The 57,554-nt window shown below is 71.6% G+C and carries 48 protein-coding genes; 23 read left to right on the top strand and 25 right to left on the bottom strand.

Going from position 1 to position 57,554, the window contains the following annotated elements:
- Positions 1-72: 72 nt before the first annotated feature.
- Positions 73-1,602: an outer membrane protein assembly factor BamB family protein gene (locus tag IE273_RS36985; protein ID WP_229887911.1), complete on the top strand. Its 1,530-nt coding sequence runs from the start codon at positions 73-75 to the stop codon at positions 1,600-1,602.
- A gap of 64 nt (positions 1,603-1,666) precedes the next feature.
- Here the strand turns inward: IE273_RS36985 and IE273_RS36980 are convergent, their stop codons facing one another.
- The 3 genes from IE273_RS36980 to mce form a co-directional block, all read right to left on the bottom strand.
- The gene (locus IE273_RS36980) at positions 1,667-2,602 is read right to left on the bottom strand and encodes a coiled-coil domain-containing protein (RefSeq protein ID WP_189819504.1); all 936 of its coding nucleotides are present in this window, start codon (positions 2,600-2,602) and stop codon (positions 1,667-1,669) included.
- A gap of 188 nt (positions 2,603-2,790) precedes the next feature.
- Positions 2,791-6,891, bottom strand: coding sequence for a polarized growth protein Scy (gene scy / locus IE273_RS36975; RefSeq protein ID WP_229887909.1), 4,101 nt, complete (start codon positions 6,889-6,891; stop codon positions 2,791-2,793).
- A 206-nt stretch (positions 6,892-7,097) separates the two neighbouring features.
- Positions 7,098-7,538 (bottom strand): methylmalonyl-CoA epimerase, encoded by a 441-nt coding sequence (mce, locus tag IE273_RS36965; RefSeq protein WP_189819503.1) that lies wholly within the window; start codon positions 7,536-7,538, stop codon positions 7,098-7,100.
- Between the two features lie 149 nt (positions 7,539-7,687).
- Between mce and IE273_RS36960 the strand changes: the two genes are divergently transcribed.
- The 3 genes from IE273_RS36960 (at position 7,688) to IE273_RS36950 (ending at position 11,895) form a co-directional block, all read left to right on the top strand.
- Positions 7,688-8,896 carry an acetyl-CoA C-acetyltransferase gene (locus IE273_RS36960; protein ID WP_189819502.1) on the top strand — a complete coding sequence of 403 codons (1,209 nt, stop codon included), beginning with the start codon at positions 7,688-7,690 and terminating at the stop codon, positions 8,894-8,896.
- Positions 8,897-8,966: 70 nt separating this feature from the next.
- Entirely contained in the window at positions 8,967-9,923 is a 957-nt protein-coding gene (gene meaB / locus IE273_RS36955) for a methylmalonyl Co-A mutase-associated GTPase MeaB (protein WP_189819501.1), read from the top strand.
- A gap of 724 nt (positions 9,924-10,647) precedes the next feature.
- On the top strand, positions 10,648-11,895 hold the full coding sequence (locus tag IE273_RS36950) for an MFS transporter (protein WP_189819500.1): 1,248 nt from the start codon (positions 10,648-10,650) through the stop codon (positions 11,893-11,895).
- 51 nt (positions 11,896-11,946) lie between these two features.
- Here IE273_RS36950 and IE273_RS36945 read toward each other — a convergent pair whose 3' ends face one another.
- The 4 genes from IE273_RS36945 to IE273_RS36930 form a co-directional block, all read right to left on the bottom strand.
- Complete coding sequence (locus IE273_RS36945; RefSeq protein ID WP_189819499.1) at positions 11,947-12,423, bottom strand: MarR family winged helix-turn-helix transcriptional regulator; 477 nt, start codon at positions 12,421-12,423, stop codon at positions 11,947-11,949.
- A gap of 92 nt (positions 12,424-12,515) precedes the next feature.
- Positions 12,516-13,325, bottom strand: coding sequence for an AIM24 family protein (locus IE273_RS36940; RefSeq protein WP_189819498.1), 810 nt, complete (start codon positions 13,323-13,325; stop codon positions 12,516-12,518).
- Positions 13,322-13,972 (bottom strand): AIM24 family protein, encoded by a 651-nt coding sequence (locus IE273_RS36935; protein WP_189819497.1) that lies wholly within the window; start codon positions 13,970-13,972, stop codon positions 13,322-13,324. Before IE273_RS36935 ends, IE273_RS36940 begins: the two co-directional genes overlap by 4 nt.
- A gap of 1 nt (position 13,973) precedes the next feature.
- On the bottom strand, positions 13,974-14,606 hold the full coding sequence (locus tag IE273_RS36930; protein ID WP_189819520.1) for an AIM24 family protein: 633 nt from the start codon (positions 14,604-14,606) through the stop codon (positions 13,974-13,976).
- A gap of 153 nt (positions 14,607-14,759) precedes the next feature.
- Here IE273_RS36930 and IE273_RS36925 point away from each other — a divergent pair, with 153 nt between their 5' ends.
- From IE273_RS36925 to icmA, 8 genes are all read left to right on the top strand, one after another.
- The gene (locus tag IE273_RS36925; RefSeq protein ID WP_030992282.1) at positions 14,760-15,104 is read left to right on the top strand and encodes a DUF3817 domain-containing protein; all 345 of its coding nucleotides are present in this window, start codon (positions 14,760-14,762) and stop codon (positions 15,102-15,104) included.
- Positions 15,101-15,394 (top strand): MTH1187 family thiamine-binding protein, encoded by a 294-nt coding sequence (locus IE273_RS36920; RefSeq protein ID WP_014675047.1) that lies wholly within the window; start codon positions 15,101-15,103, stop codon positions 15,392-15,394. The genes IE273_RS36925 and IE273_RS36920 overlap by 4 nt, the downstream gene beginning before the upstream one ends.
- Before the next feature lie 149 nt (positions 15,395-15,543).
- Positions 15,544-16,296, top strand: a complete 753-nt coding sequence (locus IE273_RS36915; RefSeq protein ID WP_189819496.1) for a hypothetical protein — start codon at positions 15,544-15,546, stop codon at positions 16,294-16,296.
- Entirely contained in the window at positions 16,293-16,973 is a 681-nt protein-coding gene (locus tag IE273_RS36910; RefSeq protein WP_189819495.1) for a DUF4166 domain-containing protein, read from the top strand. Before IE273_RS36915 ends, IE273_RS36910 begins: the two co-directional genes overlap by 4 nt.
- The gene (locus IE273_RS36905; protein ID WP_189819494.1) at positions 16,970-17,620 is read left to right on the top strand and encodes a TetR/AcrR family transcriptional regulator; all 651 of its coding nucleotides are present in this window, start codon (positions 16,970-16,972) and stop codon (positions 17,618-17,620) included. Before IE273_RS36910 ends, IE273_RS36905 begins: the two co-directional genes overlap by 4 nt.
- A gap of 165 nt (positions 17,621-17,785) precedes the next feature.
- On the top strand, positions 17,786-18,292 hold the full coding sequence (locus tag IE273_RS36900) for a MarR family winged helix-turn-helix transcriptional regulator (protein WP_189819493.1): 507 nt from the start codon (positions 17,786-17,788) through the stop codon (positions 18,290-18,292).
- A 42-nt stretch (positions 18,293-18,334) separates the two neighbouring features.
- Entirely contained in the window at positions 18,335-18,673 is a 339-nt protein-coding gene (locus tag IE273_RS36895) for a DUF3817 domain-containing protein (protein WP_189819492.1), read from the top strand.
- A 75-nt stretch (positions 18,674-18,748) separates the two neighbouring features.
- The gene (icmA, locus tag IE273_RS36890; protein WP_014675053.1) at positions 18,749-20,449 is read left to right on the top strand and encodes a coenzyme B12-dependent isobutyryl-CoA mutase large subunit; all 1,701 of its coding nucleotides are present in this window, start codon (positions 18,749-18,751) and stop codon (positions 20,447-20,449) included.
- A 49-nt stretch (positions 20,450-20,498) separates the two neighbouring features.
- Here the strand turns inward: icmA and IE273_RS36885 are convergent, their stop codons facing one another.
- Positions 20,499-21,140, bottom strand: a complete 642-nt coding sequence (locus IE273_RS36885) for a TetR/AcrR family transcriptional regulator (RefSeq protein ID WP_189819491.1) — start codon at positions 21,138-21,140, stop codon at positions 20,499-20,501.
- A 208-nt stretch (positions 21,141-21,348) separates the two neighbouring features.
- Here IE273_RS36885 and IE273_RS36880 point away from each other — a divergent pair, with 208 nt between their 5' ends.
- The 4 genes from IE273_RS36880 to IE273_RS36865 all read left to right on the top strand — a co-directional run bounded on the left by IE273_RS36880 (position 21,349) and on the right by IE273_RS36865 (position 25,761).
- A complete protein-coding gene (locus tag IE273_RS36880) occupies positions 21,349-22,320 on the top strand; it encodes a tetratricopeptide repeat protein (protein WP_189819490.1) in 972 nt (323 codons plus the stop codon).
- 623 nt (positions 22,321-22,943) lie between these two features.
- Positions 22,944-23,582, top strand: a complete 639-nt coding sequence (locus IE273_RS36875) for a DUF6230 family protein (RefSeq protein WP_015493344.1) — start codon at positions 22,944-22,946, stop codon at positions 23,580-23,582.
- A 117-nt stretch (positions 23,583-23,699) separates the two neighbouring features.
- On the top strand, positions 23,700-24,290 hold the full coding sequence (locus IE273_RS36870; protein WP_189819489.1) for a DUF6114 domain-containing protein: 591 nt from the start codon (positions 23,700-23,702) through the stop codon (positions 24,288-24,290).
- Positions 24,280-25,761, top strand: a complete 1,482-nt coding sequence (locus tag IE273_RS36865; protein ID WP_189819488.1) for a hypothetical protein — start codon at positions 24,280-24,282, stop codon at positions 25,759-25,761. The genes IE273_RS36870 and IE273_RS36865 overlap by 11 nt, the downstream gene beginning before the upstream one ends.
- A gap of 96 nt (positions 25,762-25,857) precedes the next feature.
- Here IE273_RS36865 and pyk read toward each other — a convergent pair whose 3' ends face one another.
- The 3 genes from pyk to pta all read right to left on the bottom strand — a co-directional run bounded on the left by pyk (position 25,858) and on the right by pta (position 30,680).
- Positions 25,858-27,285: a pyruvate kinase gene (pyk, locus tag IE273_RS36860; protein ID WP_014675059.1), complete on the bottom strand. Its 1,428-nt coding sequence runs from the start codon at positions 27,283-27,285 to the stop codon at positions 25,858-25,860.
- Between the two features lie 84 nt (positions 27,286-27,369).
- Positions 27,370-28,581: an acetate kinase gene (locus tag IE273_RS36855; RefSeq protein ID WP_189819487.1), complete on the bottom strand. Its 1,212-nt coding sequence runs from the start codon at positions 28,579-28,581 to the stop codon at positions 27,370-27,372.
- On the bottom strand, positions 28,578-30,680 hold the full coding sequence (gene pta, locus IE273_RS36850; RefSeq protein ID WP_189819486.1) for a phosphate acetyltransferase: 2,103 nt from the start codon (positions 30,678-30,680) through the stop codon (positions 28,578-28,580). The genes IE273_RS36855 and pta overlap by 4 nt, the downstream gene beginning before the upstream one ends.
- Positions 30,681-30,873: 193 nt before the next feature.
- Here pta and IE273_RS36845 point away from each other — a divergent pair, with 193 nt between their 5' ends.
- Positions 30,874-31,899: an ATP-dependent 6-phosphofructokinase gene (locus IE273_RS36845; RefSeq protein WP_189819485.1), complete on the top strand. Its 1,026-nt coding sequence runs from the start codon at positions 30,874-30,876 to the stop codon at positions 31,897-31,899.
- 100 nt (positions 31,900-31,999) lie between these two features.
- Here the strand turns inward: IE273_RS36845 and IE273_RS36840 are convergent, their stop codons facing one another.
- From IE273_RS36840 to IE273_RS36810, 7 genes are all read right to left on the bottom strand, one after another.
- Entirely contained in the window at positions 32,000-32,827 is an 828-nt protein-coding gene (locus IE273_RS36840; protein WP_189819484.1) for a carbohydrate ABC transporter permease, read from the bottom strand.
- Positions 32,827-33,690: a carbohydrate ABC transporter permease gene (locus IE273_RS36835; RefSeq protein ID WP_189819483.1), complete on the bottom strand. Its 864-nt coding sequence runs from the start codon at positions 33,688-33,690 to the stop codon at positions 32,827-32,829. The genes IE273_RS36840 and IE273_RS36835 overlap by 1 nt, the downstream gene beginning before the upstream one ends.
- Entirely contained in the window at positions 33,687-35,078 is a 1,392-nt protein-coding gene (locus IE273_RS36830) for an extracellular solute-binding protein (RefSeq protein WP_189819482.1), read from the bottom strand. The genes IE273_RS36835 and IE273_RS36830 overlap by 4 nt, the downstream gene beginning before the upstream one ends.
- A gap of 107 nt (positions 35,079-35,185) precedes the next feature.
- Positions 35,186-35,377 carry a hypothetical protein gene (locus IE273_RS36825; protein WP_189819481.1) on the bottom strand — a complete coding sequence of 64 codons (192 nt, stop codon included), beginning with the start codon at positions 35,375-35,377 and terminating at the stop codon, positions 35,186-35,188.
- Positions 35,378-35,395: 18 nt separating this feature from the next.
- On the bottom strand, positions 35,396-36,253 hold the full coding sequence (locus IE273_RS36820) for a helix-turn-helix domain-containing protein (protein ID WP_189819480.1): 858 nt from the start codon (positions 36,251-36,253) through the stop codon (positions 35,396-35,398).
- 499 nt (positions 36,254-36,752) lie between these two features.
- Positions 36,753-38,690: a tetratricopeptide repeat protein gene (locus tag IE273_RS36815; RefSeq protein ID WP_373309454.1), complete on the bottom strand. Its 1,938-nt coding sequence runs from the start codon at positions 38,688-38,690 to the stop codon at positions 36,753-36,755.
- A gap of 139 nt (positions 38,691-38,829) precedes the next feature.
- Positions 38,830-39,681, bottom strand: a complete 852-nt coding sequence (locus IE273_RS36810) for a 5'-methylthioadenosine/S-adenosylhomocysteine nucleosidase (protein WP_189819478.1) — start codon at positions 39,679-39,681, stop codon at positions 38,830-38,832.
- A gap of 36 nt (positions 39,682-39,717) precedes the next feature.
- Here IE273_RS36810 and IE273_RS36805 point away from each other — a divergent pair, with 36 nt between their 5' ends.
- Both IE273_RS36805 and IE273_RS36800 read left to right on the top strand, forming a co-directional pair.
- Entirely contained in the window at positions 39,718-40,275 is a 558-nt protein-coding gene (locus IE273_RS36805) for a hypothetical protein (protein ID WP_189819477.1), read from the top strand.
- On the top strand, positions 40,272-42,452 hold the full coding sequence (locus IE273_RS36800) for a tetratricopeptide repeat protein (RefSeq protein WP_189819476.1): 2,181 nt from the start codon (positions 40,272-40,274) through the stop codon (positions 42,450-42,452). Before IE273_RS36805 ends, IE273_RS36800 begins: the two co-directional genes overlap by 4 nt.
- On the opposite strand, the gene IE273_RS36795 is transcribed toward IE273_RS36800, so the two are convergent.
- Both IE273_RS36795 and IE273_RS36790 read right to left on the bottom strand, forming a co-directional pair.
- Positions 42,334-43,029, bottom strand: coding sequence for a response regulator (locus IE273_RS36795; RefSeq protein WP_189819475.1), 696 nt, complete (start codon positions 43,027-43,029; stop codon positions 42,334-42,336). The genes IE273_RS36800 and IE273_RS36795 overlap by 119 nt on opposite strands.
- Entirely contained in the window at positions 43,026-44,645 is a 1,620-nt protein-coding gene (locus IE273_RS36790) for a sensor histidine kinase (protein WP_189819474.1), read from the bottom strand. Before IE273_RS36790 ends, IE273_RS36795 begins: the two co-directional genes overlap by 4 nt.
- Positions 44,646-44,799: 154 nt before the next feature.
- On the opposite strand from IE273_RS36790, the gene IE273_RS36785 reads away from it, so the two are divergent.
- Complete coding sequence (locus IE273_RS36785) at positions 44,800-46,188, top strand: cation:dicarboxylate symporter family transporter (protein WP_189819473.1); 1,389 nt, start codon at positions 44,800-44,802, stop codon at positions 46,186-46,188.
- Between the two features lie 128 nt (positions 46,189-46,316).
- Here the strand turns inward: IE273_RS36785 and IE273_RS36780 are convergent, their stop codons facing one another.
- Entirely contained in the window at positions 46,317-46,931 is a 615-nt protein-coding gene (locus tag IE273_RS36780) for a TetR/AcrR family transcriptional regulator (RefSeq protein WP_189819472.1), read from the bottom strand.
- Between the two features lie 138 nt (positions 46,932-47,069).
- Here IE273_RS36780 and IE273_RS36775 point away from each other — a divergent pair, with 138 nt between their 5' ends.
- The 3 genes from IE273_RS36775 (at position 47,070) to IE273_RS36765 (ending at position 52,039) form a co-directional block, all read left to right on the top strand.
- Positions 47,070-48,743, top strand: a complete 1,674-nt coding sequence (locus IE273_RS36775; protein ID WP_189819471.1) for an MFS transporter — start codon at positions 47,070-47,072, stop codon at positions 48,741-48,743.
- Between the two features lie 101 nt (positions 48,744-48,844).
- Positions 48,845-49,618, top strand: coding sequence for a DUF2127 domain-containing protein (locus IE273_RS36770; RefSeq protein WP_189819470.1), 774 nt, complete (start codon positions 48,845-48,847; stop codon positions 49,616-49,618).
- Between the two features lie 180 nt (positions 49,619-49,798).
- The gene (locus IE273_RS36765) at positions 49,799-52,039 is read left to right on the top strand and encodes a HelD family protein (RefSeq protein ID WP_189819518.1); all 2,241 of its coding nucleotides are present in this window, start codon (positions 49,799-49,801) and stop codon (positions 52,037-52,039) included.
- On the opposite strand, the gene IE273_RS36760 is transcribed toward IE273_RS36765, so the two are convergent.
- The 4 genes from IE273_RS36760 to IE273_RS36745 all read right to left on the bottom strand — a co-directional run.
- Positions 52,026-52,913 (bottom strand): hypothetical protein, encoded by an 888-nt coding sequence (locus IE273_RS36760; RefSeq protein ID WP_229887907.1) that lies wholly within the window; start codon positions 52,911-52,913, stop codon positions 52,026-52,028. The genes IE273_RS36765 and IE273_RS36760 overlap by 14 nt on opposite strands.
- Before the next feature lie 63 nt (positions 52,914-52,976).
- Positions 52,977-55,358 (bottom strand): 1,4-alpha-glucan branching enzyme, encoded by a 2,382-nt coding sequence (gene glgB, locus IE273_RS36755; protein WP_189819469.1) that lies wholly within the window; start codon positions 55,356-55,358, stop codon positions 52,977-52,979.
- On the bottom strand, positions 55,355-56,749 hold the full coding sequence (locus IE273_RS36750) for a maltokinase N-terminal cap-like domain-containing protein (RefSeq protein WP_189819468.1): 1,395 nt from the start codon (positions 56,747-56,749) through the stop codon (positions 55,355-55,357). Before IE273_RS36750 ends, glgB begins: the two co-directional genes overlap by 4 nt.
- A gap of 98 nt (positions 56,750-56,847) precedes the next feature.
- On the bottom strand, positions 56,848-57,554 hold a 707-nt coding region (locus IE273_RS36745), incomplete at its 5' end, for an alpha-glucosidase C-terminal domain-containing protein (RefSeq protein ID WP_189819467.1).

The raw sequence follows: 57,554 nt of genomic DNA, 5'->3' as shown, positions 1-57,554 counted from the left end.
GCTGCCACTTGAGCGGGCGCGGTATGCTCCAGCCCCCTTGAACGGCGCGGGGGGCGCCGGGGGCGGGACACGGTGGGGGAGACAGTGGTCCAGGACGGCAGACCGCGGGCGGAGTGGCGTGGCGCGCGGGCGGGGCTCGCGGTGGTGGCCGCCGGTGCGGCGGCCGGGCTCGCGGTGGAGTTCCACGTCCTGGGCTGGACGTCCGTCCCGGGCGGCTCCTGCGGCGGCCGGTACCGGCCCTGCCCGGACGGCACCACACCCACCCTCCTCCTGGCGTTCGCGCTGACCTTCGCCGGCTACATCGCCCTGCTGGTCACCATCGGGAAGTTCACCGACCGGCGCCCCGGCAAGGTCCTGCCCGCCGTCCTCGCCGTCACCGGCGTGCTGCTCGCCCTGTGGCCCGGGTGGCAGGCGTACCTGTGGATGCGCGGACCGGTGCTCGACCTGGCCTGGCAGAGCGAGAGGGACCGGCCGTCGAGCGTCCGGGCCGAGGGCGTGTGGACCGTGGGCGAACACGGCTCGACCGTGGTCCGGGTGCGCGGCGACGCGCTGGTCGCCTACGACGCCCACGACGGCGACCGCCGCTGGACACTGCGGGCCCCGGTGCGCGAGTCGGTGTGCGGGATGAGCGAGGGCGTCGCCGACGGCGTCGGCCTGGTCGCCTTCGCCCGCTACGAGAAGCCCTGTGACACCGTGTGGGGCGTCGACACCCGCACCGGCCGCACGCTGTGGGAGCGGAAGACCGAGGGCGTCTCCGCGTTCACCTCCGGCAGCGACAGCCTCCTCGCGGCCGACGGCGGCGTGGCCCTCGCGCTCACCGACACCGGGGTGCGCGCGTACGGCCTCACCGACGGCCGCCCGCGCTGGACCACCGATCTGCGCGGGACGAAGGCCGGTGAGACATGCGCGCCGAACGTCGTCTCCGCGGCCGGCGGCACCGCCCGGGTCGTGGTCACCTGCGAGACCGAGGAGAAGGGCGGCGGCCGGGTGGTGACCCTGGACGACGCGACCGGCAGGCAGCGCGGCAGCCGGGCACTGCCCGTGGAGAGCCCCGTCGACACGGCCATGGTGCTCTCCGCCGAACCGTTCACCCTGCTGCTGGCGGAGCGCGACGAGCGCGGTGTCGCGGCCGTCCTCGCCTACCCCGACGGCGACGGCGACCCGGTGAGCGTCCCGCTCTCCACCGACGACGAGGACCTGATGCTCCGCGAGGTCGGCGGCGACGACTTCAGGGCACGGCCCGCCCTGCCGGCGACGGTCGTCGGGAACACCCTCGTCGTCGCCACCCAGAAGCCGGGCGGCTACGACGCCGACCACGTCTCGGCCTACTCCCTCGGCGACGGGCGGCGGCTGTGGCGCGCCGGGGTGGACGGGGTCGCCGGGCTGGTGTCCACCGACCCCGACCGGGTCGCCGTGCTCGGGCCGAACGGCCGGCTGTGGACCTTCGACACCGCCGCCGGGGACCGGATCGGCGAGGACGACGGCGTCATGGTCACCACCAACCGGTTGGCCGGAGGCACCCAACTGCTGCGCGCGGACGGCACCTGGATCGTCGTCAACGGCGACGGCACGAAGGAACCGCCCTTGTACGGCCTGCGCTAGCGATGCCGAAGGGGCGGCGGGACCAGGTCCCACCGCCCCTCAAGGGTCGTACGACTACCCGGACCTATCGGGACTGCTGCGCCGGAACGCCCCGGGAGATCGGCTCGTCGTCGGTCGACGTGCCGGCCGCGGCCACCGCGGCACCGGTCAGCGTGGCGAGCATCTCGCGGACGTTCGTCAGCTGGGCGTTGATGCTGTCGCGGCGGTTGGTGAGCGCCGCCAGCTCGCGCTCGGATTCCGAACGGATCCGGTCGGCCTTGGCGTTGGCGTCGGCCACGATGTCCTCGGCCTGGCGCTGGGCGGTCTCCACCGTCTGGCGGGCGCGGCGCTCGGCGTCGGTGCGCAGCTTCTCCGCCTCCAGGCGAAGCTGCTCGGCCCGGTGCTCGATCTCGGCGAGGCGCTTCTCGGCCTTCTGCTGACGCGAGGCCAGGTCGCGCTCGGACTGCTCGCGGCGCTTGGCCAGGTTCGTCTCGAAGTCGGCGGCGGCCTGCGCGGCCTTGGCGCGGGTCTCCTCGAAGAGGGCGTCCGCCTCCTCGCGCTTGGACTGCGCGTCCTTCTGGGCCTCGGCACGGAGCTGGGACGCGTCGGACTTGGCCTTCTCGACGATCCGGACGCCCTCGTCCTCGGCCTTGGCCTTGCGCTCGGCCGCGTACGACTCGGCGTCGTTGCGGACCTGCTGGGCCGCCGACTCGGCGAGGTCGCGGTGCTGCTCGGCCGCCCGCCGGGCCTCCTCACGCAGCTCCTTGGCCTCTTCCTCGGCCAGGCGCAGGATCTTCTCGACCCGCGCGCCGAGACCCGCGTACGACGGCTCGGCGTCCGTGATCTGGGCCTGGGCGTTCTGCGTTTCGAGGTGCAGTTCCTCGATGCGCTTCTCCAGGGCGGTGATGCGGGCGAGAGCGCTGTCACGGTCGGAGACGAGCTTGGAGATACGTTCGTCCACCTGAGCGCGGTCGTATCCACGCCGCACAAGCTCGAAGCCGTAGGGGGAAGTGTCGCTCATGGGGTTCCTGTCGAATGAGACCGGTGAGTGAGGTGATAAGGGGAATCCTAGGGGCCGAAGCGGTATGTCATCGAGCAGATACGGTTTTGATCTGGAGAATGGCACCCCATTTGGGTGGCTGACCGTCGGACGGCTCGCCGAAGGAGTCGGGCAAAGCCCCCAGGAGACACCCGAACGTACCTCGTACGCTAGCTGTCTGACGACTTGCCACCCGAACGGGGGGCACCCACCGTGGCGCCCGCCTTGACCCCGTTGTCCTTGCCGGCCGCCGGGGCCTCGAAGGACTCCAGCGCCTCCAGCACGTCCTGGACCCGGGAGATCTCGGCGTTGATGTCCTCGCGCCGGCGCACCAGGATCTCCAGCTCCCGCTTGCCCTCCTCGACCGTGCGCCGGGCCTCGCGGATCGCCTCCGCCTTCAGCTCCTCGGCCTCCTTGACGAGGCTGGCCTTCTTCTGTTCGGCCTCCTTGAGCAGCCCCTCGGCCTTCTTGACCGCGGCGATCCGCACCTTGCCCGCCTCGGAGCCGGCGTCCGACACCAGCTCCTTGGCCTTCGCCTCGGCCTTCGCCAGCTGCTCCTCGGCGGCCTTGATGAGCGCGTCGCAGCGGTCGCCGGTGGACTTCATCGTCTCGGCGGCCTCGCGACGGGCCCGCTCGTGCAGCTCCTCGATCTCGCCGGTGATGCGGTCGCGCAGCTCCTCCGCGCGCTGCCGGATCGCGGTGGCGTCCCGGCGGGCGCCGACCAGCAGCTCGTCCGCGTCCGTCCGGGCCTTCTCCACCAGGGAGTTGCCCTCGATGGTGGCCTCGGAGACGATCCGGTCGGCCTCGCTGCGGGCCGCGCCGACCATCGTGTCGGCCTGCGACTCGGCGTCCGCGGTGGCCTTCAGCGCCTGCTGCTGCGCCTCGGTGAGCAGCTTGTCGGCCTCGGCCGTGGTCTCCGTGATGAGCTTGTCGACCTGCTCGGCCGCCTCCGAACGCCGCTTGTTGGCGTCCTTGCGGGCCTCGTCCAGGGTCCGTTCGGCCTCTTGGCGCGCGGAGTTGACGAGCCGTTCGGCCTCCGCCTGCGCCTCCGCCTTCGCCCGCTCGGCCTCGGTCCGCAGCCGCTCCGCGTGCGTCTGCGCGGAACCGACGGTCTCGGCCGCCTCGGCCCGCAGCCGCTCGGCCTCGTCGGTCGCCTCCCCGAGCAACTGCTCGGCGCTCGCGACCGCCTCGGCACGGACCCGGTCCGCCTCGCTCAGCGCCTCCGTGCGCACCCGGTCCGCCTCGGCGAGCGTCTCGGTCTGGAGCCGTTCGGCCTCGTTACGGGCCTCGGTGATGAGGGTGTCGGCCTGGGTGGCCGCGTCGGAGCGGATGCGGTTGGCGTCCGCGCGGGCGTCGGCACGGGTGCGGGCCGCCGCCTCGGTGGCCTCGGTGAGCGTCTCCGCCGCCTCCGTGCGGACGCGCACGGCCTCCGCGGCGGTCTCCGTCTGGAGCCGCTCGGCCTCCGCGAGCGTCTCGGTCTGGAGCCGTTCGGCCTCGTTACGGGCCTCGGTGATGAGGGTGTCGGCCTGGGCGGCCGCGTCGGAGCGGATGCGGTTGGCGTCCGCACGGGCGTCCGCCCGGGTGCGGGCCGCCGCCTGGTCGGCCTCGGCCAGCGCGTCCGACGCCTCGGTGCGCACCCGCTGGGCGTACTCGCCCGCGTCCGCGCGCAGCCGCTCGGCCTCCGCGATGGCCTCCGCCATCGTCCGCTCGGCCAGCGCCTTCGCGGCCTCGGACTCCTCGTTCGCCTCGCGCCGGATCCGGGAGGCGTCCTCGCTCGCCCGCTCCCGCTCGGCGTAGGCGTCGGTGCGGACCCGGTCCGCCTCCTCCTCGGCCTCCCGGCGGGTACGGTCCGCCGCGTGCTCGGCGGCCGAGCGCAGCCCGGCGATCTCCTCCTGCGCCTGCTCGTGCAGCCCGGCGACGGAGTCCCGCACCTGCTGCGCGTGCTGCTCGGCGGCGGCGACCATCTCGGTGGCGCGCCGGTCGGCCTCCTCCACCAGGCGGGTGGCCTCGGCCTGCGCCTCCTCCACGCGCTTGCGCGCCGAGGCCAGCAGCTCCTCGCTCTGCTCGCGGGCCCGCTGCCGCTCCTGATCGGCCTCCTCGCGTGCGGCGCCGAGGAGTTCCTCGGCCTCGCGGCGGCGCCGGGCGGCCTCCTCCTGCGCGGCGGCCAGCGTCTCGGACGCCTCGGCGCCGAGACGCTCGGCGGCGGCCTGCGCCTCCGCCCGCACCCGGTCGGCGGTGTCCTGCGCCTCCGCCTTCAGCCGCTCGGCCTCGGCGGCGGCCTCGGACCGCAGCCGTACGGCGATAGCCTCGCCCTCGGCGCGGGAGGCGGACGCGTCGGACGCGGCCTCGTTCCGCAGCCGGTCGGCCTCGGCCTCGGCCTGCTGCTGGAGCGTACGGATCCGCTCGGCGGACTCCGCGCGCAGCCGCTCGGTCTCCTCGGCCGCCTCCCGGCGGATCCGGGCCGCCTCGGCGCGGGCGTCCGCCAGCGCCTGCTCGGCCGACGCCAGTCGCTCCTGCGCCTCGTTCTGAAGCCGGCTCAACTCCTCGGCGGCCTCGGCACGGCGGGACTCGACGGCCTTCTCGGTCTCCTCGCGCAGCTCCCGCGCGGCCTTCTCGGCGTCCGACCGGACCGTCTCGGCCTGCTCGGCGGCCTCGGCGCGCAGCCGCTCGGCCTCCTTGCGGGTGCGCTCCAGGGTCTCCTCGGCCTGCCGGCGCAGACCGGTGGCCCGCTCGATGGCCTCGGTGCGGACCTTCTCGCTGTCGGCGGTCGCGGTCTGCCGCAGCTCGTCGGCGTCCGCCTTGGCCTTGGCCAGCAGTTCCTCGGCGGACTTGGCCGCCTCCTCGATCTGCGCCACCGCCTCCCGGCGGGCCTCGGCGCGGATCGACTCGCCCTCGGCGACCGCGTCGGCGCGCAGCTGCTCGGCCTCGCCGCGCAGCCGGCGGGCCTCCTCCTGGAGCTCGACCGTCTTGGCGCGGTACTCCTTGGTGTCGTCCTTCGCCGCGCCCTTGAGCTGCTCGGCGATGTCGTGCGCCTCGGCGCGCAGCCGGTCCGCCTCGGCCTCGGCCTCCGAGCGGATCCGCTCGGCCTCCTCGGCGGCGGCCCGGGTGGTCTTCTGGGCGTCCTCGGACGCCTTGTTGAGGACGTCCTCGGCGGTCTTGGCCGCCTTGGACAGCTGGGTGGCCGTCTCCTCGGCGGTGATCGAGCGGGCCTTCTCGGCGGCCTCGGCGACGATCTTCTCGGCCTCGGCGCGGGCGTCCGCGACCAGCTGCTCGGCCTCGGACTTGGTCTGCTCGGCCTCCTTGGTGGCCTCCTCGACCAGCCGGGCGACCTGCTCCTTGGCGGTGCGCGTCCGCGTCTCGTTGGCGGACTCGGCGGTGGCGAGGGCCTTGGCGGCGGCCTCCTTCGCCTCCGTGACCACCTTCTCGGCCTCGGCCTGCGCCTTGCGCAGCGCCTCCTCGGCCGCCGTCATCCGTTCCTCGGCGGCCCGGCTCAGCTCGGCGGCCTGCCGGCGCGCCGCGTCCGACTCGGTGACCGTGGCCGTCCGCAGCTGCTCGGCGTGCTCGGTGGCCTCCTGCGCCTGCGTGGAGGCCGCGTTCAGCAGCCGCTCGGCGTCCGCGCGGGCCCGGCGCAGGATCTGCTCGGCCTCCGCGCGCGCCGACTCGGCCTCGCTCTGGAGCCGCTCCCGGGCCTCCCGGGTCAGCCGTTCGGCCTCCGTGCGGGCGGCGGCCATCGCCTGCTCGGCCTCCGCGCGGGACTCCTCCAGCAGCCGGCGGGCCTGCTGCTCGGTGCGGGCGCGCAGCTGCTCGGCCCAGGCCACGTTCTCGTTGACGTGCGACTCGACGGTGGCCCTGCGCTCGGCCAGCTCCTGGTCGAGCTGCTGGCGCCGGGTCACCGCCTCCTGGTGCAGCTCGGCCTGGAGCCGCGCCGCCTGCTCGGCGTGCTCCTGGAGGATGCGCTGGGTCTGCGCACGGGCCTGGCTCAGCTCCCGCTCGGCGTCCTGGCGCAGCTGCTCGGCCTGCATCTGGGCGTTGCGGAGCAACTGTTCGGCCTGGTACCCGATGTCACCCGCGTCGTAGGCGGGCCGGGTCATGAGGGTGCGCCGCGCCTCGTGCAGCTTGGCGCGCAGCACCTCGACCTGGTAGCCGAGGTCCTCGGCGTGCTGGATCGCCTTCTCGCGCTCGGTCCTCAGCCGCTTCATCTCGGCCTCGAACCGAGAGAGGTGGTCGACGTCAGCCGCCGGCTCTCGCTCCTGGCTCTCGTAGCCCCGCACTGCGCGGTCCCATCCGTCCCCTGGTCAGCTTCTCCAACGAGCTCCGTCCATCCGCCGAACGGGGCCCCCGGGGAATGGTGTCAGACAGACGGCGGAGCACGGGCTGCTGCCCCGACGCTCGTCCCCCGAAACCCGGACCCCGGCATGCGGCCGTCCCCGTTTCAGAGACGACCGCCCCCAACCCTACCGGCCCATATGTACGCGGGTCAGTGCTCAGGTGACTCAACAGGGGACGAAGTGACCAGTTCTGTCAGGACGCCATGGCAATCCTTGGGGTGCAGGAAGGTGATCCGCGACCCCATGGAACCGCGTCGTGGCTCGTCGTACAGCACCCGGACGCCCTTTCCGCGGATGTCCGCGGCGTCCCCGTCGACGTCCGCCGTGCCGAAGGCGATGTGGTGGACGCCCTCCCCGTTCTTCGCGAGCCACTTGGCGACCGTGGAGTCCTCGCGGACCGGTTCGAGGAGCTGGAGGTAGGAGGCGCCGCCGTCCGAGGTGTCGTTGATCTTGAGCATGGCCTCCCGCACGCCCTGCTCCTCGTTGACCTCGGTGTGGAACACCTCGAAGCCGTACGTGGCCCGGTAGAACTCGACGGTCGCGTCGAGGTCGTGGCAGGCGATCCCGATGTGGTCGATTCGCGTCAGCATGGATTCAGTGCAGCGCTCCCCGGATGGTTACGCAACGTGCGCGCGATCACACCGGCGGGCCGGTGACGCCGTGTCCAACCGCTCAGTACATTCGAAGTAAACCCTCGTTCACTCCTCGGCTGTGTGCAGCTGGAAGGGGATCGCACCTCATGTCTTCTGGATCTTCTGGAACGACCAGCTCGGTGATCGTCGCGGGCGCCCGGACGCCCATGGGGCGGCTGCTGGGCTCGCTGAAGTCCTTCTCCGGAGCCGACCTGGGCGGCTTCGCGATCAAGGCCGCCCTCGACCGTGCGGGGATCGGCGGCGACCAGGTGCAGTACGTGATCATGGGCCAGGTCCTCCAGGCCGGCGCCGGCCAGATCCCGGCCCGCCAGGCCGCCGTCAAGGCCGGCATCCCGATGAACGTCCCGGCGCTCACCGTCAACAAGGTGTGCCTCTCCGGCCTCGACGCCATCGCCCTCGCCGACCAGCTGATCCGCGCGGGTGAATTCGACATCATCGTGGCGGGCGGCCAGGAGTCCATGACCAACGCCCCGCACCTGCTGCCCAAGTCCCGCGAGGGGTACAAGTACGGCGCGGTGCAGATGCTCGACGCGATGGCCTACGACGGCCTGACCGACCCGTGGGAGAACATCCCGATGGGCGAGTCCACCGAGAAGCACAACACCCGCCTCGGCATCAAGCGCCCCGAGCAGGACGAGATCGCCGCCCTGTCCCACCAGCGGGCCGCCGCCGCCCAGAAGAACGGCCTGTTCGAGGCCGAGATCACCCCGGTGGAGATCCCGCAGCGCAAGGGCGAGCCGGTGCTGTTCAGCAAGGACGAGGGCATCCGCGGCGACACCACCGCCGAGTCCCTGGCCAAGCTGCGCCCGGCCTTCGCCAAGGACGGCACGATCACTGCCGGCTCCTCCTCGCAGATCTCGGACGGTGCGGCGGCCGTGGTCGTGATGAGCAGGGCCAAGGCCGAGGAACTGGGTCTGACCTGGCTCGCCGAGATCGGCGCGCACGGCAATGTGGCCGGCCCGGACAACTCGCTCCAGTCCCAGCCGTCGAACGCCATCCAGCACGCCCTGAAGAAGGAGGGCCTGGAGGTCTCCGACCTGGACCTCATCGAGATCAACGAGGCCTTCGCCGCCGTCGCCGTGCAGTCAATGAAGGACCTCGGCGTTTCCACGGAAAAGGTGAACGTCAACGGTGGCGCGATCGCGCTGGGTCACCCGATCGGCATGTCCGGCGCCCGGCTCGTGCTCCACCTGGCGCTGGAGCTCAAGCGGCGCGGCGGCGGCATCGGCGCGGCGGCGCTGTGCGGCGGCGGTGGCCAGGGTGACGCGCTGATCGTGCGGGTACCGAAGGCCTGAGACACCGTAGGTCTGATTCCGGTACGTCAGGTCTGATTCCCGGTACGTCGGTGAAGTGAACGGAGCTGTGATGCAGGACGTCTCCTCTCTGGTGGCCCAGGCCAGGGAAGGCCGGCCGCGGGCCGTGGCCCGGCTTATCTCCCTCGTGGAGGGGGCGTCCCCGCAGCTGAGGGAGGTCATGGCGGCGCTGGCCCCGCTGACCGGCAACGCGTACGTGGTCGGTCTGACGGGCTCGCCGGGCGTCGGCAAGTCCACCTCCACCTCCGCGCTCGTCACCGCGTACCGCAAGCAGGACAAGCGGGTCGGCGTCCTGGCCGTCGACCCCTCCTCGCCGTTCTCCGGCGGCGCGCTGCTCGGCGACCGGGTCCGGATGTCGGAGCACGCCTCCGACCCCGGCGTCTACATCCGCTCCATGGCGACCCGCGGCCACCTCGGCGGCCTGGCCTGGGCGGCCCCGCAGGCCATCCGGGTGCTGGACGCGGCCGGCTGCGACGTGATCCTGGTCGAGACGGTCGGTGTGGGCCAGTCGGAGGTGGAGATCGCCTCCCAGGCGGACACCAGCGTGGTCCTCCTGGCCCCCGGCATGGGCGACGGCATCCAGGCGGCGAAGGCCGGAATCCTGGAGATCGGCGACGTGTACGTCGTCAACAAGGCCGACCGGGACGGCGCCGACGCCACCGCCCGCGAACTGAACCACATGCTGGGCCTGGGCGAGGCCCGGGGCCCCGGCGACTGGCGCCCGCCGATCGTGAAGACGGTCGCGGCGCGCGCGGAGGGCGTCGAGGAGGTCGTGGAGGCCCTGGAGAAGCACCGGGCCTGGATGGAGGAGCGGGGGATCCTCGCCGAGCGCCGGAAGGCCCGCGCGGCCCGCGAGGTGGAGACCATCGCGGTGACGGCCCTGCGCGAACGCATCGGCGACCTGCACGGCGACCGCCGCCTGAGCGCCCTCGCCGAGCGCATCGTCACCGGCGAACTGGACCCGTACCGCGCGGCGGACGAACTCGTCGCGGGGCTGACGGAGGGCTGACCGCGGCGGCGGATCGGTGTCGGCGGGGCGGACGCCTCTGGTGCGGGGGACGGGTATGCGCTGGGCGGGCCGGACGGTGAGCCGAGGACGGCGAGCGGATCGTTGCCGGCGGGTCGGACGCCGGTGCCGCGCGGCGGACGAGGTGGTCGTGGGGCTGAGGGCCGCGGACGGACCGCTGCCGGCGGGCCGGACGCCTTCGGAGCGGGGGATGAGCTGAGGGCGGGCGGCGAGGTGAGCGCTGTGACCGGATGGGTGCCGCGGGCCGGACTCCTCCCGTACGGCGGATGAGCTGTTCGGAGGGCTGACCGCGGGCGGAGGGTCACGAGTGGACCGTCGTCGGTGCACCGGGCGGGCCCGTATCGCGTTGATGCACCGGACGCCGGTGCCGCGCGGCGGACGAGGTGGTCGTGGGGCTGGCGGAGGGCCGCGGCGCGTGAGTGGGCCATCGTCGGCGGGCTGGCCCCGGTGCCGCGCGGCGGACTCGGCGGTCGTGGGGCTGAGGACGCGTGCGGACCGCTGCCGGTGGGCTGGACCCCCGTACCGTGCGGCGGATGCCCTGGTCGTGGGCTTGGCCGGCTGCTGAGGGTCGTCGGTGCGGTGATCGTGGTGCTACCTTGACCCGCATGTTCCTCTCCTTGGCGTAGAGCGCACCCGGGATCGCGCGGTCAGACGGCCGCCGCGTCCTTCGGTGCCCCTCTTTCCGCCTCGCCCAGAGGAACCCCGCGTGTCCACGCCCCTTTCGCGGCCCTCGTACGCCGCCGTCCTGCGCGTCCCGCACGCGCGCCGCACCTTCACCGCCGCCCTGACGGCCCGCCTGTCCTACGGCACGGTCTCGCTGGCGGTGCTGCTGTCCGTCACCCACGCCACCGGGTCCTACGCCGTCTCCGGCACCGTCCTGTCCCTCTTCGGCGCCACGACGGTCTTCCTGATGCCGCTGCGGGCCTCCCTGATCGACCGCCACGGCCCGCGCCGGGTCCTGCCGACCATGTCCGCGCTGTACGGCGCCCTGCTGAGCGTCCTGGCCGTCCTGACCTGGCGTCCCGGCGCACCGGCGGCGGCCATCGGGCTCACGGCCGCCCTCGCGGGCTCCTGCGCGCCCCCGCTGGGTCCGACGATGCGCGCCCTGTGGTCCGAACTGGTGACGGACCGGGACCTGGTGCGACGCGCCTACAGTCTGGACGGCGTCGCGGAGGAACTGCTGTACGTCTCCGGCCCGGCCCTGATCGCCACGCTCGGGGGCTTCACCCCACCGGCCGCGGGAATCCTCCTCAGCGCGGCCCTGAACGTCGGCGGCACGTGCGCCTTCGTCACGTCCCCGGCGATGACCCGTCAACGCCCGGGGCCTGGTGAGGAGGGGTCCGCCGGGGAGGAGACCACCCGGGCCCGGGGCGCCTCGCTCCGGAGGCTGTGGCCCCCGGTCGTGGTCGCCCTGGGGGCGGGGCTGGCTCTCAGCGCCGTGGAACTGCTGGTGATGGCCTTCGCCACGGACCGTTCCGACGACCCCGCCCTGGTCCCCTGGGTCCTGGGCGCCCTCTCGGCGGGGAGTGCGCTGGGCGGTCTGGCCAACGGGGTGGTGCGGTGGCGTACGAGTGCCCGGACCCGGCTGTGCCGGTTCGCGGCAGGGCTCGGTCTCGTGCTCGCGGCAGCGGGTCTGGCCCCGGGCCTGGGAACCCTCGCGGCGACCTTGGCCTGCGCGGGAGCGTTCATCGCCCCGGCCCTGACGACGGCCTACCTCCTGGCCGACGAATCGGCCCCCGAGAGCGCCCGTACGCAGGCCGGGGCATGGGTGAACATGGCGGTGAACGCGGGAAGCTCGGTCGGGGCGATGGCGGCCGGGTTGGTGATCGGCCGCCTGCCGCTGCCCCTGTGCTTCACTCTGGCGGGTGCAGCCGCCCTGGTAGCCGCGGTGGCCGCGGGCAGCCGCACTGCCGGGACGGCACGGGTGGGCGCAGCGCCCGTTCGGCGCCGGTGAGCGCGCCCACCCCCCGTCCGGCTACCGCGGCCCCGGGCCGGCGAGTCCGGCTCAGAGCCGCCCGCGCTGCCCCCGCAGATGCTCGGCGATGGGCTTCAGCGCCTTGTCCAGTTCCATCAGCGCGTCCTGCGACAGCAGATCGATGAAGTGCCGTCGCACCGACGCGACATGGTGCGGCGCGACCTTCTTCATCGTCTCCATGCCGTGATCCGTGAGTACGGCGTACAGCCCTCGCCGGTCCGTGTCGCAGTTCTCGCGACGCACCAGGTTCGCGTTCTCCATGCGCGTGATCTGGTGCGAGAGCCGGCTCTTGGACTGCATCGTCGCGGAGGCGAGGTCACTCATCCGCATCCGCACGTCTTCCGACTCGGACAGGTTCACCAGGATCTCGTAGTCGTTCATTGTCAGGCCGAACGGTTGCAGATCCTTTTCGAGCTGGTACGTCAACAGCCTGTTGACCTCCAGCTGGGTGCGCCAAGCACACTGCTCCGCATCGGTCAGCCAGCGCGTGGCCGTCTCGGTCTCCATGAATGCAGTCTACCTAAGAAGTTGAATGGCGAACTACTTCGGGTGGTGTGACAGTGCGCACGCGTTCGACGTCACACTCCGCAGACTACCGCTCACAGCCCGAAGCGACGCTGGAGGTCCCCCAGCTGTCCGGGAAGGCGCGGTGCGCCCGACGGTTGCGGACCGTGTCCGCCCGGTGCCGTTCCGCCACCGCCCGGCACCCCCGGTTCGGGAGGAACCGCCCCCGTGGCCGCGTCGGCCATGAGGGTCTCCGTCGACTGGAGCAGGACCGTCCCGGCGCCCACGAACTCGAACTGGTGCTCCTCCCCGGAAACCCCGCCGAGGCCCGTCATCGCACGTAGACCGCCCAGCACACCCGTCAGGTACCCGTGGTCGTAGTGATGGCACGGGGACGGGCAGTCGGCCCACCCGACGAGCGCCTGAGGGTCGACCCGGATCGGGGGCTCCAGGAACACCACCGGCCCGTTGGATGCCGCCACGAACTTCCCGGTTCCGATCAGGGTCAGAAAACCCGGCACGATCGACTGCTTGAGCGCAAGACTTGGCTGAAAAGCGAGCAGGTTGCCTGCGCGAATGGTCAAGTTCCCGTCGTCCAGGTCATAGGAGTTGACGTCGAAGGCCCGGTCGGCCAGCAGCATCTTGCCGGAGCCCTCGGCCACGACCCAGTCGCTCGCGTGCAGTGGCGAATGGAAGGACGTACGGACAAGTCGGTCGAGTCGCCCGTGCCCGATGCCGTTGAACTCGATCGCCCCGTAGTAGGCGATCATCTTCCCCTTCTGGAGGAACCACTGCCCGCCCTTGAGCTCCACACAGAAGGTGTACTTGTTCACGTTGTCGTCGGCGGGCAGTGTCATCGGGTCGTGCACGACCGGCCCGGCGCCAGGAGTGACGTAGGTGCTCACAGCTTCTCCTCCGAGGCCTGGACGTACACCGTGCCGTTGCCGCTCAGCTCCAGCTGGAAGGCCTCGCCGGAGCCCCGGCCCACCATGTCGCGCCAGCCGAGCGCGGTGGACAGCTTGTTGCGTACGTCGCCGTGGTGGGCGACGTACGCCTGGGGGTCGACATGGACCGGGCGCTGCGGGGTGACCGGGATCTCGAAGACGCCGCCGTGCGCCATCACGGCCACCGCGCCCTGTCCCTGGAGGGTCGTCGTGAACAGGCCCTGGCCCGTGACCTGTCCGCGCACCATGCCCATGACCCCGCCCTGGGAGCCCATGAACATCGTCCCCTGCCGCAGCGTGCCCTCGAAGGCGAGCAGCCGGTCGGCCTCGACGTAGAGCGTGTCGCCGGCGAGGGCGATCACATGGACGTGGTGGCCGCCGTGCCCGAAGAACACCGTGCCGCTGCCCTCGACGGTCATCAGCGGGGTCGCCTCGCCGGCCACCCGGCGCCCGATCATGGACATCAGCCCGCCCTGTCCGCCCTGGACGTTGGGCGTGAAGGACACGTCCCCCCGGTAGGCGAGCATCGCGCCGCGCTGGCTGAACAGCCGCTGCCCCGGCGCCACCGTCGCCTCGACCATCTTGGAGTTGATCTCTCGGAAGGTCATCTCACAGGTCCCCCGCGATCGTGTTCCGTTCGCTCGGCTGCACGTACACCAGTCCGTCGCCCTCGAAGCGGATCTGGAAGGCCTCGCCGCCGCCTTCCCCGAGCAGCGTGCGGAACGTCACACCGGACTGGAAGGACTGCCGGACGTCGCCCTGATGGGCCACATAGGCGCCCGGGTCGACGGTCAGCGGGTACTGCGGGCTGACCCGGAGCACGACCGCCGGGCCGTCCGAGACGATCGCCGCCTGGCCGTGGCCCTCCACGGTCGTCGTGAACAGGCCGTTGCCCTGCGAGGCCCCGCGCAGCCCCGTGAACGTCGTGCCCGTTCTGAGCGCCGCGTCCGTGGCCAGCAGGTTGCCCGCCTCGACGTAGAGCTTGTCGCCCTGGAGGCTCACCAGGTTGATCTCGGACGCCCGGTCCGCGAACCAGCAGGTCCCGTGTCCCTTCACCTCCATCACCGTCATCTGCTCACCGGTGAGCCGCCGGGTCACCATCCCGCGCAGCCCCTCGCCGCCACCGCTCAGCTTCTTGAAGGCCATCCGCCCGTCGTACGCGACCATCGAGCCGTTCTTCGCCTTGACGGCGTCCCCGGTCATGTCGACGGCGAGGACCTTGCTCCCCTGGAGCCGGAACATCGCCACGCTGCGAAAGTAGCGGCCGGGCGGGTGGACGGAACAGGGCCCATGGGTGGAGACCCACCCTGAGCGGACCCCTAAGGGCGCGGTTTGCCACAATGGGGGAACGCTTGTGCGTGCGTTCACAAACGACTCTCCCACCGAAGGTGACCCGTGGACATCAAGACCGCCACCGCCCTCCGCCGTCTCCGACTGGTCTCGGCCCCGGAAGCCGTGTCCTTCCTGATCCTGCTCCTGTGCTCGGTGCTGAAGCGGACCACGGACTTCAACGCGGTCCCCGTGATGGGCGGGGTCCACGGCGTCCTCTTCATCCTCTACGTGATCTTCTGGGCGGACGCCTGGAACCGCGCCAAGTGGCCGCTGAGGACGGCGGCCCTCTACTTCGTCCTCTCGGTGCTGCCGACCGGAGGCTTCTTCGCCGAGCGCAAGCTGCGCCGCGAGGCCGAGGACGCCGTCATCGCCGCCCGTGCCCGCAAGGAAGGGGTCGTGAACGCATGATCGTCGCCTTCTCCGTGACGCCCCTCGGCGTCGGTGAGGACGTGGGGGAGTACGTCGCCGACGCCGTGCGCGTGGTCCGCGAGTCGGGGCTGCCCAACCGCACCGACGCCATGTTCACCTCGATCGAGGGCGAGTGGGACGAGGTCATGGACGTCGTCAAGCGGGCCGTCGCCGCCGTCGAGGCGCGCGCCCCGCGCGTCTCGCTCGTCCTCAAGGCCGACATCCGCCCCGGAGTGACCGACGGACTCACGTCCAAGGTGGAGACCGTCGAACGGCACCTCGCCCAGTAGTCCCACCCGTCCGCGGAACCCCGAAACCCCGGTCCCCCAGGGCCGGGGTTTTGTCGTACCACCTCTTTGAGCGTCCGCTCAAAAAGGTGTACGTTCGGCGAAAGAGGGTTTGAGCGGTCGCTCAAACCCGTGCTCACGTGGGGGAACACATGGGTCTCTACGCAGAGACGCACATCCGCGCCGACCTCGACGAGCTCTGGGCCCGCACCCAGGACCCCGCCCGCCACCAGCGCTGGGACCTGCGCTTCACCGAGATCGAGTACCTCCCGCGCGCGGAGGGCGAGCCGCAGCGCTTCCGGTACGCCACGCGCGTGCTGCCGTTCCTCACGGTCTCCGGCACCGGCGTGGCCGCCGGGGAGAAGGAACGGCCCGACGGCAGCCGCACCTCCGCCCTGCGCTTCGCCTCCCCGCACCCCCTCTCCCTGATCGCCGAGGGCAGCGGCTACTGGCGCTACGTCCCCGACGCCCACGGCGTCCGCTTCCTCACCGGCTACGACTACCGCCCCCGCTGGGGAGCCCCCGGCGCCCTCGCCGACCGCCTGCTGTTCCGCCCGCTCATGGGCTGGGCCACCGCCTGGTCCTTCGACCGGCTCCGGCTCTGGCTGGAGCGGGGCATCACCCCCGAGCGGGCCCTGTACCGCTGGCTGGCCGAACTGACGGCTCGGGCGCTCCTCCTCGCCCTGTGCCTGACCGGCCTGGGACGGGGCTCGCTCCCCGGCCCGTCCGGCCCCTTCGCGGACTCGCTGGCCTACCTCTGCCCGCTCCTCCTCCTGCTCGGCATCTCCCTGGCCCTGTTCAAGGCACCGCTCGCCGGTACCCCGGCCGCCCGCCGCTGCCTGCGCGCCCCCGCCACCCGCACCCGCGCGCCCCGCCTCCTGCGCACCCTGGAGAAGCACGGATGACCTCGATCTTCCAGACCGCCATGGGAGCGGAGTTCCAGCGCCTCCACCCCGCCCTGCGGCGCCGCTTCTCGGTGGGGCTGGCCGGCGGCGAGGCCTGCACCGGCCGGGGCGTGATGGACCGGATCTGGCACGGACCGGCCTTCGTGAAACCGTTCCTCGCCCTGGGCGCCACCCGGAACATCCTGGTCCCGAGACCCGGCCGGAACGTCCCCTTCGTGATCGAGAACGTGCCCTACAGGGACACCTTCGGGCGTGAGACGGTGAGCTTCGTGCGCACCTTCCACCTGCCCGGCCGCGCCCGCCGCTTCGACGCCCAGATGGTGCTCGACCCCCGGGGCGACCGCGTCCTCGACTACCTCGGCACCCACCAGCACCTCGCGACCGACCTGTACTTCCGCGCCGAGCCCGACGGCTCCCTGCTCATCCGCTCCGGCACGCACCGGTTCCGGGAGGGCCCGGTGGACGTCCGCGTCCCCGAGCTCGTCGGCGCGACGGCCGAGGTCCGGGAGTCGTACGACGAGACGGCCGGCCGCTTCCGCGTCCGCGTGCGCGTGGTGAACCGCTGGTTCGGCCCGCTCTTCGGCTACGAGGGCTCCTTCACTGCGTCGTACACCGACGTCCGCGCCGATGGCGTGCGGCCCGGACTGCGCCCGGTGCGGGAGGAGGCGCGCGCGTGAGCCCGGAGACCGCGAAGGCGCAGGAGACCAAGGCGAAGCTGCTGGAGGGCGCCCTGCGGACGCTCACCGAGCAGGGCATCGCCAAGACGTCGGCCCGTACGGTGGCGGCGGCGGCCGGGGTCAACCAGGCGCTGGTCTTCTACCACTTCGGATCGGTGGACGAGCTGCTCGCCGCGGCCTGCCGGTACGGCGCGGAGAAGGCCGTGGCCCGGTACCGCGAGCGCCTCGCCACGGTGGACTCGCTCGCCGAGCTCCTCGCCGTCGGCCGCGAGATCCATGAGCACGAGCGGGCCGGCGGCCATGTGGCCCTGCTCGGCCAACTGCTCGCCGGCGCCCCGACGCACGCGGCACTGGGCCCGGCGACGGCCGACGGGCTGCGGCTGTGGATCACCGAGATCGAGCGGGTGCTCCGGCGCGTGCTGGCGACGACCCCCTTCGGCGAGTTCGCCGACCCGGCGGGACTGGCGCGGGCGGTGGCCGCGTCGTTCGTCGGCATCGAGCTGTACGAGGGAGTGGACGAGACGGGGGCGCACGCGGCGCTGGACGCCCTGGAACAGCTCGGCGCGCTGGTGGCCGCGGTGGAGTCCCTGGGCCCGGTCGCCCAGCGGGCCGTCCGGCACCATCTGCGGCGGCGGGGACGCGGCTGACCGCTCGGACGGCCGGGGTACGGGCGGGTGCGCGGGCGTGACGGCTTGCCGCGCCCCCGGTCCGCCGCCCCGCGCGGAGCCGCCGGCACGCGCTCGTGAGCGGCCGGGGACCGAAAGGCGAGACGGAGCTGACCGGCATATGACCGGCCGGTAGGGTCTGAAGACGTGCCGAAGCCTCTCAGCCTCCCGTTCGACCCCATCGCCCGCGCCGACGAACTCTGGAAGCAGCGGTGGGGCAAGGTGCCGTCCATGGCCGCGATCACCTCGATCATGCGGGCCCAGCAGATCCTGCTCTCCGAGGTGGACGCGGTGGTCAAGCCGTACGGGCTGACGTTCGCCCGGTACGAGGCGCTGGTGCTGCTCACCTTCTCCAAGGCCGGTGAGCTGCCGATGTCCAAGATCGGTGAGCGGTTGATGGTGCACCCCACGTCCGTGACGAACACGGTGGACCGGCTGGTGAAGTCCGGATTGGTCGCCAAGCGGCCCAACCCCAACGACGGGCGCGGCACGCTGGCAGTCATCACCGACAAGGGGCGCGAGGTGGTCGACGCGGCCACCCGTGACCTGATGGCCATGGACTTCGGGCTCGGGGCGTACGACGCCGAGGAGTGCCAGGAGATCTTCGCGCTGCTGCGCCCGTTGCGGATCGCGGCACACGACTTCGACGAGTGACCCGGGGCAAGATCTCCCGGAACGGGTGGTTACGCTCGCTCCATGAAAAAAAGCGTGCTGACCCGCTACCGCGTCATGGCCTACACCACCGGCGTGCTGCTGGTGCTGCTCTGCCTGAGCATGATCGCGAAGTACGGGCTGGACGTCGACGGTGCCGCCGACTTCACCCGGGTCGTCGCCATCGCCCACGGCTGGCTGTACGTCGTGTACCTGATCTTCGCGTTCGACCTGGGCTCCAAGGCCAAGATGCCGGTCGGCCGCCAGCTCTGGGTGCTGCTGGCGGGGACGATCCCGACCGCCGCGTTCTTCGTCGAGCGGAAGATCAGCCGCGAGCTGGAGTCCCGGGTCGCCGACGAGACCCCGGCCGTCGCCAAGGCGTAGCGGGTACCGCCGTACGGATGCCGTGCGGCGGTCTGCCATCGACATTTACTAGGACGTCCAAGTAAATTCGAGGGTATGGACGCTCACGCCATCGAGGAGGGCCGCCGACGCTGGCAGGCCCGTTACGACGCCGCGCGCAAGCGCGACGCGGACTTCACCACGCTCTCCGGCGACCCCGTGGAGCCGGTGTACGGGCCCCGGCCGGGTGACACGTACGAGGGATTCGAGCGGATCGGCTGGCCCGGGGAGTACCCCTTCACGCGCGGGCTCCATCCGACCGGCTACCGCGGTCGCACCTGGACGATCCGGCAGTTCGCCGGGTTCGGCAACGCCGAGCAGACCAACGAGCGGTACAAGATGATCCTCGCCGCCGGCGGCGGGGGCCTGTCCGTCGCCTTCGACATGCCGACGCTCATGGGGCGGGACTCCGACGATCCCCGCTCCCTCGGCGAGGTCGGGCACTGCGGGGTCGCCATCGACTCGGCCGCCGACATGGAGGTGCTCTTCAAGGACATCCCGCTGGGGGACGTGACGACCTCCATGACCATCAGCGGGCCCGCCGTGCCCGTCTTCTGCATGTACCTGGTCGCCGCGGAGCGGCAGGGCGTCGATCCGGCGGTGCTCAACGGGACCCTCCAGACCGACATCTTCAAGGAGTACATCGCGCAGAAGGAGTGGCTCTTCCAGCCCGAGCCCCACCTGCGGCTGATCGGCGACCTGATGGAGCACTGCGCGGCGGGGATCCCGGCGTACAAGCCGCTCTCCGTCTCCGGGTACCACATCCGGGAGGCCGGGTCCACGGCCGCGCAGGAGCTGGCGTACACGCTGGCGGACGGGTTCGGGTACGTCGAGCTGGGGCTCAGCCGCGGTCTCGACGTCGACGTCTTCGCGCCCGGCCTGTCCTTCTTCTTCGACGCGCACGTCGACTTCTTCGAGGAGATCGCCAAGTTCCGGGCGGCGCGCCGGATCTGGGCGCGGTGGATGCGGGACGTGTACGGCGCGAAGTCCGAGAAGGCGCAGTGGCTGCGGTTCCACACCCAGACCGCGGGTGTCTCGCTGACCGCGCAGCAGCCGTACAACAACGTGGTGCGCACGGCGGTGGAGGCGCTGGCGGCCGTGCTCGGCGGGACCAACTCGCTGCACACCAACGCGCTCGACGAGACCCTCGCCCTGCCCTCCGAGCAGGCCGCGGAGATCGCGCTGCGCACGCAGCAGGTGCTGATGGAGGAGACCGGGGTCGCCAATGTGGCCGATCCGCTGGGCGGCTCCTGGTACGTCGAGCAGCTGACGGACCGGATCGAGGCGGACGCGGAGAAGATCTTCGAGCAGATCAAGGAGCGGGGGCTGCGGGCTCACCCGGACGGGCGGCACCCGATCGGGCCCATCACGTCCGGCATCCTGCGCGGGATCGAGGACGGCTGGTTCACCGGGGAGATCGCGGAGTCCGCCTTCCGGTACCAGCAGGCGCTGGAGAAGGGGGACAAGAAGGTCGTCGGCGTCAACGTCCACACCGGGTCCGTCACCGGGGACCTGGAGATCCTGCGGGTCAGCCATGAGGTGGAGCGGGAGCAGGTGCGGGTGCTCGCCGAGCGGAAGGCGGCGCGGGACGAGGCGGCTGTGCGGGGGGCGTTGGACGGGATGCTCGCCGCGGCCCGGTCCGGGGCCAACATGATCGAGCCGATGCTGGAGGCCGTGCGGGCCGAGGCGACGCTGGGGGAGATCTGCGGGGTACTGCGGGACGAGTGGGGGGTGTACACGGAGCCGGCCGGCTTCTAGGCCCTGGCCGGGCCGGCTGCCGGGGGGCTCCGCGCCCCCTGGCCCCGGTCTACGCCCGCTCGTCACCCGATTCGGCCGGCTGGGACGCGAGGCCCAGCAGCAGCAACCGCGTGAAGCTGCGGACCCAGTCCCCGTCCGCCGGTTTGCCGCTGACCAGGGTGCGGTGGACCACCGCGCCCGCGACCACGTCGAAGATGAGGTCCACCGTGCGGGCGGACTCCCCGGGGTCCGGTTCCGGGGGGAGTTCGCCGCGGCACTGGGCCCGGGCGCGGCCCTCCAGGACCAGCCGCATCTGCCGGTCCACGATGGAGGCGCGGACGCGTTCGCGCAGGGCCTCGTCGCGGGTGGCCTCGGCGACCACCGCCATCAGGCCGCTCTTGGCCTCCGGGCGGGCCAGGATGGCCGCGAACTGGAGGACGACGCCCTCGATGTCGGCGGCGAGGCTGCCGCGGTCGGGGAGTTCCAGCTCGTCGAAGAGCTCCGCCACCGCGTCCACGACCAGCTCGTTCTTGCCCGCCCAGCGGCGGTAGAGGGTCGTCTTCGCAACCCCGGCCCGCGTGGCGACGTCTCCCAGGGTGAGTTTCGACCAGCCGAGTTCGACCAGAGCCTCCCGGGTCGCGGCCAGGATCGCGGTGTCCGCGGCGGCGCTGCGCGGGCGCCCGGTACGGCTGGCGGGAGTGCGGCTCTGCATCCCCCGACCATAACCGGCGGGTTCTGTGCGGTCGTGAGGGAGATCACCGGGGAGTGGTGCCGCGCGGTGCCCTCATGGCATTACGCTACGGGTCGTAGCGAAAGCTCGTGAGGGACGTACGCGAGCGACGACCACCAGGCGTGGGGTGGGGACCCGGCGCCGCACATCGTTTTTTTCATCAGACGCGGGATCGGGGGAGGATAGACGCATGCAGCCACGGAACATGTCCATGAGCGGTGTCGTCGACCTCGCCGCGGTGAAGGCGGCCCAGGAGGCCAAGGCCAAGGCGGAGCAGGCGCGCGCCGAAGCCGCCCGGCAGGGCGGGACGGGGGCCGTCTCCCCGGCCGATCTCGTCATCGACGTCGATGAGGCGGGCTTCGAGCAGGATGTCCTCCAGCGCTCCGCCGAAGTCCCGGTCGTCATCGACTTCTGGGCCGAGTGGTGTCAGCCCTGCAAGCAGCTGAGCCCGGTCCTGGAGCGGCTGGCCGTCGAGTACAACGGGCGCTTCCTCCTCGCCAAGATCGACGTCGACGCCAACCAGATGCTGATGCAGCAGTTCGGGATCCAGGGCATCCCGGCCGTGTTCGCCGTCGTGGCGGGCCAGGCGCTGCCGCTCTTCCAGGGGGTGGCCGGCGAGCAGCAGATCCGGGAGACCCTCGACCAGTTGGTGGCGGTCGCGGAGCAGCGCTTCGGGCTGACCGGTCTGACCGTCGACCCGGACGCGGAGCCGGGCGGTGCCCCGCAGGCCGCGGCGGCCGAAGGGCCGTACGACGCCGCGCTGAACGCCGCCGCGCAGGCGCTGGACGCCGGCGACCTGGGCGGGGCCGTCCAGGCGTACAAGAACGTGCTGGCCGACGACCCGGCCCACCCGGAGGCCAAACTGGGCCTGGCGCAGGCCGAGTTGCTCCAGCGGGTGCAGGGCATGGACCCGCAGAAGGTGCGTCAGGAGGCCGCCGAGAAGCCGAAGGACGCGCGGGCGCAGATCGCCGCCGCCGACCTGGACCTGGTGGGCGGGCACGTCGAGGACGCCTTCGGGCGGCTCATCGAGACCGTGCAGCGCACGGCGGGTGACGAACGGGAGGCGGTACGGCTCCGGTTGCTGGAGCTGTTCGAGGTCGTGGGCCAGGAGGACCCACGGGTGGTGGGCGCACGCAGGGCGCTCGCGCGCGCCCTGTTCTGACCAGTCCCTAAACGCCACGGCTTGTGATGCCGGGGTGAAAGGTTTGCCGAGACGTGTCACGGCGGCCGCGCTTTACCAAATCTTGGTAATCGCGGCTGCTGTTACTGCGAGTAAATCGAGGCCGTTGGTCTGTCTGGATTCGTCCAGGGATCAACGGCTTTGCTCTGCCCTGTGGTGCCACCGAGCGTCGCAGTCCGAGACCGGTCGGTCGTCCTCCGGTTATCCCGCCGTTACTAGCCAGTAACGAACCCCCTTGTGCCCGGGCCGAGAATGCACCACGATCGGCGACGCTCGGTCCATTCCCGTACCCCGGCAGCCGGTCGGGTCACCGGGAGACTCTGGGTCCCCACCGAGCAGACCCGGCGGCAGTGGCGCCGGGTCTAGGGCAGGGGGGTCTTCGCCGGCCGGCGAAGCCTGTCCAGCAGGGTTGTGCGTGATGCGTGTCAGGCGCGACCAGTGGTTGTCGCTCGGGGGTGATCGCCGGTGATTCGGGCGCTGTTCGCGCCGCCGAGCGCGGGCGCTCTCCTTCCCGAGGACGTAGCACTTCTCCCATCCCTGCTCGGCTGAGCCGCTGATTCGGGGCGAGTCCGGGCCAGGAGATGTACGTCCGAGAAGGAGGAAATATGGAGTCCCAGGTGCGTGGCGGGACCAGATGGAAGCGGTTCGCTGTGGTCATGGTGCCCAGCGTGGCCGCCACGGCGTGTATAGGTGTCGCGCTCGCGCAGGGCGCTCTCGCCGCCTCGTTCAGCGTGTCCGGCCAGTCGTTCAAGGTGTCCGCCGACGAGCTCGTCGGCACCGGCTTCTCGCAGTACGGCGCCATCGACAGCGGCTACACGCTGGACGGCAAGAAGACGGCGCACCCGGTGGCCGTCTCGGCGTTCAAGCACGCCGAGATCACCAACCTGTGCCAGTCCGTGGTCACGCCCGACGTGCCGATCTTCGGCAACGTCAGCCTGATCCTTCGGGCCGGCGGCGCGGGCGCCGAAAAGGTGCAGGCCGACAACATCTACATCGACGTCGCCGACCTCAACGCCGACGCGACGTTCGAGAACATCGACATCGGTGTGGCCGCCAAGGACGCCTCCAAGGGTCCGGGCATGAAGGGCGGCGGCGAACAGGCCAACCCGTACGGGTTCGCCCAGCAGGCCGACAAGGCCACGCTGGTCGGCGTGAAGCAGACGGCGTGGGCGACCACCGCCGGAACCTTCAAGCTCAGCGGCCTGAAGATGTCGCTGTCGACGGGTGCCAAGGAGTGCTACTAAGCACTCGCTGACGGGCGGGGGAGCCGGTGGCGCCCCCGCCCGTCCACACTCCGGCCGCGTCCTCACACGCGGCACACATCACCACCACAGCAACGCCGCACCAGGGAGCTGTTTTCCATGAGCGCCGAGACTCCTGCCGCCGCACCCGGCCAGTTCACCCGCCGGAGGCTGCAGTTCCGCGCCTGGCGGGGCACGCGGCCGTTCTGGGCCGGTCTGTTCGTCATGCTCGGCGGCTTTCCGATCATGTACTTCCCGTACGCCCACCTCCAGCTCGGACACCTGACGCTGGCCATGGCGACCACCGCGGGAGCCGGGTCCCTGATCATCGGTGTGCTGCTCATCGTCCTGGGCATCAGCCTCTGGTTCCAGAAGCACGTGCGGACCTTCGCGGGCGTCGCCGCGATCCTGCTCGCGCTGGTGTCCATCCCGGTGTCCAACTTCGGCGGCTTCGTCATGGGCTTCCTGCTGGCCATGGTCGGCGGAGCGCTGGCCGTGGCCTGGGCGCCGGGCACGCCTCCGCAGGAGCAGCCGCCGACCGAGGCCACCCCGGGCGAGGGCGGTGCCCCGGGCACGGCTCCGCTGCCGCACCAGGGCACGACCCCGGCGGCCGACGCCGGCCCGGCCGGGCCGTACAAGGCGCCGTGGGAGAACGACCTGTCAGGAACGAGCCCGGCCAACGGGGCGAACGGGAGGCACAGTGCCGGCTGACGAGGTGACCCGCGGGACCGACGCGAACGGGTCCCGCGCGAGATCCGGGCCCCGCCACGCGGCCCCCAGAAAGCCGCTGTTCACCAGGTTCCACATGCCGGCCGGCAAGGCGATAGCCTCGGTGGCCATGCCCACGGCGGTCCTCATGGGCATGGGCTTCACCTCCACGCTCGCCCTGGCCGACAACAACGGCAGTCCGTCCCCGTCGACGTCGGCGAAGAGCCTGACGGCCGACGAGTACAAGGACTGCGTGAAGGCGCTGGACGACGGCTCCAAGGCCCCCTCGGCCTCACCGTCGCCGTCCGCGTCCCAGAGCACGTCGGCCGAGCCGTCGCCGTCGCCGACCACCGGGAGCGGGAAGACGCAGGACCCGGGCGGTACCTCTTCGTCGGATTCAGGTTCCGACGACAAGGGCACGCCCGAGCCGACCGCGACCTCGGGGGCCTCCGACTCCGGTTCGTCCGGCTCCGGTTCGTCGGGCTCCGGTTCGTCGGGCTCCGAGTCGGGCTCTGGTTCCTCGGGCTCCGGTTCCTCGGGCTCAGGGTCGGGCTCGGACTCCGGTTCGGGTTCCGGCGGTGACACCACCACGCCGACGCAGTCGCAGCCCCAGAGCGGTGGCGGGAACGTCCTCGACACCATCGGGGACACGCTCGGCGACCTCCTCACCGGCGGCGACAAGGACTCCGGTACGCCGTCGCAGACGCCGGCCCCGACACCGTCCGCGTCCCAGTCGCCCGCCGCGGACACCACGGACGCCCCGTCCACGGACACCTCGTCCGGCGGCGGCAAGGAGTCCGGCGGCGGCAAGGAGTCCGGCGGAGGTGCCTCCGACACCGTCAAGGACACGGTGAAGAAGGCCACGGACACGGCCAAGGACACCGTCGACGGCACCACCGGCACCGTCTCCAAGACGGCGGGGGACGCCACGGAGGCGGCCGGTGACGCGACCGGGTCGGCCACGCCGGACCCGTCCGCGAGCGAGTCCGCCTCCGCCGACGACTGCCCGGTGGCCACGGACGACGAGGGCGGCGTCGACAACAAGGTGCTGGTGGCGGACGACCCCTGGTACCTGAACGCCAGCTCCCTGCTCCTCAAGGGCGCCGACTACCAGGGCATCGTCGAGGTGAGGACGGCGGGCGGCACCACCAAGAAGGTGCTGAAGTACGTCATCTCCGGCGGCACCGACATCGGTGACCTGCACCAGACGGTGAAGGACGCGCAGGCGAACAAGACGTACCACGTCCAGGCGGCCAGGGGCTCGACGTCCACCATCACCGGTGGCGACACGGTGATGTACACCCAGAGCATCTCGGGCAACCTGTTCGGGCTGATCCCGGTGACCTTCAGCCCCGACAGCCCGCCCCCGCTGAACATCCCGCTGATCTACTTCACCAACGTCAAGGTGACCCAGGCGGCCCAGTTCGGCGGCAACCTGCACGTGCCCGGCATGCACATGTACACGACCGACTGAGCGGTCGTACAAGCCAGTTCGGGAGCCGCACAACACCGAGGGCGCCCCCCGTCGCGGGGGCGCCCTCGGTGTCGTACAAGACCGTTGCCGGATCGGTCAGTTGCTCTGGGTGCCCAGGTGGTGGACGCGGAGCATGTTGGTGGTGCCGGGGACCCCGGGGGGCGAGCCGGCGGTGATGATGAGGGTGTCGCCCCGCTCGAAGCGGCTGAGCCGGTCGACCTCCTGGTCCACCAGGTCGACCATCTCGTCGGTGGTGTTCACGAACGGCACGACGTGCGACTCCACGCCCCAGCTCAGGGTGAGCTGGTTGCGGGTGCCCTCGTCCGTGGTGAAGGCGATGATCGGCTGGATCGCGCGGTAGCGGGAGAGGCGGCGCGCGGTGTCGCCGGACTGCGTGAAGGCGACCAGGCCCTTGGCGCCGAGGAAGTCGGCGATCTCGGCGGCGGCACGGGCCACCGAACCGCCCTGCGTACGCGGCTTCTTGCCGGGGACGAGGGGCTGGAGGCCCTTGGAGAGCAGCTCCTGCTCGGCCGCGGTGACGATCTTCGACATGGTCTTGACCGTCTCGACCGGATAGGCGCCCACGCTGGACTCGGCCGACAGCATGACCGCGTCGGTGCCGTCCAGGATCGCGTTGGCGACGTCGGAGGCCTCGGCGCGGGTCGGACGCGAGTTGGTGATCATCGACTCCATCATCTGGGTCGCGACGATCACCGGCTTGGCGTTGCGCCGGCACAGCTCGATCAGGCGCTTCTGCACCATGGGGACCTTTTCGAGCGGGTACTCGACGGCGAGGTCACCGCGGGCGACCATCACGCCGTCGAACGCCATCACGACGTCCTCCATGTTCTCCACCGCCTGCGGCTTCTCCACCTTGGCGATGACGGGGACGCGGCGGCCCTCCTCGTCCATGACGCGGTGGACGTCGTGGATGTCCTTGGCGTCCCGGACGAAGGACAGCGCGACCAGGTCGCAGCCCATGCGGAGGGCGAAGCGCAGGTCCTCGACGTCCTTCTCGCTCAGCGCGGGCACGTTGACGGCCGTGCCGGGCAGGTTGATGCCCTTGTGGTCGGAGACGACACCGCCCTCGATGACGATCGTCTTCACCCGCGGGCCCTCGACGTCCAGGACCTTCAGCTCGACGTTGCCGTCGTTGATCAGGACCTGGTCGCCGCGCGAGACGTCACCCGGCAGCCCCTTGTACGTCGTACCGCAGATGTGCTTGTCACCCGGCACGTCCTCGGTCGTGATGACGAACTCGTCACCGCGCTCCAGCTCGACCGGGCCCTCGGCGAAGGTCTCCAGGCGGATCTTCGGGCCCTGGAGGTCGGCGAGGACGCCGATGGGACGGCCGGTCTCCTTGGAGGCGGCCCGGACGCGGTCGTACCGCGCCTGGTGCTCGGCGTGGGTGCCGTGGCTGAAGTTGAACCGGGCCACGTTCATGCCCGCCTCGATCATGGCGACGAGCATCTCGTGGGAGTCGACCGCGGGGCCGAGAGTACAGACGATTTTCGAACGGCGCATGGGGCGATCCTATCGGTTTGTTTCGCTACGGAATATTCCGTCTGGCGGAAGATACAAATGAGTGCCACACCGCTCAGGTGCTATTCAGTTGTTCTTTCCGACCAGTGCGTAGGTCTGCGTCGCGATCTCCAGTTCTTCATCCGTCGGCACCACCGCGACCGCCACCCGGGCGGACTCCGGCGAAATCAGCCGCGGTCCGCCGCCGCGTACGGCGTTCCGCTCCGGGTCGACCGCCAGGCCCAGGCCCGTCAGCCCCGCGATCGCCGCCTCCCGCACCGGTGCCGCGTTCTCGCCGACCCCGGCGGTGAAGGCCACCGCGTCCACCGTGCCGAGCACGGCGTAATAGGCGCCGATGTACTTCTTGATCCGGTGAATGTAAATGTCGAAGGCGAGCGCGGCCTCTTCGTCGCCCTCGTCGATCCGGCGGCGGATCTCCCGCATGTCGTTGTCCCCGCACAGACCGAACAGACCGCTCCTCTTGTTGAGAAGAGTGTCGATCTCGTCCATGGACATATCCCCAACCCGGGCCAAATGGAAGATGACGGCCGGATCCAGATCACCGGATCGCGTACCCATCACGAGCCCCTCCAAGGGGGTCAGTCCCATGGAGGTGTCCACGCAGCGGCCCTTCTCCACCGCGGAGGCGGAGGCGCCGTTGCCCAGGTGCAGCACGATCACGTTGACCTCGGACGGGTCCTTGCCCAGCAGCCGCGCGGTCTGCCGCGAGACGTACGCGTGCGAGGTGCCGTGGAAGCCGTAGCGGCGGATGCGGTGGCGGTCGGCGATCTTCGGGTCGATCGCGTAGCGCGCCGCCGGCTCCGGCATCGTCGTGTGGAACGCGGTGTCGAAGACGGCGACCTGGGGCAGGTCCGGGCGGAGCGCCCGCGCGGTGCGGATGCCGGTGAGGTTGGCCGGGTTGTGCAGCGGGGCGACCGGGATCAGCCGCTCGATCTCGGTGAGCACCGCGTCGTCGACGACGGTGGGCTCGGTGAAGAACATCCCGCCGTGCACCACCCGGTGGCCGATCGCGGCCAGCTCGGGGGAGTCCAGGCCCAGGCCGTCCCGGGTCAGCTCCTCGGCGACCGCCTTGAGGGCGGCGTCGTGGTCGGCGATCGGCCCGGTGTGCTCACGGGTGTCGCCGCTGGTGAGGCAGGTGTGCTCGATCCGGGAGGTCTGCTCGCCGATCCGCTCGACCAGGCCCACTGCGAGCCGGCTGCTGTCCCGCATGTCCAGCAGCTGGTACTTCAGGGACGAGGAGCCGGAGTTGAGGACGAGGACACGGGTGGGGGAGGTCACTGCTGGGACGCCTTCTCGCTGGGGTTCCGGGTGGGGCCCTGGGCCTGGATCGCCGTGATGGCGACGGTGTTGACGATGTCCTGGACGAGCGCGCCCCGGGACAGGTCGTTGACCGGCTTGCGCAGACCCTGGAGCACCGGGCCGACGGCGATCGCGCCGGCCGAGCGCTGCACGGCCTTGTAGGTGTTGTTGCCGGTGTTGAGGTCGGGGAAGATCAGCACGCTGGCCTGCCCGGCGACCTCGGAGCCGGGCAGCTTGGTCGCGGCGACGGACGGCTCGACGGCCGCGTCGTACTGGATCGGGCCCTCGATCTTCAACTCGGGCCGGCGCGAGCGGGTCAGCTCGGTGGCCTCGCGCACCTTGTCGACGTCGGCGCCCGATCCGGACGTACCCGTGGAGTACGACAGCATCGCGATCCGCGGCTCCACGCCGAACCGCGCGGCCGTCGTAGCCGACTGGATGGCGATGTCCGCGAGCTGCTCGGCGTCGGGGTCCGGGTTGACCGCGCAGTCGCCGTAGACCAGCACCTTGTCGGCCAGGCACATGAAGAACACGGACGAGACGATCGAGGCGTCCGGCTTGGTCTTGATGATCTCGAAAGCGGGCCGGATGGTGGCCGCCGTGGAGTGCACCGAGCCCGACACCATGCCGTCGGCCAGGCCCTCCTCGACCATCAGGGTGCCGAAGTAGTTGACGTCCGAGACGACGTCGTAGGCCAGCTCCACCGTGACGCCCTTGTGGGCGCGCAGGGCCGCGTACTTCTCGGCGAAGGAGTCGCGCAGCTCGGAGGTGGCCGGGTCGATCAGCTGGCTGTCGCCGAGGTCGATTCCCAGGTCGGCGGCCTTCTTGCGGATCTGGTCGACCGGACCGAGCAGGGTCAGGTCGCACACGCCCCGGCGCAGCAGCACCTCGGCCGCGTGCAGCACCCGTTCCTCGGTGCCCTCCGGCAGCACGACCCGCCGCTTGTCGGAGCGGGCCTGCTCCAGCAGCTTGTGCTCGAACATCATCGGGGTGACCCGGTCGCTGCTCGGCGCCGAGACCCGGCGGGCCAGGTCGGTGGTGTCGGCGTACCGCTCGAACAGGCCGAGCGCGGTCTCCGCCTTGCGCGGGGTGGCCGCGTTCAGCTTGCCCTCCAGGGAGAAGAGCCGCTCGGCGGTGGGGAAGCTGTTGCCCGACACCGAGAGCACCGGGGTGCCGGGGGCGAGGCGGGCGGCGAGGGTGAGGATCTCGTCGCTCGGCACCTCGTTCAGGGTCAGCAGCACACCGGCTATCGGCGGGGTGCCGGCGCTGTGCGCGGCGAGCGAGCCGACGACCAGGTCGGCGCGGTCGCCCGGGGTGATGACCAGGCAGCCCGGGGTCAGGGCGCCGAGGAGGTTCGGCAGCATGGCGCCGCCGAAGACGAAGCCCAGCGCGTCCCGGGCGAGCCCGGAGTCGTCGCCGAGCAGCACCTTCGCGCCGAGGGTCTGGGCGATCTGGGAGACCGTCGGGGCGGACAGGGCGGGCTCGTCGGGGACCACGTACGCCGGCACCGGCAGCCGGTTGGTGAGCCGCTCGGCGATCTCGTCGCGGTCCTCGCGGGCCACCCGGTTGGCGACCATGGCGAGCACGTCGCAGCCGAGGCCGTCGTAGGCGCGGTAGGCGTTGCGGGTCTCGGCCAGCACGGACTCGGCGGACTGCCCGCGGCCCCCGACCACCGGGATGACGGAGGCGCCGAACTCGTTGGCGAGCCGGGCGTTCAGCGACAGCTCGTCCGGCAGCTGGGTGTCGGCGAAGTCGGTGCCGAGGACGAGGACCACGTCGTAGTCGCGGGCCACGAGGTGGAAGCGGTCGACCAGGGCGGAGACCAGCTCGTCGGTGCCCTGCTCGGCCTGGAGCGCGGACGCCTGGTGGTAGTCCATGCCGTAGACGGTCGCCGGGTCCTGCGCGAGGCGGTACCGGGCCCGCAGTAGCTCGAACAGGCGATCCGGGCCGCCGTGGACGAGTGGACGGAACACGCCCACCCGGTCGACCTGCCGGGTGAGGAGTTCCATGACCCCCAGCTCCACGACCTGGCGGCCGTCACCGCGGTCGATCCCGGTCACGTACACGCTGCGCGTCACGTGTCCACTCCGTTCCTCATGTCGCCTTCGTCGCCACTGCGGCATAAAAATCGCTCACCGAGGTGAGCAGAACCCTCTTGACAATACCCCTGTGGACGGATAAGGCGCCCGTCAGGATCTCATTGGCGCGACGGACGTGAAACAATCGACACCGGCTCACCGGCACACGACAGCGAGCAGGAGACACAGCACGATGCGCATCGGAGTTCTCACCGCAGGCGGCGACTGCCCCGGCCTGAACGCCGTGATCCGGTCGGTCGTGCACCGGGCGGTGGCGCAGTACGGCGACGAGGTCATCGGCTTCGAGGACGGCTACCGGGGTCTCCTCGACCGCCACTACCGCACCCTCGACCTGGACGCGGTCAGCGGCATCCTGGCCCGCGGCGGCACCATCCTCGGCTCCTCCCGGCTGGAGCGCGACCGGCTGCGCGAGGCCTGCGAGCGGGCCACCGACATGGTCGAGGAGTTCGGCATCGACGCGCTGATCCCGATCGGCGGCGAGGGCACCCTGACGGCGGCCCGGATGCTCTCCGACGCCGGCCTCCCGGTCGTCGGCGTGCCCAAGACCATCGACAACGACATCTCCTCCACCGACCGCACCTTCGGCTTCGACACGGCCGTCGGCGTGGCGACGGAGGCCATGGACCGCCTGAAGACCACGGCCGAGTCCCACCAGCGGGTGATGGTCGTGGAGGTCATGGGCCGGCACGCCGGCTGGATCGCCCTGGAGTCCGGCATGGCCGCCGGCGCCCACGGCATCTGCCTGCCCGAGCGCCCCTTCGACCCCGCCGACCTGGTCAAGATGGTCGAGGAGCGGTTCGCCCGCGGCAAGAAGTTCGCCGTCGTCTGCGTCGCCGAGGGCGCCCACCCCATGGACGGCACCATGGACTACGGCAAGGGCGACATCGACCAGTACGGCCACGAGCGCTTCCAGGGCATCGGCACCGCGCTGGCGTACGAGCTGGAGCGGCGCCTGGGCAAGGAGGCCAAGCCGGTCATCCTCGGTCACGTCCAGCGCGGCGGCGTCCCCACCGCGTACGACCGTGTCCTCGCCACCCGCTTCGGCTGGCACGCCGTCGAGGCCGCCCACCGCGGCGATTTCGGCAGGATGACCGCGCTGCGCGGCACCGACATCGTGATGGTGCCGCTCGCGGAGGCCGTCACCGAGCTGAAGACGGTGCCGAAGGACCGGATGGACGAGGCGGAGTCGGTCTTCTAGCCGGTCCGCTCCTCAGGTCAGCGCGCTGTGCGGCGAGTCGGGCGTGCGCGAATACGAGCGCACGCCCGTGCCGACGGCACGGACGGAACGCCCTTCCGGCTCACCCCTTGACCGCGCCGCCGAGCGCGAAGCCGCCGCCCAGCCGCCGGGCCACCAGGACGTACAGCAGGATCACCGGCGTCGAGTAGATCACCGAGAACGCGGCGAGCTGGCCGTACGCCACCATGCCCCGGTTGCCGAAGAAGTCGTTGATGCTCACCGAGGCCGGCATCTGCTCCGGGGTGAGCAGCAGCATGAACGGGACGAAGAAGTTCCCCCACATCATCACGAACGAGAACACGGTCACGACGGCGAGTCCCGGCCCCATCAGCGGCAGCACGATCCGGACGAGGGACTGCGCCGCCGAGGCCCCGTCCGTCCAGGCCGCCTCCTCCAGCTCCGTCGGCACGCCGTCCATGAAGTTCTTCATCAGCCAGATCGCGAACGGCAGTTGGGAGGCGGCGAAGAAGAGGATCGTGCCCTGGAGGGTGTCGATGAGGTTCACCCGGACGAACAGGGCGTACACCGGCACCATGATCGCCGTGATGGGCAGGCTCGTCGCGAACAGGATCGTCAGCAGGAACGGCCGGTTCAGCCGGGACCGGAACCGGGACAGCGGATACGCGGCGAGGGCGGCGCAGCCGACGGTCAGCGCCGTGGCGCCCCCGCACAGGATGAGGCTGTTGAGCAGCGGGGTGTAGGTGATGTCGGGGGTCAGGATCGCGCGGAAGTTGGCCAGGGTGAGGCCGCCCGGGACCTTGACCCGCAGGTTCGCGTGCGGGTCCACGGCGGACAGCAGCACCCAGGCGAGGGGCAGCGCGAAGGCGGCGGCCACCGCCAGCAGCGAGACATCGGCGGCGAGCCGCCGGGAGGCACGGTTGCGGGCCATCAGACCTCCGTCCGCAGCAGCCGCAGATAGACGACGGAGAACAGGGAGCCGACGACCAGCAGGAGCAGGGCGACCGCGGTGCCGTACCCGATCATGCTGTTCTGGAAGGCCTGCTCGTACATGAACAGCGGCAGCGTCTGGCTCCGGTCGCCGGGGCCGCCCCGGGTCATCACCCAGATCAGCCCGAACACGGAGAGCGTCTGGAGGGTGTTGAGCATGAGGTTGGTGCCGATGGAGCGCCGGATCATCGGCAGCGTGATGTGCCACAGCCGCCGCCAGCCGCCGGCCCCGTCCACCTCGGCGGCCTCCGTGATCTCGGCGGGGATCTCGTCCAGCGCGGCGGAGTACACCAGCATCGAGAACGCCGTCCCGCGCCAGACGTTGGCGAAGGACACCGCGAGGACGGGCAGTGTGAACAGCCAGTTCTGCCGGGGCAGGTGGAGCCAGTCCAGGATCGCGTTGAGGGTGCCCTCGCGCCGGAAGAACGCGTAGAGCAGGAACCCGGCGACGACCTCCGGCAGCACCCACGCGGTGACGACGACCGCGCCGGTGAGGGTGCGGACGGGCTTCGACGCACGCTTCATCAGCGCGGCGAGGGCCAGCCCCAGGGTGTTCTGCCCGACGAGCGAGGACAGCACCGTGAACACCAGGGTCAGCCAGACGGCGTTCAGGAACGCGTCGTCCCGGAACGCCCGGCGGAAGTTGGCGAAGCCCACGAAGGAGGAGTGGGCCTGGCCGGTGAGCTGGAGGTCGGTGAAGGCGATCCAGACGCAGTAGGCGATCGGCCCGGCGAGGAACAGCAGCAGCAGGACCAGGGCGGGGGCGACCGGGAGGACCCGGACGACCGGGTTCCGGCGCCTCACCCGCGGACCACTTGGCCGCCGGTGACGTCCTTGACCGTGGCGTCGTACTCGCCCGCCGCCTTCGCCACGGACAGGTCACCGGTCGTGACCGCCTCCATGGCCTCCTGCACGGCGGTCGACACCTTCGGGTACGCCGGGTACGCGGGCCGGTAGTGGGTGCTCGCCACCAGGTCGGTGAAGAACTTGATGCCGGGCTGGGCGCCGACGTACTTCGGATCGGCGGCGACGTCCTCGCGGACGGCGATCCCGGAGTTGGCGATGTACCACTTCCGCGCGTTGTCCTTCGTCTGCATCGTCCGGACGAAGTCGAAGGCGAGGTCGGGATTGGCCGCCTTGGCCGGGATGGACCAGGTCCAGCCGCCGGACATGCTCACCTTGCCGGGCGCCTGCCCGTGTTGCGTCGGCATGGCCGCGAGTCCCAACCGCTGGGACCAGTCCGGCCACTCGTGCCCGCTGCCCGGCAGCCAGGCGTAGGGCAGCCAGGAGCCGTCGAGGGCGATGCCGAGTTTGCCCTGGGGGAGCAGTTCGCCGTTGACGGTGGTGTTGAAGTTCGGGTCGAGGGCGTCGGAGACGTCCGGGCCCAGCTTCTCCCGGTAGACCGTCTCCACGAAGGCCAGCGAGTCCTTGAAGCCCTGCGATCCCGTGATCCACTTCTTGCTGCCGCTGTCGTACAAGGGGTCCCGCGTACCGTCGCCCGTGCCGTACAGCAGCATCTCGAAGCCCTGCATGGTGGCCCGCTCACCGGCCGGCTTGCCGGTGTAGACGTTGAGCGGGATCACGCCGGGGACCTTCCGCTTGATGGTGCGGGCGGCGGCGAGGACGTCGTCCCAGGTCTTCGGCTGCCAGTCCGGCGGCAGCCCGGCCTTCTCGAACACCCGCTTGTCGAACCAGAGCCCGCGCGTGTCGGTCCCGTCCGGGACGCCGTACGTCTTCCCGTCCTGCCCCTTGGCCGCCGCCTTCGCGGTGTCGATGAACCGTCCCCAGTCCGGCCACTTGGCGAGGTAGGGGTCGAGCGGCTTCAGGTACCCGCTGGTGATGTCGGAGTTGATGAGGAAGGTGTCCTCGTAGACCAGGTCCGGGGCGGTGCGCGGCGAGCGCAGCATCTGCTGGAGCTTGGTGTAGTACTCCGAGTCCGGGGCCTTGATCGGCACGAACTCGACCTTCTTGCCGGGGTACTTGTGCTCGAACTGCTTCTTGATGCCGACGAGGTAGGTGTCCATCACCTTGACGGAGTTGTCGGTGGACTGCTTGTACGACACCTTGATCGTGTCCGGACTGCTGCCGGAACCGCTGCCGCAGGCGGTGAGGGTGGTGGCGGCGAGAGCGGCGGTGAGGAGGAGGGAGAGGGGGAGGCGGTGGGAGTGGGCGGCGGTGAGGCGCACGGGCATGACCTCCTGAGCACACGTGGGGGTGGCGCGGAGATGACTGCCGTGTGAAGGTAAGAGGAGTGGTCTAGTCAGGTCAATGTGTCTGCGCGGGATTGATCCTCGGCGGACTACAGCAGATGGTCCGCCTTGCCGGCCTTGATGTCCCGGATGAGGGCGCGGAGGGCTTCGCGGGAGTCGGTGAGTGCGCGGTCCTCCTGGCCGGAGACGGCTATGTAGGCGTTGCCGCCGGGGTCGGTGCCTATGCGGAAGCAGTTGTTGCCTTCGGCACAGAAGGGCTCTTCCCAAGTGATGTCGGTCATGATGTTTCCTCTCCGGGATCAGAGCTGGCGGGCGATGGCGTGGATGAGTTCCCGTGAGTCGTCCGGACTCAGCGTGTGGGCGTGCCACCAGTCCATGTGGGCTCGGTACTTGTCCAGTTGAGCCTCGGAGTGGGTGAACTCGCCGCCGTGGGCCGAGTCCAGCTGCACGGTGTCGAGCTGGGGAACGGCTCCGTGGGCGTAGAGCACCGCGTGTCCCGCGCCGGGGAAGGCTCCGGCCTCCACGGGGAGCACACGGATCTCGATGTCGGGGCACTCGGAGACCGCGCAGATGTGCAGGAGCTGCTCGCGCATGGCGCGACGCCCGCCGAACTGCATGCGCAGGGCCCACTCGTGCACGTACGCCACGTAATCGACGGGTGCCGGCTGCTCGCGGTCGAGTACCTGTTGCCGCCGTAGGCGCTGTACGACACGGAGTTCGACCTCTGAGGCGGGCAGCGGCGGCAGCGCGGCGGCGAAGATGGCACGGGCGTACTCGGAGAGTTGCAGCAGCCCCGGAATGTGCACAGCCTGGTAGCTCTGCAGCCGCGTGGCGAACCATTCCAACTCGGCGACATCTAGGAGGCCTTGGGGGAGAGTCCCTCTGAACTGCTGCCACCAGCCCTTCTGGCGTGTGTCGGCCATCGCGGCCAGCGCCTCGACGTACTCCCCGTCCGCGCATTCGTAATTGCTGGCGAGTATCCGGACCCGTTCCGGCGAGGTGGCGCGGACTCCCGACTCCATGTTGGACACCTTCGTGCGGTCCAGTCCCAGCAGCCCGGCGGCGTACTCCGTGGTCCGCCCGGCCGAGAGCCGCATCCTGCGCAGTTCGGCGCCCAGGCGTCTCTGGCGTTCCGTCGGCGCGGGCCTTGTCGGCATCGATGCCCCTTCTCCCGGCGAGTCGTCGGCTCATTCGCCACCACGCTCACCTGTACCTGTTGAAGGAGTCACCGTGTCCGCGCACCCGTCACCGTCTCGGCCTGTCCGCTCTCCACCGGCGAGCCGCAGGCGCCGCCGCCGTCCCCCGCCGCGCTCGCCTACAGCCTCACGCTGCCCGCCGGACCGACCAGCCCCAGGTGGTCGCCGAACTGGTGGCCTGTGCATGGAAGTTCACCCCCGACAGCGAGGTGTGTCGCTTCGGTACCGGGACGGCGACGTACGGGTGATCGTCTACGACGGACACCCCCGGCACACCCATCCGCGGCTGGCGGCGGCCTGTGACACGCGGAGGCGGGCGGCGCTGCGGGTGCTCGGGTGCGTGGTGCGGGCCTGTGAGGGGGGTGGGGGTTCGGGGAGGCGCGGGAGCCCGGAGGTGGGACGCGGATGTGGGCGGTGGTGCCTTGGCGGGGGCTCGGGAGTACGTGAAGCGAGGTGGGGGTTATTCCCGTAGTTCGGCGGCGCGGGTGCGGGCCTGGGCGGCTCGGTCCGGGGCATTGGCGTGGGTGAACGCGTCGGCGGCCTGGAGGTAGGCGCTGCGGGCTTCGGCGGATTGGTTGGGGGCCTCGTGGGCGCTGGCCAATCTTTCGAGGGTCAGCCCTAAGTGGTACCAGTCCTCGAACTCCCGGAAGATCTGCAGGGACCTCTCGTACGCTTTGATCGCCTTCTTCTTCCGGCCTGTCTTCCATAGGGCGATTCCGAGGTTGATCCACGCCGTACCCTCGCGGTGTCGGTCTCCGACGGTTCGGTACAGGTCGCGGGCATGAGTGTTGGCGTCGATCGCTTCCTCTGTCCGGCCCGCGTGGTGCAGGGCGAGGCCTAGGTTGTTCCAGGCCATTGCCTCGCTGTGGCGGTCATCGGCGGCTTGGTACAGGTCGCGGGCCCGGGTGTGGGCGGCGATTGCTTCTTCCGTCCGGCCCGCGTGGTACAGGGCGAGGCCTAGGTTGTTCCACGCAGTGCCCTCGCGGTGTCGGTCTCCGGAGGTCCGGTACAGGTCGCGGGCCCGAGTGTGGGCGTCGATCGCCTCCTCCGCCCGGTCTGTCTCCCCCAGGGCGAGGCCGAGGTGGTCCCACGCGATGGCCTCGACCAGCCGATCCCCGACGAGGCAGGCGGCCTCCCGCGCTGCCTCCGCAACAGTGATCCAGTCGTCGAAATACCGCCGCCAGTCCAGGTACTCCCCCAGACACTGGGCCAGCCCCGCCGCCGCGTTCGCGAACCTCTCCTCTCGCCCCCACTCCACCGCGGCCACCAAACCCGCCCGCTCCGCGTCCAGCCAGGCCAGCGCTTGTCCCCGGTCCCCGAACCGCTCCGGCTCCTTCATCCCCGGCAGCCACCGCAACCGGTCATCAGCCGCATCCGCCCACCGCCGGTAGAACCCCAGCACCCGTTCCCGTGCCGCCTCCCCCTCCTCCCGCAACCCCGCGTCCCCCGCCACCACAACCGCCCCGAACCCCCGCACCAGGTCGTGCAACTGCCACCGCACCGCGGAAGCCGTCCCGTTGCCGCCCCGCACCGGCGCGACGAGATGTGTGGCAGCCAGGTCCTCCAGCAGCGACAGCACGGACTCCGTGCTCACGTCCGCGAGAGCAGCGACCGTCTCCGTCCCGGTCTCCGCGCCCGGAGCCAGGCAGAGCAGGCGCAGCAGGCGGGCCTGGTCGGGTGGCAACCGGCGGTAGGAGGCCTCCAGTACGGGGCGCAGCACGAGCGAGCGCCCGTACAGGTCCGCTCCGGGACTGCCTTGGTCGAGGACGGCGGTCGCATCTCCAGCGGCCCGGATGTCGGCCACCAGGGAGGAAATGTCCCGATGCCTTCGCCGGCGCAGCATGCCCGCCGCGATCTGCAGCGCCAGGGGCAAGTGCCCGCACAGGTCGGTCAGTTCGCGCAGTGCGTCAGGCTCGCGTGCCGGGCGGTCGTCGCGTTCGTCGGAGTCGTGCAACGCACGCTTCACCAGGGCCACCGAGTCATCCGGATCGAGCGTCTCCAGGTCGATCAGACGTATCGGAAGGGCGTCGGGGCGGTCCCGGGAGGTGATGAGCACCCGGTGCCGGTCCGTACCGGGCAGCAGCGGCACGTACTGGGACGGGTCCGACGCGTTGTCCAGGATCAGGAGCATCCGGTCCCGCCGTTCGGCGAGGAGTGCACGGTACGTGTCGTACTGGCGCTCCGTCGTCGGCGGCAGGTCCCGGTCCCGCACGCCGAGCGCGTCGAGCAGGGCCAGGACCGCCTGATCGGCCGTGACCGGGTCGTCGTCGTACCCGCGCAGGTCCACGAAGAGCGTCCCGCCCGGGAACCAGCCCCTCGCCCGCGCCCGGTGCGCCGCCTCCACCGCGAGCGCCGTCTTGCCGATGCCGCCCATGCCGGTGACGGCGAAGACGAGCAGGGGAAGCGCGGTCGTGTCGTCCTCGCCGGGCGCGAGGTGGGGGAGCAGGCGGTTCAGTTCCGCCGACCGGCCGGTGAAGCCTAGGGGGCGGGGCGGGAGGGTGGCGGTCGCGCGCGGGACCGGGCCGTGGACCGTGCCCTTACCGGCCTCCGACCTGCTTGCCGATGACGGGCCCGTGGAAGGTCCCGCCCCGGAAGTCGATGTGGTCGCCGTCCCCGTGGCGTGCTTGGGGTCCCTCCTCGGAGTCGGCGGGTTCGGTGCGGCGGGGCTGGTGCTTGCGCAGTATCGCGACCGCCACGGTCGCCGCGTGCGCCGCCGCCCGCTCCTGCGAGCCGCCCGCGTCGGCCCGGCGCTTGTTCCGGTCCGCGCGGTCGCTGACGCCCCGCACGACGAGCGCGTCCACCTGTCCGCTCAGGTGCGCCGCCTGGGCCGCTCCGGAGCCCTCCATCTCGATGGCGCCCGCGTCGTTGTAGTGCGCCTCGATGTGCCGGGCGATGTCGGACCTGGAGTCGGCCAGCACGACGTCACCGGTCGCGATCGGCGCGAAGTGCACCCGGATCTCAGGCAGGTCCCGTGCCGCGGAGCGCGCCGCCTGCTCCAGCGCGTGCGAGCCGGGCAGGGCCCTCGGGCGGACCTTGAAATCGTCGTGGGCCTGCTTGCCGCCGTGGATCTCGTAGACCTGGGTGCCCACCACGACATCGCCGATCTCGATGTCGTCCTTCAGACTTCCCGCGACCCCCACGAACAGGACGGCCTCGGGGTGCAGCCAGTCGATGAGCTGGGCCGTGAGCGCGGCGGCACGCTCGGCCCCCACGCCCAGCTCGCTGATCGCCAGGTGCCAGGAACTGTCCGGCAGCCGGCCCGTCTCGACGCGGGTTCCCTGGGGGTGGACGCGTTCGTCCCGCTCCGGGAGGTACGCCCGCACAGCGGCGTATTCGAGGGGCAGCGCGGTCAGGACGAGAACGATCGGCTGAGTCTCCTGCACACTCATAAGGTACTGCCGGTACTGCCGGGGGAAGGGGCTTACGTGCCGGAACGAGACGTCACCGTGGGGCAGTTGCTGCTCGCCGAGTACCAGACCGTCAAGGACGAGCAGAAGACGCGGATCGGCTTCCGGGACAACCTGCTGTACGTCACCCTGACCGTGGTGGCCGCCGTCATCGCCGCGGCGGCCCAGGCCAGACAGACGGCGATGCTGCTCGCGCTGCCGCCGGTGTGCGTCGTCCTCGGCTGGACGTACCTCGTCAACGACCAGAAGATCTCGGCGATCGGGGCGTATGTGCGGGGCGACCTGGGACCCCGGCTCGCGGAGCTGGCGCAGGCCGGGGGTGACGCGGCGTTCCGCTGGGAGACCGCGCACCGGGGAGACGCCCGGCGCGTCTCCCGCAAGGTCGTGCAGTGCGTGGTGGACCTGCTGGCCTTCTGCGTCGTGCCGTTGAGCGCGCTCGTCGTGTACTGGGTGGGCGGTGACGTCTCGGCCGGGCTGGTGGTCGTGTCCGTGCTGGAGGCGGTCGCGGTCGTGGGGCTGGGGGTGTGCGTGGTGCAGTACGCCGTGCCGTTCGGGGCGGGGGGAGGGGCCGGGTGAGCGATGTCGTCGACTTCCGGGGCGGGGACTTCCGCGGGCCGGTCATCGGCAAGGCGGAGTACCGGCAGCAGGCGCCGGCGCCGACCGCGCTGGACGCGCTGCCGTCGCCGGCTGCCGGATTCACCGGCCGGGACGAGGAGTTGGGGCGGCTGCGGGCCGCGCTCGATCCCTCGGGCCCCGGTGGTGAGCAGGCCGTCCTCGTCACCGCCGTCTCCGGACTCGGCGGCATCGGCAAGACGGCGCTCGCGGTGCAGGCGGCGTACGCGGCGCGGGAAGCCGGGTGGTTTCCGGGGGGCGTGCTGTTCGTGGATCTTCACGGGTACGACGACGTTCAGGTCACGGCGGACCAGGCATTGCAGTCCCTGCTGCGGGCGCTCGGCGTGGAGCCTGAGCACATCCCGGCCACGGCGGACGAGCGGGCCGGGCTGTACCGGTCGGTACTGGCTGAGCGGGAGGCGGTGCTGATCCTCGCCGACAACGCGTCGGCGCCGGAGCAGGTGCGGCCGTTGCTGCCGGGGGGATCGAAGCACCGGGTACTGGTTACTTCACGGGATCGGCTGGCTCAACTGGGCGCGCGACTGGTGCCGTTGGATCAGTTGACGGCTCAGGCGGCATACGAACTCCTCGACCGGGCGCTTCGGATCGCCGATCCGGACGACGGTCGGGTTGCGGGGGACGCGGAGGCAGCGGCACGGCTGGCGGAACTGTGCGGTTGTCTGCCCCTGGCGTTGCAGATCGCGGTGGCTTTGCTGGCGGAGGATCCGAGTATGCCGGTGGCGGAACTCGCCGACGAACTGGCCACGTCGTACGACCGGCTCGCCGCGCTCGACGACGGCAGCCGCAGCGTGCGCGCCGCGTTCGATCTGTCGTACCGCAGGCTTCCGGCCTACCAAGCACGTCTGCTGAGTCTGCTGGCCCTCGCGCCGGGACCGGAGGTGAGCGAGGAGGTGGCCGGTGTGCTGGTCGGCGCGGAGAAGTCACCGACAGCGGAGCTGAAAGCGCTGGCCCGGGCACATCTGGTGGAGCGGGCGAGCACACGGGGGTGCTGGCGGATGCACGATCTGGTGCGTGCGTTCGGGATGGGCACCTTGGCCGGACAGGTGGATGAGAACGCGGCAAAGGAGCGGGTGCTGGACCACTACTGTCAGTGGGCTGCTGCTGCTGATGCCCGGTTGCGGTGGCTGCCGGGGAGGAAGGAACCGGAGGGGTTCCGGGACCGAGGGCAGGCGTTGGCGTGGCTCGACAGGGAGCGGGCTGGCCTCGTGACGGCCGTGGCGTGGGCAGGGGAGGGGCGGTTCGCGGGCGCAGCGGTGCGGCTGGCCGCGTACCTGGGAGAGTTCCTGTCCTGGCGGCGGCAGTTCGACGACATGATCGCCGTCATGCATGCAGCCGGGAGAGCCGCCCAGCGAGAAGGGGACCGGCTGAACGAGGCCGGTACGTGGAACAACCTGGGCAACGCCCTGTTGGAGGCGGGCCGGGTGGGGGAGGCGATCGAAGCCCACACCCGCGCCCGTGACCTGTACCAAGTCGCCGGAGAGGGCCACCGCGAAGCCATCACGTGGAACAACCTGGGCAGTGCCCTGCGACGGGCGGGCCGGGAGGAGGAGGCGATTGAAGCCCACACCCGCGCCCGTGACCTGTACCAAGTCGCCGGAGACCGCCACCGCGAAGCCATGGCATGGAACAACCTCGGCGTAGCCCTGGGGCATACGGGCCGGGTGGGGGAGGCGATCGAAGCCCACACCCGCGCCCGTGACCTGTACCGAGCCGTCGGAGACCGCCACCGTGAGGGCACGGCGTGGGCCAACCTGGGGGCCACTTTCGCGGACACGGGCCGGACGGAGGAGGCGATGGGGGCGTACGACGAATGCCTGAAGATCTTCCGGGAGTACGAGGACTCCTACAGCGAAGGAGTGACCGTCGAGAACATCGGGCTGCTTCATGAAAAGGCCCGTCGTCCCGCCGAAGCCCGCACCGCCTACCTACAGGCCGCCGACGCCTACCTCTGCGGCAACGCCCCCGACAAGGCCGCCCGAGCCCGCGCCGCAGCCGCCGCCCTCACCGTCCCTGAGGAACCCACCGGTACACCAGCTCAGGCCGCCCCACCTGCCCGTACAACGGACTCCGCCCGGCCCTCCCCGCGTCCACCAGATGTTCCAGGTACCGGCGTGCGGTGATCCGGGAGATGCCCACCGCCTCGGCCACCCCGGCCGCCGTGAGCCCCTCCGCAGCCGCCTCCCGCAGCGCGGACGTCACCCGTTCCAGCGTCGGCCCGCTCAGCCCCTTCGGCAGGGCCGCCGGGGTCGGGGCGCGCAGGGTCGCCAGGGCGCGGTCGACCTCGTCCTGGCCGCTCGCCTCGCCCACCGCCGCGTGGAACTCGGCGTACCGGACCAGCCGGTCGCGCAGCGTGGCGAACGTGAACGGCTTCAGGACGTACTGGACGACCCCCAGGGAGACGCCTTCCCGTACCACCGCCAGGTCGCGCGCCGACGTCACCGCTATCACGTCCGCGTGATGCCCGGCCGCCCGCAGGGACCGGGCCAGTTGCAGGCCGTGGACGTCGGGGAGGTGCAGGTCCAGCAGCAGGAGGTCCACCGGCGTGCGGTCCAGGAGGCGCCGTGCCTCCGCCCCCGTGTGCGCCTTCCCGACCGCGACGAACCCCGGCACCCGGCCGACGTACATCACGTGCGCGTCGGCGGCGACCGGGTCGTCCTCGACGACGAGGACGCGGATGGGCTGCTGCTCGTCGGTCATCCGGCACCGCCCGTGGCCGCGCGCAACGGCAACCGCACCTCGAACACCGCTCCGCCCTCCTCCGCCTCGGCCACCGTCAACGTGCCCTCGTGGCGGTTCACCGCCTGCCGGACCAGGGCCAGCCCGAGCCCCCGTCCGCCGGGTTCGGCCGGCTTCGTGGAGAACCCCCGCTGGAACACCAGGCCGGCATGGGCGGGGTCGACTCCCGGGCCGGTGTCCGACACCCGGAGCACCACTTCGGCGGCCGTAGCGTACGCCGTCACGGTCACCCGGGCCCGCGCGCTGCCCTGCGCCGCGTCCACGGCGTTGTCGATCAGGTTGCCGAGGATCGTCACCAGGTCGCGGGCGGACAGGCTCCGCGGGAGCAGGCCGTCGTCCAGCCGGCTGTCCGGTGAGACCACCAGCTCCACGCCCCGCTCGTTCGCCTGGGCGGTCTTGCCCAGCAGCAGCGCGGCCAGCACCGGCTCGCCGACCGCCGCCACCACCTGGTCGGTCAGGGCCTGCGCCAGCTCCAGCTCGGCCGTGGCGAACTCCACCGCTTCCTCGGCCCGGCCCAGTTCGATCAGGGAGACGACCGTGTGCAGGCGGTTCGCGGCCTCGTGCGCCTGCGAGCGCAGCGCCTGGGTGAAGCCCCGCTCCGAGTCCAGCTCACCCATCAGCGACTGGAGTTCGGTGACGTCGCGGAGTGTCACGACCGTGCCCCGTTGTTCACCGCCCGACACCGGGGACGTGTTCACGACCAGCACCCGGGACGCCGTCAGGTGCACCTCGTCCACGCGGGGCTCCGAGGACAGCAGGGCGCCCGTCAGCGGGGCGGGCAGGCCCAGGTCGGCCACCGAGCGGCCGACCACACCCTCCTCCGGGCCCACTCCCAGCAGCTCCCGGCCGCCGTCGTTGATCAGCGCCACCCGGTAACCGCCGTCCAGCATCAGCAGCCCCTCGCGGACGGCGTGCAGCGCCGCCTGGTGGTAGTCGTGCATCCGGCTCAGCTCGGTGGCGTTCATGCCGTGGGTGTGGCGGCGGAGCCGGGCGTTGACCACGTACGTGCCGACCGCGCCCAGCAGCAGGGCCACGCCCGCCACCCCGAGCAGGGCCGCGACCTGGTCCTGGACCCGGGCGCTGATCGTCTCCACCTTGATGCCGGCGCTCACCAGGCCGACGATCCGGCCGTTGTCCGAGATGGGGGTCACCGCGCGGACGGACGCGCCGAGGGTGCCGGTGTAGGTCTCGGTGAAGGTACGGCCGTGCTGGGCGGGGCCGATGTTGCCGAGGAAGCGTTTGCCGATCTGGTTCCGGTCGGGGTGGGTCCAGCGGATGCCGGACGGGTTCATGATCGTCACGAAGTCGACGTTGGCGTCCCGCATGACCTGGAGGGCGTACGGCTCCAGCCGGGCCGTGGGGTCGGGGGTGCGGATCGCCTCGCGGACCGAGGGGGAGTCGGCGATCGACCGGGCCACCGCCGTGGCCTGCCGGGCGGCGGCGTCCTCGGCCTGCCGCTGGTCGCTGACGTAGGTGAACAGCGCGTACCCGGCCACGACCACCGCTATCAGCACGGCCTGCATGGCGAACAGCTGGCCGGCCAGGCTCCGGGGCCGCGGGAGGGTGGGGACGCGCATGTCAGCAGTGTGCCTCCCCGGTTAAGCGTGAACTAAATGAACGGAAGGGTGACCACCCTCACAGGCCGGGAGATAGTCACGGCATTCCCCAGAAACGCCCGGACGTGAGCCGCACGCCGGTTGTTCGCCGACGAAGACGTCAAGGAGGGCAGTCGTGGCCGCCAGCACTCCCGATACGGCACCTGCCGCACCCCGCGTGAAGCGGGACCGGACCCATTACCTGTACATCGCCGTCATCGTGGCGGTCGCGCTCGGCATCGGCGTGGGCCTGATCTGGCCCGATGCCGCGGTGGAGCTGAAGCCGCTGGGCACCGGGTTCGTGAACCTGATCAAGATGATGATCTCGCCGATCATCTTCTGCACGATCGTGCTCGGCATCGGATCGGTGCGGAAGGCCGCCAAGGTCGGCGCCGTCGGCGGTATCGCCCTCGGCTACTTCCTCGTGATGTCGCTCGTCGCGCTCGCCATCGGGCTCGTGGTCGGCAATGTGCTGCACCCGGGTGACGGGCTGCACCTCACCAACGCCATCAAGGCGACCGGACACGACCAGGTGTCCGCCGACGCGCTGCCGCCCGTCGACTTCGTGCTGTCGATCATCCCGACCACGTTCGTCTCCGCCTTCACCGAGGGCCAGGTGCTCCAGACGCTGCTGGTGGCCCTGCTCGCCGGGTTCGCGCTCCAGGCCATGGGCTCGGCCGGACAGCCGGTGCTGCGCGGCATCGAGCACATCCAGCGGCTCGTCTTCCGCATCCTGTCCATGGTGATGTGGGCCGCGCCGATCGGTGCGTTCGGCGCCATCGCGGCGGTGGTCGGTTCGGCCGGCGTCGACGCGCTCAAGAGCCTCGCCGTGCTGATGCTCGGCTTCTACGTCACCTGCTTCCTGTTCGTCTTCGTCGTGCTGGGCGCGCTGCTCCGGGTCGTCGCGGGTCTGAACGTCTTCTCCCTGTTCAAGTACCTCGCCCGGGAGTTCCTGCTGATCCTGTCGACCTCGTCGTCGGAGTCCGCGCTGCCGCGGCTGATCGCGAAGATGGAGCACCTGGGCGTCAGCCGGCCGGTCGTCGGCATCACCGTGCCGACCGGGTACTCGTTCAACCTCGACGGCACGATGATCTACATGACCATGGCGTCGCTGTACATCGCGGACGCGCTGGGTACGCCGATGTCGGTCGGCGAGCAGATCCCGCTGCTGCTGTTCCTGCTGCTGGCCTCGAAGGGCGCGGCCGGTGTCAGCGGTGCGGGCCTCGCCACGCTGGCCGGCGGTCTCCAGTCGCACAAGCCGGCGCTGGTGGACGGGGTCGGGCTGATCGTCGGCATCGACCGGTTCATGAGCGAGGCGCGGGCGCTGACGAACTTCGCGGGCAACGCGGTCGCGACGGTGCTGGTCGGCACCTGGACCAAGGAGATCGACACGGTCCGGGTGCGGCGGGTGCTGGCCGGGGAGCTGCCGTTCGACGAGACCACGCTGCTGGACGAGGGCGGGGCCGAGGCGAAGGAGGTTCCCGAGCCTCGGGAGGACGGCGAGAAGGAACTCGCCAAGGCCTGATCCACTGAGAAGTTCCGGACGTCCGGCCCCGCCTGAACCCGGGCCGGGCGTCCGGGTACCGCCGCCGGGCGGCTGAGGCTCCCCCGTAACTCAGCCGCCCGGCCCCTTCGTGCGGGACTTCCTTCTCGCTACGACACCCCGGCCACCAGCTCGGTGGCCCGTGAGGCGGGTACGCCCGCCGCGGTCAGAACGGCGACCGTGGCGGAGCGGCCCGCCTCCTGCGCTGCCAGGAGCCCGTCGTTCACCGCCTCCATCACCGCGAACAGCATCTGCTCGTGCACGTACGCGAGGGCCGGCGCGGGCAGCGGGGAGCTGAAGACGCCTTCGTCCAATCCGCGCTGGAGGAGGCGGATCTTGTTCTCGCGCAGGGGCGCGAGGCGTTCGCGGATGCCCTGCACGGTGACCGTGCGCTGGGCCAGGGCGATCAGCAGCCGGTAGCGGTCGGCGACCGGCCACAGGGCGAGCACCGAGCGGGCCACCGTCTCCGCCGGGTCGGTCACGTGGGCGCCGGCCCGGGCGTCCGCGTCCGCCAGCGCCTCCACGGCTCCGTCGACCAGGGTGCTGATGAGTGCCTCGCGGCTGGGGAAGTGGCCGTAGACCGTCCGTCGTACGACCCCTGCCGCGCGCGCGATCTGGTCCATGGAGGCGTCCGGATCGCGCAGCAGTTCGGCGAGGGCGACGTCGAGGATGCGGCGCCGGTTGGCATCGGCACGGCTGGTGTTACCCGTGGTCATGGCGGTCATTGTGCCTCCCCGGAGGTTTGCCGGGCGTTTTCCGGTCGACTTGCACAGTGCTGTGCAGCGTCGTACATTGCACATGGTTGTGCAATTGCACGCCACTGTGCAAGTCCTGTCGCGTACCCGAGGAAGGCGACCCCTGCCATGCGACTCGTCATGACCGAACCGGTCGAGAGGACGGACCGCCCCTACGCCCGGCGGTGGTGGGCGCTGCTGGTGCTCTGCCTCAGCCTGCTGATCATCGTGATGGCGAACACCGCCCTCACGGTCGCGGCGCCCGACATGACCCGGGACCTGGGGCTCTCCAGCGCCGATCTCCAGTGGGTGATCGACGGCTACACCGTCCCCTACGCGGCACTGATGCTGCTGCTCGGCGCGATCGGCGACAAGTACAGCCGGCGCGGGGCGCTCGTCCTCGGCCTGGTGGTGTTCGGCGGCGGAGCCGTCTTCGGGTACCTCGCCGACAGCGCGGCGACCGTCATCGCGGCCCGCGCCGTGATGGGCGTCGGCGCCGCGCTGATCATGCCGGCCACGCTCTCCCTGCTGGCCGCGACCTTCCCGCGTGCCGAGCGGGCCAAGGCGATCACGCTGTGGACCGCCACCGCCGGGCTCGCCATCGCCGCCGGACCGGTCGTCGCCGGCGCCCTGCTGCGCGACCACGGCTGGTCCTCGACCTTCCTGATCAACGTGCCCGTAGCGGCCGTCGCGATCGTCGCCGCCCTCGTCCTCGTCCCGCCGTCCCGGGCCGGCCACCACGACCGCATCGACTACGTCGGCGGGCTGCTGTCGGTGCTCTGGACCGGCGCGCTCGTCTACATGATCATCGAGGGGCCGCACTTCGGCTGGGGCACCAAGGCCGTCGCGGCGGCGGTGGTCGCGGGCACCGGCCTGGTCGCCTTCGTGCTGTGGGAGCTGCGCCACCCGCGCCCGATCCTGGACGTGCGCCGCTTCACCGGCCGCCGGTTCGCCGGCTCCAACCTCGCCGTCGCCCTGTTCTTCCTCGCCGTCTTCGGCGCCTTCTACTACCTCACCCAGCACCTCCAGTTCGTCCTCGGCTACGACGCCCTGGAGACCGGTGTGCGCATGCTGCCGCTCGCCGGCGCCGTCTTCGTCGGCTCGGCCCTGACCGGCTGGCTCACCCCGCGCGTCGGCATGAAGTGGACCGTGAGCGCGGGCATGGTCGGCGGTACGACCGCCCTCGCCCTGCTCACCCGGGTGGACGCGAACTCCGCCTACGGCGACTTCGTGGCACCCCTGATCATCCTGGGCCTCGCCATCGGCCTCGCCCTCTCGCCCTGCACCGACGCCATCATGGGCGCGTTCCCGGAGTCCGAGCTGGGCGTCGGCGGTGCCGTCAACGACACCTCGCTGGAGCTGGGCGGCTCGCTCGGCATCGCGATCCTCGGCTCGCTGCTCGCCACCTCCTACAGCGACCACCTGAGCGACGCCACGGCCGGCAGCAGGCTCCCGGCGAGCGCCCTGGACACCGCACAGGACTCGGTCGGCGCCGGGTACGCGGTCGCCCAGGGCATCGGCGAGAAGGCGCAGCAGGCCGCTGCGCGGGCCCAGCAGGCGAGCGACCCGCAGCAGGCCGCGCAGCTGAAGCAGCAGGCCGGTGAGCTGGCCGCCGGGGCCCGGCAGATGGCCGACGCGGTGGGCTCCGCCTTCTCCGACGCGGTCGCCCACACCAGTATGGTCGGCGCGGTGATCCTCGGTATCGGCACCGTCCTGGTGGCCGTGCTGCTGCCGCGCCGCGAGGCCGGCGCGCCGGAGGCCGCGGCCGAGGAGGAGGAACTGGTGGACAGCACGGCCGGCTGACCGGCTCTGCCTCGTCCGTGCCGTTCCGGATCAACCGGAACGGCACGTTCGTGTACGGCGTCCGTACGGGTGGTGTCCATACGAGTGCGGAGGCATGGGGGATGAAGATCGACTGGGACCGGCGGACCTGCGCGCGCAAGGGTCATGTCACCTACGCGCCGGACGACCCCCGGCTGCGGATCAGGCTGCACGCGCGGACCGCGCTCGGGGACGCCTGGCGGTGTCTGCGCTGCGGTGACTTCGTGCTCGGCGAACCGCACGGCTCGGGGCCGGCCGCCGAGGCGCCGCTGGTGCCGCGCGGCAAGGTGCTCCGGGACCTGTTCGTCCTGCGCTTCCTCGCCGTCGAGCGGGCCGTGCGCGGGGTGTTCATCGTGCTGGTCGCGGTCGCGGTGTGGAAGTTCAGCAACAGCCAGGACGCGGTGCGCCGCCTGTTCGACGAGTACCTGGACGTCTTCCGGCCGGTCTTCCGGCACTTCCACTACGACCTGGACCACTCGCCGGTCGTCGGTTCCGTGCAGAAGGCGTTCGGTTACCGGCACTCCACCCTGGTGCTGGTCGCCGGGCTGCTGCTGGCCTATGCGCTGATCGAGCTGATCGAGGCGGTCGGCCTCTGGTACGCCAAGCGCTGGGCGGAGTACCTGACGGTGGTCGCGACGGCCGCCTTCCTGCCGCTGGAGATCTACGAACTCACCGAGCACATCAGCTGGCTGAAGATCGCCACGCTCGTGCTGAACATCCTCGCGGTCCTCTACATCGCCCTGACCAAGCGGCTCTTCGGGCTGCGCGGCGGACGCCGGAAGTTCGACGAGGAACGGCACAGCGCCTCGCTGCTGGAGGTGGAGGAGTCGGCGGGCGTGGCGCACGCACCGCTGTAGACCGGCCCCGCCCAGCAAAAAATCCCCTGAGCAATTGCGCTCGGGGGATTGCTGTGCGTATATTCAATGATTCGCGACTTCGATTTGTGCTGCATTTCGGAGAGTTGCGAAGCAATTAACTGAGCACAGTATATCCGGGCGGGAGCGGAATTGTCAAACACCGACTTTCCTGACGATGAAATCCGGCACGAGCAGGAATTCATCGACGGACTGTACGCGCGCGTGGACGTGCTGCGCGGCGAGGCCGAGACCTCCGTCGCCGGCGCGCTCGCCCAGGGCGACAAGCCCATGCAGGCCCGGCTGGAGCGGGACATCCTGGTCGCCGAGCGCTCCGGGCTGCTCGCCGCGCTGAACGCCGTGGACGGCTCGCTCTGCTTCGGCCGGATCGACCTCGCCGACGGCACCGAGCACCACATCGGCCGGATCGGGCTGCGCGAGGACGACGCCGAGCGCACGCCGGTCCTCATCGACTGGCGGGCCGACGTCGCCCGCCCCTTCTACCTGGCCACCGGCCACACCCCGATGGGCCTGCGCCGCCGCCGGCACATCGCCTCCGAGGGCCGGACCGTCACCTCCCTGCACGACGAGATCCTCGACCTCGGCGACGCCACCCGCACCGGGCACGAGGACCCGAGCGGCGACGCCGTCCTGCTGGCCGCGCTGAACTCGGCCCGCACCGGCCGGATGAGCGACATCGTGCAGACCATCCAGGCCGACCAGGACCGCATCATCCGGGCACCGCACCAGGGCGTGCTGGTCGTGGAGGGCGGTCCCGGCACCGGCAAGACCGCGGTCGCCCTGCACCGCGCGGCCTACCTGCTGTACGAGCACCGTGAGCTGCTGGCCCGCCGCGCGGTCCTCATCGTCGGCCCGAACCCGGCCTTCCTCGGCTACATCGGCGAGGTGCTGCCCTCCCTCGGCGAGACCGGGGTGCTGCTGGCCACGGTCGGCGAGCTGTTCCCCGGCGTGAAGGCCACCGCCGCCGACACGCCCGAGGCCGCCGCCGTCAAGGGCCGCGCCGGCATGGCCGGCGTGCTCGCCGCCGTCGTACGCGACCGGCAGGCCCTGCCCGACCCGGTCATCGCGATCGAGCACGACCGCGAGGTGCTCATGCTGGACGACGGCCTGGTGAACGTCGCCCGCGAGCGCACCCGCGCCGCCAAGCTGCCCCACAACGTCGCCCGCGAGTACTTCGAGGGGCACATCCTCAACACGCTCACCGAGCTGTACGCCGAGCGCGTGGGCACCGACCCCTACGACGGCAGCAGCCTGCTCGACGCCTCCGACATCACCCAGATCCGCGACGAACTCGCCGAGAACCCCGAGGTCTGGGACGCCATCGACCAGCTCTGGCCCCGGATCACCCCGCAGCGGCTGGTCGCCGACTTCCTCGCCGAGCCCGACGGCCACCTGCCGAAGGAGGACGCCGACGCGATCCGCCGCCCGGTGACCCGCGCCTGGACCGTCGCCGACGTCCCGCTGCTGGACGAGGCGGCCGAGCTCCTCGGCGAGGACGACCGGATGGTGCGCGCCCGCGCCGAACGCGAACGCGAGACACAGGTGGCCTACGCCCAGGGCGTCCTGGACGTCTCCTACGCCTCGCGGACCTATGAGTTCGAGGACAAGGAGGACGACGACCCGGACGCCTCCGAGGTCCTGGCCGCGCACCACATCATCGACGCCGAGCGGTTCGCCGAGCGGCACGAGGAGGCCGACCACCGCAGCGCCGCCGAGCGGGCCGCCGCCGACCGCACCTGGGCGTTCGGGCACATCGTCGTGGACGAGGCGCAGGAACTGTCGCCGATGGCCTGGCGGCTGCTGATGCGGCGCAGCCCGACCCGCTCGATGACCCTGGTCGGCGACCCCGCCCAGACGGCGGAGGCGGCCGGCGTCGGCTCCTGGGCGGACATCCTCACGCCCTACGTCGAGGACCGCTGGGAGCACACCCGCCTGGGCGTCAACTACCGCACCCCCGCCGAGATCATGGACCTGGCGGCGGCCGTGGTCCGCGCCGAGAACCCGGACTTCGCACCGCCGAGCTCCGTCCGCTCCACCGGCGAACGCCCCTGGGTGCGGCGGGTGACCGACGACCTGCCCGGCGCGGTCGCCAAGGCGGTCGCCGAGCTGACCCCGGCGGAGGGGCGGCTCGCGGTGATCGCCCCGCGCGGCCTGCACCGCGCCCTGGCAGCACGCCTGGACGGCGTCACGGCCGGCGCCGAGCCCGACCTGACGCACACGGTCGTCCTGCTCGATCCCCGGCAGTCCAAGGGGCTGGAATTCGACTCCGTCCTGGTGGTCGAGCCGGGCGCCTACGGCACGAGCGACCTGTACGTCGCCCTGACCCGGGCCACCCAGCGGCTCGGGGTGCTCTACACGGACGAGCTCCCGGCGGCGCTCGCCCCGGGCGTCACCGCGCCGTAGCGGTCGGGGCGGAGCTGCCACCGGCCGTCGGCGAGGCCGACGCCGGTGGGTGGCTCGGGTGCAGCGCGGCGGACAGCGGGGCCAGCTCCGCGCACAGCGCGACCGGGAATTCCGGGACCTGGCGGCGGACCGCCCCGCAGCCTCCGGCAGCGCTCTCGAAGACCGGCTTCCAGCCGGAGGGTTCCGCCCGGAAGAACCAGCGGTCGCCCAGCCGGGAGGAGCAGGCGGGGTCGCCGTCGTCGGAGCCGCACACCGGGCCGGTGCGCCAGGAGAAGTCCAGGACCAGCCACTTGCCGTCGCAGTGCTCGGCGTCCCGGTAGGTGTGCATGGGCGCGTCGGCCGCGATCAGCGCCTGGTCGTAGGAGGCGGGGGTGCAGCCGGTGGCCGGCGGGTGGCAGCCGAGCCGGCCGCACATCCGCAGGGCCGGCGGCTTCGCGCCGTCGGCGGTGAAGACCGTGCGGTTGTCGACCACCAGCTTCCGCCCGCCCAGCGGCTCGGGCAGCCGTACCCGGGCCGTGGCCGTCGTCTCCTCGACGCACCCGGAACGCCGGTCGCCGGACGGGGAGGTGAAGGTGACCTGCACATGGACGCTGCCCGGCACGGCGCCGTACTCGGCGTCGGTGTCGACCGCCTTCAGGTCCCGCACGCAGGGGTGCTCCCCGCTGGGCACGTCCACGTCGATGCTCAGCGTGCGGTGATCGGCGCCGATCCGGGCGGCGGTGACCCGGGAGGGCTCCCCGAGGGTCCACGGGATCGGCCCGGTCGCCGTGGGGGACGCTCCTTTGCCCCGCCCTGCCACCTGGGTGCCGCAGCCGCTCAGCAGGAGAACGGCCACGGCACACAGCAGGGCCGTCAGTGCTCTGTAGTGCCGCACGTACCTCAGTCCCCCCGTGCTCCGCCGAAGACGTGCGGCCACTATAGGGCGTGCACCACCCGGTCAGGCCGGGCGCAGCCACACCGTCGCCAGCGGGGGCAGGGTCAGCCGGATGCTCGCCGGGCGGCCGTGCCAGGGCTGGGGCTCGGGCTTGACGACGTCCGGGTGGGTGAGGTCGCCGCCGCCGTAGCGGGCCGCGTCGGTGTTGAGGACCTCCACCCAGGCCGGCACCTCCTCCGGCACCCCGAGGCGGTAGTCGTGGCGGACCACCGGAGCCAGGTGGGAGACCGCGAGCAGCGGGGTGCCCTCGGCGTCGTGGCGCAGGAACGCGAAGACGTTGTCGTCCGCCGCGTCCCCCGTGATCCACTCGAAGCCCGCCGGATCGGTGTCCCGCTGCCACAGCGCCGGGGTCGCCCGGTACACCGCGTTCAGGTCCCGGACGAGGTCCCGCACACCCCGGTGGTCCGCCTCGGCGCCGTACGCCGGGTCCAGCAGCCACCAGTCGGGGCCGTGCGCCTCGGACCACTCGGCGCCCTGGGCGAACTCCTGGCCCATGAAGAGGAGTTGCTTGCCGGGGTGGGCCCACATGAAGCCCAGGTAGGCGCGCAGGTTGGCGCGTTGCTGCCACCAGTCGCCGGGCATCTTCGACACCAGGGACCGCTTGCCGTGGACGACCTCGTCGTGGGAGATCGGCAGGACGTAGTTCTCGCTGTACGCGTACACCATCGAGAACGTCATCTCGTGGTGGTGGTACGCGCGGTGCACCGGGTCGTGGCTCATGTACTGGAGCGAGTCGTGCATCCAGCCCATGTTCCACTTCAGGCCGAAGCCCAGCCCGCCGAAGCCGCTCGGCCCCCTGTGGTGGGTGGGCCGGGTGACGCCGTCCCAGGCCGTGGACTCCTCGGCGACGGTCACCACGCCCGGGCAGCGCCGGTACACGGTGGCGTTCATCTCCTGGAGGAAGGCCACCGCGTCCAGGTTCTCCCGGCCGCCGTGCTCGTTCGGCGTCCACTGGCCCGGCTCGCGCGAGTAGTCCAGGTAGAGCATCGAGGCGACCGCGTCCACGCGCAGCCCGTCGATGTGGAACTCCTCGCACCAGTACACGGCGTTCGCGACGAGGAAGTTGCGCACCTCGCGCCGGCCGAAGTCGAACTCCAGCGTGCCCCAGTCGGGATGGGCGGCCCGCAGCGGGTCGTGGTGCTCGTACAGCGGACGCCCGTCGAACTCCGCGAGCGCCCAGTCGTCGCGCGGGAAGTGGGCCGGCACCCAGTCCATCAGCACCCCGATGCCCGCCTGGTGCAGCTTGTCCACCAGGTACTTGAAGTCGTCGGGGGTGCCGAGCCGGGCCGTCGGCGCGTAGAACCCGGTGACCTGGTAGCCCCAGGAGCCGCCGAAGGGGTGCTCGGCGACCGGCATCAGCTCGACATGGGTGAAGCCCATCTCCTTGACGTAGGCGGGGAGTTGCTCGGCCAGCCGGCGGTACGTCAGCCCCGGCCGCCAGGACGGCAGGTGCACCTCGTAGACCGAGAAGGGGGCCTCGTGCACCGGGGTGTCCGCCCGGTGTGCCAGCCACTCCCCGTCACCCCACTCGTGGTGCGAGGCGTGCACGATCGAGGAGGTGGCGGGCGGGACCTCGGTACGGCGGGCCAGCGGGTCGGCGCGCAGGGTGCGCGAGCCGTCCGGGCGGGTGATCTCGAACTTGTACAGCTCGCCGTCCCCGATCCCCGGCACGAACAGCTCCCAGACCCCGGTGCCGCCGAGCGAGCGCATCGGGAAACCGGTGCCGTCCCAGAAGTTGAACCCGCCCGTGACCCGCACGCCCCGCGCGTTCGGCGCCCACACCGCGAACCGGGTGCCGGTGACGCCCTGGTGGGTGGTGACGTGCGCGCCGAGCGCCTGCCAGAGCTGTTCGTGCCGGCCCTCGCCGATCAGATGCAGGTCCAGCTCGCCGAGGGTGGGCAGGAAGCGGTAGGCGTCCTCGGTCTCGTGCACCGCGCCGTCGTACGCCACCAGCAGCCGGTAGCCGGGGACCTCGGTGAGCGGGAGCAGGGCGGAGAAGAAGCCGTCGCCGTCGTCGTGCAGCTCCGCGCGCAGCTCGCCCGAGACCACGGTGACCGCCCGCGCGTACGGGCGGAACGCGCGGAAGGCGACCCCGCCCGGCACCGGGTGCGCGCCCAGCACGGAGTGCGGATCGTGGTGGGTGCCGTGCAGCAGCCGTGCGCGGTCCCCGGCGTCGACGGCCGGGGACACGGCGACCTCCGCACGGGGTACCGCCGCCTGCGCGGGGACCGGCGCGGCGGGCGCCGGTGCCCGCGCCGGGACGTCCGCGGCGGGCGGCGGCGCCTGCGCGGGGACCTCCTGCGCCGACGGCTTCCGGGCGGCGGTCTTCCTCCTGGCCGCTGATTCCTTCTTGGCCTTGGATTCCTTGTGTCCCTTGGGGGTCACGGACGAGCCTCCTGGTCGGGCAGGGCGAGGCGGCGCACCGCGTTCAGCGGTACGGGGAGCCAGTCGGGCCGGTGCCGGGCCTCGTAGACGACCTCGTAGACCGCCTTGTCGGTCTCGTAGGCCCGCAGCAGCACCGGGTCGGTACGCGGATCGCGGCCGGTGACCTCCGCGTATCCGGAGCAGTAGGCGGCCCGGCAGGCGTGCGCCCAGTCGGGGGCGGGCGGGGTCGCCGAGTGGGCCGCGTAGTCGAAGGAGCGGAGCATTCCCGCGATGTCCCGCACCGGCGGCTGCGGCATGCGCCGCTCGGCCAGCGGACGGGCCGGTTCGCCCTCGAAGTCGATCAGCGACCAGGCACCGGACGGTGAGCGCAGGCACTGGCCGAGGTGCAGATCGCCGTGGACGCGCTGGGCGGTCCAGGTGCGGCCCTCGGCGGCGAGCGTGCCGAGCGCCTCGTACGCCGAGCGCAGCCCGCGCTCGTACGGCCGCAGCGCCGGCACCGCCTGCACGGCCGCCGCCAGCCGCTCGGTCATGCCGTCGACCAGCAGCTCCAGCTGGGCGTGGCCGAGGGTGACCGTCGGCAGGGCCCGGGCCAGCGCGGTGTGGACCTCGGCGGTGGCCCGGCCCAGCGCGCGGGCCTCGGCGGCGAAGTCCTCGCCCTTGGCCAGTTCGCGCAGCGCCAGCTCCCAGCCGTCGGCGGCGCCGCTCACATACGGCTGGAGCACGGCCAGGACGTAGGCGTCCGCCGCCACCTCGGCGTGCAGCCAGGCCGTCGGCGCGGGCACCCTCGGGCAGCCCTCGCGGGCCAGGGCGAGGGGGAGCTCCAGGTCGGGGTTGACGCCGGGCACCACCCGGCGCAACAGCTTGAGGATAAACGTATCTCCGTAGACCACGGACGAGTTGGACTGTTCGGCGGTCATCAGCCGGGGCACGAGCCCGGCCCGGATCTCCTGTGCCGGATCCCGCTCGAAGCGCAGCCCGCCGATGCGGGCCTGGGTGCGCAGCGCCTCCAGGAGCACGTCGGCGGGCCGGGTGTCGTACAGGGCCTCGTACACCGTGCGCCCGGCGAGCGGGCCCTCGGTCACATGTCCGATCAGCGCGGGCGCCAGCCGGGGCGGCAGCGCCTCGCGCACGCCTATGAGGAGCTGGTAGCAGTCACCGGGGTGCGGCGGGGCGCCGGGCACGGTGGGCTGGTGGACGCGTACCAGCAGGTGGTAGAGGCCCAGCCGGCCGTCGGGCGGCAGCAGTTCGGTGACGGACACGGGGGTGAACCCGGTGACCGGGCGGCCCTTGCCCGCGAACCAGCGCTGCCGGGGCAGCCAGGTGCGCAGCAGGGGATCGAGCGAGGCGAGGAGTGAACCGGTGGTGCCGGAAGAGGTGACCGTTTCCGCCATGGGCGTCACGTCCTTTCCCCGGGGGGCGTCGGGGTGTCACTGATGCGTGCCCCGGGTGGGACGGTGGAAACGCCGCACCGCCCCGCCCGGGGCCCGCGCTATACGGGTTCCCGGCGCAGCCGGAACCAGTAGAAGCCGTGTCCCGCGAGGGTGAGCAGGTACGGCAGTGCGCCGATCGCCGGGAACCGGACCCCGCCGAACAGCTCGACGGGGTGCCGCCCGCCGAACCGGCTCAGGTCCAGCTCCGTGGGCTGGGCGAAACGGGAGAAGTTGTGGACGCACAGCACGAGGTCGTCCTCGTACTCGCGCAGGAAGGCGAGCACCGCCGGGTTCGACGACGGCAGCTCGGTGTAGGACCCCAGTCCGAAGGCAGGATTCTGCTTGCGGATCTCGATCATGCGGCGGGTCCAGTGCAGCAGGCTGGAGGGTGAGGCCATGGACGCCTCGACATTGGTGACCTGGTAGCCGTAGACCGGGTCCATGATCGCGGGCAGGAACAGGCGTCCCGGATCACAGGACGAGAAGCCGGCGTTGCGGTCGGGGGTCCACTGCATGGGGGTGCGGACGGCGTCGCGGTCGCCGAGCCAGATGTTGTCGCCCATGCTGATCTCGTCGCCGTAGTAGAGGATCGGTGAGCCGGGCAGGGAGAGCAGCAGGGCGGTGAACAGCTCGATCTGGTTGCGGTCGTTGTCGAGCAGGGGCGCGAGGCGGCGGCGGATGCCGATGTTGGCGCGCATCCGCGGGTCTTTGGCGTACTCGGCCCACATGTAGTCGCGTTCCTCGTCGGTGACCATTTCGAGGGTGA

This window comes from Streptomyces olivaceoviridis (assembly GCF_014650115.1).
Lineage (GTDB): Bacteria > Actinomycetota > Actinomycetes > Streptomycetales > Streptomycetaceae > Streptomyces > Streptomyces olivaceoviridis.
Note: the sequence above shows the minus strand (reverse complement) of the source record. Positions and strands in the feature narration are given on the sequence as shown.

Excerpts from the sequence above, each read along its gene's own strand:
- IE273_RS36750 (WP_189819468.1), bottom strand. The coding sequence starts at position 56,749 with ATGGCGGAAACGGTCACCTCTTCCGGCACCACCGGTTCACTCCTCGCC.
- IE273_RS36790 (WP_189819474.1), bottom strand. The coding sequence starts at position 44,645 with ATGCGCGTCCCCACCCTCCCGCGGCCCCGGAGCCTGGCCGGCCAGCTG.
- IE273_RS36930 (WP_189819520.1), bottom strand. The coding sequence starts at position 14,606 with ATGTTCCGGCTCCAGGGGAGCAAGGTCCTCGCCGTCGACATGACCGGG.
- IE273_RS36795 (WP_189819475.1), bottom strand. The coding sequence starts at position 43,029 with ATGACCGACGAGCAGCAGCCCATCCGCGTCCTCGTCGTCGAGGACGAC.
- IE273_RS36960 (WP_189819502.1), top strand. The coding sequence starts at position 7,688 with ATGTCTTCTGGATCTTCTGGAACGACCAGCTCGGTGATCGTCGCGGGC.
- IE273_RS36980 (WP_189819504.1), bottom strand. The coding sequence starts at position 2,602 with ATGAGCGACACTTCCCCCTACGGCTTCGAGCTTGTGCGGCGTGGATAC.
- IE273_RS36880 (WP_189819490.1), top strand. The coding sequence starts at position 21,349 with ATGCAGCCACGGAACATGTCCATGAGCGGTGTCGTCGACCTCGCCGCG.
- IE273_RS36770 (WP_189819470.1), top strand. The coding sequence starts at position 48,845 with ATGAAGATCGACTGGGACCGGCGGACCTGCGCGCGCAAGGGTCATGTC.
- IE273_RS36840 (WP_189819484.1), bottom strand. The coding sequence starts at position 32,827 with ATGGCCCGCAACCGTGCCTCCCGGCGGCTCGCCGCCGATGTCTCGCTG.
- icmA (WP_014675053.1), top strand. The coding sequence starts at position 18,749 with ATGGACGCTCACGCCATCGAGGAGGGCCGCCGACGCTGGCAGGCCCGT.
- IE273_RS36920 (WP_014675047.1), top strand. The coding sequence starts at position 15,101 with ATGATCGTCGCCTTCTCCGTGACGCCCCTCGGCGTCGGTGAGGACGTG.
- IE273_RS36825 (WP_189819481.1), bottom strand. The coding sequence starts at position 35,377 with ATGACCGACATCACTTGGGAAGAGCCCTTCTGTGCCGAAGGCAACAAC.
- IE273_RS36775 (WP_189819471.1), top strand. The coding sequence starts at position 47,070 with ATGCGACTCGTCATGACCGAACCGGTCGAGAGGACGGACCGCCCCTAC.
- IE273_RS36915 (WP_189819496.1), top strand. The coding sequence starts at position 15,544 with ATGGGTCTCTACGCAGAGACGCACATCCGCGCCGACCTCGACGAGCTC.
- mce (WP_189819503.1), bottom strand. The coding sequence starts at position 7,538 with ATGCTGACGCGAATCGACCACATCGGGATCGCCTGCCACGACCTCGAC.
- meaB (WP_189819501.1), top strand. The coding sequence starts at position 8,967 with ATGCAGGACGTCTCCTCTCTGGTGGCCCAGGCCAGGGAAGGCCGGCCG.
- IE273_RS36935 (WP_189819497.1), bottom strand. The coding sequence starts at position 13,972 with ATGACCTTCCGAGAGATCAACTCCAAGATGGTCGAGGCGACGGTGGCG.
- IE273_RS36780 (WP_189819472.1), bottom strand. The coding sequence starts at position 46,931 with ATGACCGCCATGACCACGGGTAACACCAGCCGTGCCGATGCCAACCGG.
- IE273_RS36820 (WP_189819480.1), bottom strand. The coding sequence starts at position 36,253 with ATGCCGACAAGGCCCGCGCCGACGGAACGCCAGAGACGCCTGGGCGCC.
- pyk (WP_014675059.1), bottom strand. The coding sequence starts at position 27,285 with ATGCGCCGTTCGAAAATCGTCTGTACTCTCGGCCCCGCGGTCGACTCC.
- IE273_RS36910 (WP_189819495.1), top strand. The coding sequence starts at position 16,293 with ATGACCTCGATCTTCCAGACCGCCATGGGAGCGGAGTTCCAGCGCCTC.
- IE273_RS36830 (WP_189819482.1), bottom strand. The coding sequence starts at position 35,078 with ATGCCCGTGCGCCTCACCGCCGCCCACTCCCACCGCCTCCCCCTCTCC.
- IE273_RS36885 (WP_189819491.1), bottom strand. The coding sequence starts at position 21,140 with ATGCAGAGCCGCACTCCCGCCAGCCGTACCGGGCGCCCGCGCAGCGCC.
- IE273_RS36945 (WP_189819499.1), bottom strand. The coding sequence starts at position 12,423 with ATGGAGACCGAGACGGCCACGCGCTGGCTGACCGATGCGGAGCAGTGT.
- IE273_RS36895 (WP_189819492.1), top strand. The coding sequence starts at position 18,335 with ATGAAAAAAAGCGTGCTGACCCGCTACCGCGTCATGGCCTACACCACC.
- IE273_RS36810 (WP_189819478.1), bottom strand. The coding sequence starts at position 39,681 with ATGAGTGTGCAGGAGACTCAGCCGATCGTTCTCGTCCTGACCGCGCTG.
- IE273_RS36870 (WP_189819489.1), top strand. The coding sequence starts at position 23,700 with ATGAGCGCCGAGACTCCTGCCGCCGCACCCGGCCAGTTCACCCGCCGG.
- IE273_RS36875 (WP_015493344.1), top strand. The coding sequence starts at position 22,944 with ATGGAGTCCCAGGTGCGTGGCGGGACCAGATGGAAGCGGTTCGCTGTG.
- IE273_RS36845 (WP_189819485.1), top strand. The coding sequence starts at position 30,874 with ATGCGCATCGGAGTTCTCACCGCAGGCGGCGACTGCCCCGGCCTGAAC.